Source organism: Rhodococcus sp. YL-1 (assembly GCF_001942025.1).
Classification (GTDB): domain Bacteria; phylum Actinomycetota; class Actinomycetes; order Mycobacteriales; family Mycobacteriaceae; genus Rhodococcus_F; species Rhodococcus_F qingshengii.
The window spans coordinates 1-56608 of sequence record NZ_CP017300.1; the positions used below are offsets into that span (position 1 = coordinate 1).

Consider the following 56608-nt stretch of genomic DNA (forward strand, 5'->3'; position numbering starts at 1 on the left):
AACTGTGCGTAATGCCAGCATTGCTGCCATTACTGGTTTTGAGGCCAGATGTGTTGCTACGACCTGACCGATGGCCGATAGCAGCAATACTGGCATTACTGCTATTGATTGCATTGCTGGCGATGGCGTGGAATGCTGGTAATGCCGTCATATGTGCCAGCGCTGTCGAGGGAGAGCAATGCAGACCGACTTTCACGAAACACGCAAAAGGGTGATCGCCGTAATCAACGGCAAGGGTGGTGTCCTAAAGACGACCCTGACAGCTAACGTCGGTGGAGAACTGGCAGCGTCGGGGCAGAAAATTCTGCTCGTCGACCTCGATCCTCAGGGGAACCTCGCCGAAGACCTCGGGTACACCAGTGAAACCGGCGATGACCAGGGAAGGTCGCTTGCTAGCGCAATCGCTTTCGGCGGTGACGCAAAACCCATCGAAAATGTTCGCGCTAATCTCGATGTTCTCCCTGGGGGAGTTCACCTCGAACAAGCAACAGCAGCGCTTGCCGCTATGGCATCCAAAGATCCCGATGGCGCAAAACTTGCCCTCGCGAGGGTCCTTGCTCCAATGGCGCCCGCATACGACATGATCCTCATCGACTGCCCCCCGGGCGACGAAACCTTGCAGACAGCAGCGCTAGCCGCCGCAAAATGGGCATTCGTGCCAGTCAAATCCGATGCGTCCAGCCGAAAAGGGATGGCAGCCGTTGCACTACGCATCGACGCTGTCGCTGCAATCAACCCCGACCTCGACCTACTGGGCGTCGTTCTCGTAGCCGTCGGTACATCAGCGAAAACCGTGCTCAAGCAAGCCAGGTCTGCAATTGCAGAGGCGTTCGGCAACGACGACGTCGTTTTCACTGCCACCGTCCGTCACTCAGAAGCGACAGCCCAAGCAACACGCGAGCGAGGCATGCTCGCAGCCGAACTCGACGCAGTCGTCCGAAGCGGCCCGAAATGGTACGACGTCATCAAAGGCAACGCCGAGCCTCAGACTCTCGCACCGAAATCGTCCAAATCCGTTGCAGACGACCTCTTTGCAGTTGCGCAAGAAGTTGTCACCCGCGTTGCAACAGCGGAAAGAGAGGAAGCACGGGTATGAATGACCGGCCCGAACGAAAGCTCACGGCGCTACCTCCGCGGAACGTGACTGGTGACCTGTCTCGAATGCAGAGGTCCAACCGCACGGCCGCACAGGTCCCGCCGCCTCCACAGCCCACGCCGACAGCTGTGGAAAAGCCCAAGCCCAAACGTATTACGGTCTACGTCGATCAAGCCGTATTCAGTCGCGCCCGAGGTGCTTACCGAAACACCAGCCACCTTGAGGACGACAAATCCTGGTCGCAATTCGTAGAGAAAGCACTAGCGGCAGAGGCAGAACGCCGGGAAACCGCGCACAACAGCGGAAACCAGTACGAAGCAGAGACTGGCGCACTTCCCAGCGGGCGCCCCATCTCAGACGACTGACCCACACATCGAAGGAGCCTCGCCGGTTGCACCCGACGAGGCTCCAGACCGGGAAACCCCTGGAAGGAAAGAACCCAGTCATGACCGACTTTAGCCTTCGGGCAGCTCGTATTCAGCTAGGCGCATTGCTTGCTGCACTCGCACTCGCGATCGTCATTGCGCTCGGTATCACCACCGGCGCATTCGTACTTTCCTTCGCCGTGCAACGCGACCTCGCGCGGCAAGCACTGATCCCCGAACACCTGACCTGGATCTTCCCAGCGATCGTCGACAGCGCCATCCTCGGCGCCACCATCGCCATCGTCATCATCAGCAAGCTCAACATGAACAAGCGCGACAGGGGCTTCTACATCGCACTCGACGTCAGCGTCGTCGTGATCAGCATTCTCGGAAACGCCTACCACGCCTATCACGCAGCAATCGCCGCGCAGGAGTCGATCGATGGTGGGGGAGACCTTGGGTTCATTCCACTCGCGCCCGCTATTGCAGCGGCCATAGCGATCATTCCGCCGGCCCTGGTCTTGGCTTTCACGCACGGAATCACAATTCTGGTGAAGGCAGTCGGAATGGCGTACGCCGCTTACCGTGCGATCGTCGAAAGTGCCACCGACAGTGAGGATGCAACGAGTATTGCATCTGACCTCACCGTAGGCCGGGGACCGATCCGCGTCCCTCAGCCCCGCGAGAAGATCGCCCACAATATTGCGGAGCAGGAGGACGACGATCTAGACGTAGACGCCAAAGCGGTGGATGCGAAGGCCGGCAACGAGGACGCTTTTGCGGACTTTGCGGAGCCGTTTTTCGTGGACGAAATGACGAATGAAGGCCTCGACGACATCCTCGATCCCCAAGACGCCGCTACGGAGTTCCCAGACCGCCGCGCCGTCGAAGAAGCACAGGCCGACACGGATGCCGACATAGACGACCTCATGTCTTTCATCGCCCGGTCGAATCTCGCGAAGAACGTCAAAGACACAGCGGTCCGCAAGCTGACAAACCCGAACCTCACGTGGGAAACCATCGCTCTGGAATCGAAGCCGCCTGTCGCGACATCGACCGCATGGCGCCGGTACGAGAAGTTCGATGCCGCAGCTCGAGAAGCAGGCTTCGACAGTCCACCATTGCCCGACCTGCGAGCCGCCGAGAACCCGATGCGCAGCGAACTCGCCACCGTTTGACCCACACCCACCAATAAAGGGGTGGCCCTGGCGGTGCTGTAACACCGTCAGGGCCGATGACCACAGAAAGCACCTGTGACCATGAACAATCATACCGACCGCTCCGAAGGCATCGACCACGGCAAAACCGGCCGACCACCTATGCAGCCACGAGCGAAAATCACCCGAGAAGCGATCCTCGAGGTGTCCGCCACCCTCTTCAGTCGAACCGGGTATGCGGGCACCAGCATCAATGACATCTTGGCGATCTCTGAGACCACCAAAGGTGCGATGTACTTCCACTTCTCGAAGAAGGAATCCATCGCGAGCGAGATGCTCTGCCGCTGGTCCGCCGCAGTCTCCGAGACAGTGGGGAAGGCCGCAGCGACAGGTCAACCCGCCGATCGGCAAGTGATCATGATCTACCGGGACCTCGCCCGCCGCACCCAAACAGAAGCGATCACCCGAGCTGGACTCACCCTGTCCGTCGACAAGTCGCTCAGTGATGCGTGTGCCACCTACGAATCGTGGACCGACGCGATCACACCGATCGTCATAGACGCGATCCGTTCCGGCGCCCTCGACTGCGCGGAAAGCATGTCCAGGCTCGCAGACACTCTCTGCGCCGGATTCGTCGGCGCAGTGCAGGTTGCAGCTAGCCTCGACGAGAACCACACCATCACCAAACGAGTCGACGATCTGCTGCTGATGTGGCGCGGAACCGACCCGGCCGCCGTCCGTATGGTCGAAGGAGCATCCCTGTGAACAGCCCCAACGAACCGGCACACACCACGGAAAGCACTTCCGCCACGCCAACCCGCCCCCGGATCGGGCGCATCCCCGGCAGCAAGAACTCGGCAATGCAGGACCGTGCAGTGCGGACACGAGAAGCGATCATCGCCGTCGCGGCACGGCATTTCGACACCGACGGATACGGCCACACCAGCATCAACACCATCAGCGGTACCGGAAAATTCGCCAAAGGCGCTATGTACTACCACTTCCCATCCAAAGAAGCGATGGCCGAACACCTCATCTCGGACTGGAACCACACCCTCGACGAAACCATCAGCGAAGCACTGGCGGCCGGTTCGAGCAGCACAGCAGGGGAGAAGCTGGCAGCGATCTTTATCTCGCTCGCACAGCACATCGGCGAAGACACCAACCTCCGCGCCGGCATGAAACTCACCCTCGAACCCACCATCAACAACGGCGCAGCATTCGCACACTGGGTCGACGCCATCAGCGACATCATCGAACCCGCCATCACCGCAGGCGAACTCACCGACACCCCCACCACACCCCGACTCGCATGGAACCTCTGCGCCGGCACCCTCGGAGCCGCCCACGCATCCGCAACCTTGCGAGAGGACATCGACCTCGCAACCCGCATCGCAGACGCGGTAACAGCGCAGCTGCGCAACGCACTCATGCCTGCATGACAAAATCTCGTTCGACAGAATCCGATGCGGGCCAATCGAGAGCAACTCAGGCAACGATCGGATCAACCCTTCATCCGTCCGGAGCTATGGGACTGAAGCGAGATGCCCCGGCCAGTGGAGGCCGGGGCATCTTCGCTACCGAACCGGGCTACTTTCCCGGCCCTTCCCTGAGCCCCTGGCCAATGAGGGCGAAGAAGGCGCACTCAACCAACCAAAGCCCCGTCTGCCCCTGATAGGGCAGATCTGCTACCCCATAACTCTCGGCAACAGATCGATTGGGGTCGAAGGCATCTCGCATGATCTGACGAGCGAGTAGCAACTCTGCCTCCGCGATCTGGCCGTCTGGCAGCCCCGGATCCAGGTTGGTCAAAAACGCCCAGTCCACCTGCCCATACAGATTGGGAAAAGACTGACGTATCAACTTGGAAGCCGTCTTGGCGATGTGCTGCGACAGATCCTCGGCGAGGCCGAGTTGTGCGAACACAAAAGCAGTTTCGGCGTCACCAAAGAAGTCCTGCAAACCGAAAACGACTGTCGGATCGAGCAAATGCCGCTCAAGTATCTCGTCAACATTGGCGTGAATTTGCAACGGGTTGAGTACCAAGGACTGTCCGTCGGTGACCGAGGCCTCCCGGTAGTCCGGATCAATAAAACGCGGTAAACCCTTATCTCCGAATGACATAGCTGAACCCCCACCTTGCGGAAAAATAGAACCGTCACCCAATCTACCTAATTGTGAACGTATTTGGGTGGAGTGCGGACAAGGCCGATGTCAAGCAGTTTCCGAAGCCCTACGATCGTGGTCATTGCGCTCAATTCGGGCAAGCTGAATATTCGAATACAGTGCCGAACGCTTCAAACCCGTGTTCTTGCAAAGAGTTTCGATTTTGAACTGTCCGGTTTCGTGCACCTGCAACAGGTACGCACGCTCTTCCGGCGTGAGCTTATGTTGACGGCCTTTCATCTTGCCGGCCGCGGCAGCCGCTGCCACTGCGTCCCTGGTCCGACTTCGGATCAGGTCTGACTCGAATTCGGCCATCAGCCCGAGCACTCCGATGAACATTTTGCCCATCGGATCCGACGGGTCGTAGATCTTCCCGTCGATCGACAACGCAACACCCTTGTCCGCCAGTCGCCCCACCGTTTCGTGGAGATCCTTCGCGGACCGGGAGAGCCGGTCGAGTTTGGTCACGCAAAAGACGTCGCCTTCGCGGGCCGCGTTGATCGCATTGTCGAGCCCGGGCCGTCGAGTCTGCCGGCCACTGATTCCGTGATCGACGTAGACCCGGTCTCGGTCGACTCCCTCCTTGGCGAGAAGCTCGACCTGAATCGACGAATCTTGAGCCGCCGTACTGACCCGTGCGTAGCCGATCTTCATTCCACTCCCGATCGTCACCGTTCACGATGTCCCGCACACAAACTGTCCGTTAGAAACTATGCCATACCGGATTTTTTCAACGGACAACAAAATGGACGGAAGGCGCTGAAATTTCCCCAGGTGAATGTCAGTTTCAGAAGACGGCTGCACGATGTCAGAAGTGCACTGCAGTGCAGCTCCGAGTTCTTGAGCACACGTCCGGCCTTATCCAGTGAGCGCTGCGATCCCTGACTGGATAGCGCATTGATGGTCAAATTTCGCATCAAGTTTTACTGGCCGTCGGTGAGCTGCGGGTCTAGCGTCGCGGCCGGCCGTGGACGGCTGTTGTCGCGCGAAGTGCTCGATCGGACACTTGCGGCATGGGCGGCGAGAAAGTTGTCGACGATTTGGATGCAGTCGTCGGCGTGGATGTGGCGCAGTCCTGTGAGGCGAGCGAACACTATCGGTCCGAGGAGCTGAATGAGGGCGAAGGTGGTGTCGATCTCGCCGAGCACAGTGCGGGCGTCAGGGGCCGTCAGGATCTGATCCAGGGACCTGCGGTATTGCTCTATGACACGGGCCCGAAGCGAGACCACCGCGCCAGGATCGAGATCGCGCCGGCTGGCGTCGCCGCTGTTGACGGGTCCCATTGCCAGCCAGGCCAGCGTGGTCATCTGCACCGGAGCTTGGTCGATGAGGTCGGCCTGGGTGGTGAGCACCGAAATCAGACGTTCGCGTAGCGGACCGGTATCGATATCGGTGTCGACTGGGGGTAGTAGTCGCTCGAAGGTTGCAGCGAGCAGGTCAGTGGTACTTCCGAAGTGTCGGTACAGAGTGGCACGTGCAACCTTCGACATGCGGGTGACCGCCTCCACGGTGACCGCCTCGACGCCGCCGGTGGCTAGCAGCTGGCCCGCCGCTTCGAGTAACCGGTTACGTGAGCGCGCCAGCCGGGGGTCGGCCGGGCCCTCGGCCGCAACGAGAGGGTCGACCATGAACGGGCTCCGCTCCATTTTGACTGACAAAACATGTCCTAGCATGACCATTCTGTCACACCCGCAAAGTTATGATACTAATAGTCTCGCACCGAGACGATCAGTCTCAAACTGGGAGGCTGGCCGTTGAACGAACGTAGATCCGACTCTGCCAGCGTCGCTCGATGGAGCGGTGCCCAGTGGTGGATGTTGATTGTGTCGTGCATGGCAGTCGCGTTGGTGGTGGCCGCAATGGCGGCATTGTATTCAGCGTTGCCACAGATCGCGGTCGCGACAAGGGCGACGCAAGCTCAACTGACCTGGATAGTCGACGGTTATACGCTGGTATTGGCGTGCTTCGTTCTGCCTGCCGGTGCGATCGGTGACCGGTACGGTCGCCGGGGGGTGCTCGTGGCGGGGTTGGCGTTGTTCGCTTTCGCGTCGGCATTGCCCTTGTTTCTCGCCGACCCGGCGTGGCTGATCGCTGCTCGCGCGTTGGCTGGGGCGGGTGCGGCGCTGGTCATGCCCTCGACGCTGTCGATACTGACCGCGGGATTTCCACCGGCGCATCGCGGTCGCGCTGTAGGTGTGTGGGCCGGGGTTGCTGGATCCGGGGCGGTCCTGGGCATCCTCGGGGCTGGAGTGCTGCTCGAGCAGTGGTCGTGGACCTCGGTGTTCGTCGGGTTGACCGTCGCCGGAGCGGTTCTGGCCGGGTTGGCATGCAGTATCGCGGAGTCCCGCCAGCAGGAGCATCCACCGGTCGATTGGGTGGGCGCGGTGACCGTAGTTGTCGCGGTCGGGGCGATCGTCTTCGCTGTGATCGAGGTTCCGGCCCGTGGCTGGTCGGATTCGCTCGTCGCCATCAGCACTGCGGTGGGCTTGTTTGCGGTTGTGGTGTTCGTCGTCGTAGAACTACGTTCCTCGGCACCCCTACTCGATGTCCGGTTGTTCGCCCGCCGTGGTTTCGGTGCCGGCGCGCTGTCTGTCTGTATCCAATTTCTGGTGACCTTCGGGGTGTTCTTGTTGTTGGTGCAGTATCTGCAGTTGATTCTCGGTTATGGACCGCTCACCGCCGCGTTGGCGTTGACCCCTATGGTCGTGCCGCTCATCGTGATCTCGGTGATTGCACCCTGGCTGTCGAACATTGTTGGGCTGCGGGTGATGACCACTGTAGGTCTGCTCACCATCGCGGCGGGACTGGTGATGGTGAGCAGACTGACCGTCGCGGCGACTTACCCTGACCTGCTGTGGCCCTTGCTCATCATGAGCGCGGGTTTGGGGTTGTGTACCGCCCCTGCGACTTTCGCCATCGTCTCGGACACTCCTGAGGCCAAGCACGGGGTGGCTGCCGCGGTCAACGACGCAGCTCGCGAAATCGGTGCCGCGATTGGGATTGCGGTAGCCGGTAGCGTGCTCGCGGCCGGTTACGTTCAGCACATTCAGCCGGCTCTGCCCCAGCTACCCGAGCCTGCCCGTGGTCCGGTGGCCGATTCTCTGGCCGCCGCGTTGCAGGTCGCCGACCGCGCAGGACCAGCTGGTCAGCCGCTGGCCGAGTTCGCCAGAGCCGCATTCGTACACGGAAGTGGTCAGGCGACGCTGTCGTTGGCGGCGCTGACCGCCGCTGGGGCACTCGTCCTCGCCGTCTTTGCGCCAGGTAGACGCAGCCGTACGACAGCCACCGCGGGTGATGGACGTCGGTGAAGGTCGGCCAGGGTGTCTATTCTTCGGTGTGATTCGTGTCTGTGGCCCGGAGTTGGGCTCGGGCTTGGGACTGCATGAAGTGTTCGACCTCGACCACCACGAACAGGGCAGTAGCGGTGGCTACGGAGCTGCCCTGCGCATCGTCCATCGTGGCCGTGAGATCCAGTTTGCGCCCATCACGAGACCGAACGGCAGCACGCAACACGTATGGAGTGCCGAGCAGAACCGGCGCTAGGTAGTCGAGCTCGAGACGCCGCGTCACGGCGAGCTCACCCACTGTGTAAAGCAGGAAGCCGAACAGATCGTCGAGAACGGTCGCCACCGCGCCGCCGTGTGCTATCCCGGGTGCCCCGACATGACGTTGATCGAACACATGGTGAGCTACCACGCCGTTCTCGTCACGCTGGACCGACAGGGCGTGGCCGTGCGGGTTCTCCGGCCCACAACCAAGACAGTCGGGGTGGTGGGGCGGTAGATCAGGCGACTCGGAAGTCGTGCTCCAGAACGAGCGCGCCCAGTTCTCGACAGCGGGGCCGGCCGACCCGCTGACCTCGTCCGGAATTCTTTTCATGGTCGGACCTCTCTGTCGTGAAACCGTGCCGAGTCTGTCGCGTCTTCGCGCGCTCGGCCTGCACCGCAGCATCCGGTCGGTCGTTCGTCCGACCGGTCGGCGCACTCGCCCCCGCCATGATTACCACGAGCGGGAGTCTTCTCACTCAACGCACCTCCCGGCCCGATAGCGCACACGACGCGGCCGTCGAGCCGAAAATGGTGACCGCGAAACATCGAGGGCTTCCGTCGGCGGGCTGAATTGTTGTCGGCGTGGGGCAGGGATCAGGGTCTGTTGCCGAGTAACGACACGGCATCGATGCAGCGTCCACCGAGAGGCGTCCGACTGTTCCGTCCGGCAACTCTTCGGTCGTTCGGTGCCTCCGCACGCCTGGGGCGATCCGGCGCGGGCGGCTGCAGCACAGTGCGATGCGCCGTTTACCGCGAGGTGGTTCGGTCGGGTTCAACTCCCGAGACTTCGAGCCCTTCTGGTGGGGGGTAGGGGAGGGCTCATCTGGTTGCCACCTTTAAACTCGATAGCCCGCGGAAGGACAGCCCGGTACGCCAGCGAGGCTGTTCGACGAGCTGGAGACCGGGAAAACGAGCCACCAGGATCGGGAACAGTAGGGATCCTTCGAGCCGGGCCAGCGGCGCGCCGAGACAGAAGTGAATGCCGGCGCCGAACGACAACGGTGGGACTCCGGTTCGGGTGATGTCGAGCTTATCCGGGTCACAAAATCGGTCCGGATCTCTGTTGGCCGCCCCGAGCAAGGTCAATACGATCTGACCGGGATGTAGATCGACTCCTGCCAGCCGTGTCGGCTCGAGCACCGTGCGCCCGTTGGTCTGGACGGGGGAGTCGTAACGCAACAATTCTTCGACGGTATTGCTCGCCAAGTCGGGCCTGGCACCCAGTTCGCGCATTTGGTCGGGGTGAGCGAGCAGCGCGGCGACACCGTTGCCGATGAGGTTTGTGGTGGTTTCGAACCCTGCGGCGAACAACAGAATCGCGGTGCCGACGCATTCGTCGTCATCCAGGATGTCGTCGCCGTGCGCGACGGCGAGTCGGCTGAGTAGGTCATCGGCGGGGCGGGCGCGTTTGACCGCCAACAGGTCAGCGAAATACATGGCAAGTTGGTTCTCGGCTTCACAGGCGGCGGTCAGAGCCTCAACATTGGCTCCGGGTTCCAGTGAGGCGAGCAGGGCACGCACCAATGGCGCGGCAACTGCCCGATCGGCCGCGGGAACTCCCAGAAGTTCGCCTATCACATTCACAGGCAGCGGGAGCGCCAGATCGGTGATGATGTCGACGAAGACCTGTACCTCCATGACGTTAAGTAGGTGATGGATCTGTGTGATGATGCGGCTGCGCAACTCGTCAATGTGTCGAGGGGTGAACACGTCGGCCACCAGTCGACGCAGCCGGTGATGGTCAGGGGGGTTACGGAACAGCATGGTGCGCCGGAATCGATGCATGGCCCGACGTTGCAGCTCGTCAGGGATCTCGGACAAGCCGAAGCCCAGCGACTCGTCGGCCTTGCCGAGTCTGCGGTCGCGGAGCGCCGCCGCGCAATCGTCGTAGCGACTCAATACCAGCACCCCCGATCGCGTAACCAAGACGGGGCGCGTCTCTCGCAGCCGTCGGAACGCTTCGTAAGGTCCGGCTGCGCCGTGATCGGTGAGTAAGGCGTCCAGGAGCAGTTCCCTCTCGGTCGGTACATTCATGCTTGCCTCTTAGTATTCGCCTGTGACTGCAGGAAATGTTCGACGTCGACCAGGATGAACAGGGCGGTCGCCGTGGTGACCGATCGACCCTCTATATCCTCGATCCTGGCCGCGAGATTCAATTTCCGGCCATCGCGAGACCGTGTATCGGCGTGCAGGGTGTAAGGCGTGGCAAGCAGAACCGGCGCGAGGTAGTCGAGTTCGAGACGGCGCGTCACGCCGAGTTCTCCGACCGTGTAGAGCAGGAAACCGAAAAGATCGTCGATTACGGTCGCCACCGCGCCGCCGTGTGCTATCCTGGGCGCCCCTACGTGACGTTGGTCGAAGAGGTGGTGAGCAACGACGCCGTCTCGGCAACGCCGTACCGACAGGTAATGCCCGTGCGGGTTCGTCGGCCCGCACCCAAGACAGTTGGGGTGGTGGGGTGGCAACTCAGGCGAGCTAGATTCTTCCAGCGGCCGGAATGAGCGCACCCAGTCCTCCATGTCTGGGTCGACCGACCCCCCGACCGCATCCGAAGCTTTGCCCATGGTCCGACCTTCCTGTCGATGAAACCGCGCTTAATGCCGGTCTCGAGTGTGACCGTTATGCAAATACACCTGAGCGCACTCCGGAGAGTGCGGTGGCAGCCCTTCGCTCAACTCCACGTTGGTCAGGCGAGGTGTCCCGCCCAACGGGAGATCACGACCCCATCTCCTTCACCAGTGCCGTAGTCTGCGATGGACGCCGGTGTCGTGAAAAACTTCCCGCCCCGCGTTCCATCTGCCTCGTCCTATTCAGAACTCCGGTTGGAAAAAAATTTCCTAGATTTCGATGACAGCTAGCTCTCCTTCGGCGTGCAGGGAGCGTAGGCGCTTCTTGTCGAACTTGCCGACTGAGGTCTTGGGCACCTCGGAGATGAAGCACCAACGCTCGGGCAGCCACCACTTGGCGACCTTGCCGTCGAGGAAGTCGCGCAGATTAGCAGGTGTGGGCTCGTGGCCCTCACGTGGAACGATCACCGCGAGGGGGCGTTCTTGCCACTTCTCGTCCGGCACTCCGATCACAGATGCCTCGAGCACGTCTGGATGACCGGCAAGCAGCAGTTCGAGCTCGACCGAGGAGATCCACTCCCCGCCGGACTTGATCACGTCCTTGGCGCGGTCGGTCAGCGTCACGAAATTGCGTGCATCGATCCGCCCGACGTCGCCGGTGCGTAACCACCCTTCCTGAAACTTCTCACTGTCATGCTCCTCGCCGACGTACGAGCCGGTAATCCAGGGCCCGCGTGCTTGCAACTCACCGACCGCTTCGCCGTCGTGCGGGAGCTTATTGCCCTCGTCGTCGACAATCCTCAGCTCCACCCCTGCAACCGGGCGGCCTTGGGTGGCGCGCAGGCGCCAGCGCTCCTGCACATCGAGCGATACCGGTGGGCGTGCGATGGCGGCCAGCGGCGAGGTTTCGGTCATTCCCCATGCCTGGACGACCTGCACGCCGTACCTCTCCTCGAAGGCCTCCATCAGGTGAAGGGGTACTGCGGAACCACCGCAGGCGACCAGACCGAGAGAGGAGATGTCATAGCTGGAGTTTGCCTCCAAGAAGTTTAAGACGTCATTCCAGATCGTCGGAACTGCGCCCGCGACGGTCGGCCTCTGCGCGTCGATGAGCCGCACCAGCGGCTCAGCCTGCAGGAACCTGTCAGGCATGAGTAGGTCGGCGCCCGACATAAGGGCGGCATAGACTAGTCCCCAAGCGTTGGCGTGGAACATCGGCACGATGGCAAGGATCCGATCATCGCAGCTGACTCGCAGTCCGTCGGCGGCGCAGGCCGCCATCGAATGCAAGTACGTCGACCGGTGGCTGTAGGCGACCCCTTTGGGGTTGCCGGTGGTACCCGAGGTATAACACATAGCGGCTGCGGACTGCTCATCGAGATCAGGCCAGTCGAACGTATCGGACTGAGAGGCGAGGAACTCCTCGTACCCCACGACCCTGACCCCGTCACGGTGCAGCGGGGTAAGGTCCACTTCGCCGGTCACGACGACGGTGTGCACGCTGGTGAGCTGCAGCAGTACAGGGGCCAGCAAGGGCAGCAGGCTTCCATCGAGAATTACGACCTGATCCTCGGCGTGGTTGCCGATGTAGACAAGTTGATCAGGGGTGAGACGTAGGTTCAGGGTGTGCAGCACTGCGCCCATCGAGGGCACCGCACAGTAGGCCTCAACATGCTCCTGGTTGTTCCACATAAAGGTCGCAACACGCTCATCGCCTGTGATCCCGCAACCGCGCAATGCGTTGGCCAACTGTGCGGCTCTCCGTCCGACTTCGGCGAAAGTGCCGACCTTAACGCTCCCGTCGGACTGCAAGGTCCGTACGGTTGCCGAGCTATGCACACTCGAACCGTGGCGCAGAATCGCCGCAGTTGTCAAGGGAAAGTTCATCATCGTGCTCTGCATACCATTCCTTCATTCGATAGTGCCTGCGAACGAACAGCGATCCGCAGATCAATTCACCGGGCGTCCTGGTTAACAGCGGGCTGTCAGAGACCTGCAGCCGTAAGTGAGGTTGAAGCCAATTCCAGGGACTCGACCAGGTTCGACTCGAGTTCTGGTAGTCGGCTAGCCGCCGTGACCACCGCCGCTAAGCGAGCGCGCGCATCAATGTCGCGTTGGGTCCCGGCACGTGCAGTTTCGGTCCATGCCTGCGCACAACGGCTGGCGGCGACGGCGAGGTCGGCGGTGGCTAGATCACCGGTCAGGCGTGCGACATCCGCGCAGCCATCGGCGAGCAACCGGCGGAATAGGCCGCCGCCGGTGCCCGCCTTCTCGATGAAAGCGCCCAGACTGAACAGGAAGATCTCAAGATCTCTTGTCGGAAGGTCTGCCCAGGCTCGAAGGTCGGCCGCCAACTGCTCGACTGCAGCTAGCCCCTCGGCCCCGGCCTCCATGGTCGTGAGATCAACGATCCCCGGCTGTGACGGGTGGCGCATGTTGGCCGCGGATTGGCGAAATGCCTCTGCCGCCACTGTTGCCATGTCTGGCAGCGCGCTCGGCCAGGTGATGCGGTATGTACAGTGGCGCGTCGGTTGAGGGAAGGACGTCGAGGAACGCGCCCGAGCCAGCGAATCGAGCGGGACTTCCTGCACCTCGGCGCGATCATTGTCTACGACGAAGGCAATCCCCTTAGCTTCGTCGTAACCGATCACCACGATGTCGTGGCGACTCATCTGCAACTGGACCTGCAGGTACGGTAGCTCGGCTATGTCGCCCCACACCAGGCTGGGTCTGCCTGCGTCGATCTCGTCGAGAACCCAAGACCATCCCTCACTGGGATCGTCGGTGGTGAGAACGTGGACCTGTCCGCCTAGCCGGCGGGGTAGATCGATTTCGAAGTCGGCCCCTCGTCCCACCAAATACAATGGTGGAACCAGGTCATTCGATCGGAGGTACGCTAGCCCCAGCGAGCCGCCGAGTGCGAACACCAGACCTTCATCGGGTGGCCCTTCCCACCCCAGTCCATGCCAGTGCAGAAGATCCCGCATTGCGCCAGAACCACAGTGCCCCCCGATCTGATGGGGGTAGTCCTTGATCAGGATCTTGCGGGGCATGTATCTTCCTTTTTTGGGTGGTGGGTTCGAAGACCAGGTCAGTTGTTCCGAATTCTGTCCAGGTAGGCCTGACGTGCCCCCATGTCCACGTCGTCGAGGAATACAGAGTCTGTGTCCAGGGCCGATCCGAGCCTGGTGGCGAGCCGTTCGGGGACGAACTTCATCGCTGCGACCATGCTCCCTGCGAGGCGAGTGACGCGCACGAAGGGCCGCGGTTTCTCGATCAGTTCGGCTGTCACTCGAGCGATTTCCTCGGGCTCTGCATTGCGCAGTCCCTTGGCTCCTGCTGTCCCAGCAACGAGTTCGGTGTTGGTGAACGTGGGCCGCACTGTGGACAGCCGCACGCCTGACTTGCGGTATTCCAGTCGCGCCGCCTCCGTGAATCCGATGACCGCGAATTTGGTGCCGCAGTAGGTCGCCAGACCGGGGACGGCGAGCTCGCCGGCCAGTGATGCGGTGTTGATGATGTGTCCAGTACGACGAGGGAGCATCCGTTGAAGGGCGAGTTTGGTCCCAAAGATGACTCCCAGGACGTTGATCTCGACCTGCCGCCGGGTCACCGCGTCGTCTTCCTCGTGGGTGTGCCCGGTGGGCATGATGCCCGCGTTGTTGATCAGCACGTCGAGGGGGCCGAGGTCTCCCTCGACTAGGTCGAGAAAGTCTTTGAACGAGTCAGGGTCGGTGACATCGAGGCGGGTGACAACCTTAACCCCCAGTTCGGCGGCGGTCTCCTTAGCACGTGCCTCGTCGATGTCGCCGATGGCCACGCGGTGACCTCGTCGGATCAGCTCCTTCGCGGTCTGGTAGCCGATGCCGCGGGCTCCCCCGGTGATCGCCACTGTTTTCGCGGCGGTATGGGGATTGTGTGTCGTCACTTGCTGTGCTCCTTGTTCAGGCCGAGGCGTTGTCGTAGACCGCGACCGGCTGCTGCACGCAATACTTTTTCGGCGATGGCCGTACGTCGGGAGGTGTACGGGTACCACGTGAGTTCTCGTGTCAGGACAGGGATCCGCGGCTCGGTCACGGACTGGACCCGGCAGTATTTGTGAAGTCCGTAGGCGCCGCCTAGTCGCGCACCGATACCTGAGGCCTTCCATCCACTGTGCGGCAGTGTGGTGGCGAAGAGGTTGCTGAAGACGTCGTTGATGTTGACTGCACCCGCGTCCAGACGTTGTGCGATACGCCGCGCACGAGCATGGTCGCGGGTCCACACTGTGGCAGACAAGCCGAACGCCGAGTCGTTAGCCAGGTGGATGGCCTCGTCCTCGTCCGCGACACGCATCACAGGGATCGTGGGGCCGAAGGTCTCCTCGGTCATGCAGGCCATTGTGTGGTCGACGCCGACCACAACGGTTGGAGCGTAGTAGTTCCCGACCGCGCTTAGGGTTCCGCCGGCCAGTACCTGCGCACCTGCCGCCACTGCCTGGCTGACGTGGCGATCGGCTATCTCGACCTGTCTCGCCGTGACCATCGCACCTACGTCGTCACCTGCCGCGGCACCTTGGGTAAGTGACCGTACTCGTTGAGCCAGCCGGGCCACGAACTCGTCGTAGATCTCAGAGACCACATACACCCGCTCGACTGAGATGCAGACCTGCCCCGCGTTGAACAGACCGCCCCACGCGATCCCCTCCACAGCACGAGCAAGGTCGGCGTCCTCCAGCACGATCGCCGGATCTTTACCGCCTAACTCCAAGCTCACAGGCTTCAATTGCTCGGCACAGCGGATCGCGATTGTCCTCCCGGTGGCTGTCGAGCCCGTGAACTGAACGAAGTCAGCGGCGTCCACGACCGCAGCACCTGCTTCGCTAGCACCCACAACATGCGCCAAAACCGGTGGGGCGCCGATCTCGTGCCAGCCCTCGACGACTCGTGCACAGGTCAGTGGCGTCTCTTCCGAGGACTTCGCCAGGACTGCGCATCCGGCAGCCAGCGCAGGAGCTGCATCCATGAGGAAGAGGGTGATCGGGAAGTTCCACGGTGTGATGAGCCCGACAACCGGGTACGGGTGGTAGGTCTTGGACAACCGTTTCGGCAGACTTAGCAGACCTGCGGATCGGACTTGCTCGTCAGCGAGAAACTTCTCGGCATGGTTTGCGTAGTAGGTGATGAACTCGCACGATGCTGTCGTCTCAACCAGGGCGTCGGGGCGCACCTTGCCTGTTTCGGCTTGCAGCAGATCGGTGAGTTCGTCGGTGTGAGCCAGGATCCAGTCTCGCCAGCGATGCAACCATCGGGAGCGTTGCCGCGGGCTTGCCTGAGCCCACCCGAGCTGAGCGCGGCGGAGATCGGCCGCGATGCTGTTCACGGTCTCGCGGGTATCGATGGGGACGGTTGCGACCAGCCGGCCGTCGGCGGGGTTGCGTACGTCCAGGGCATCCGCTGTGGTCGCCGTGCTCATCGGGCCTCCGGGAGTGAGTGGAGCCCGCGGGCGATCCCGTCGGGCTGGGTGCATCTGTCGGGTGTGTCGGTGAAAGCGTCAGCGAGCACGGGGGTGCGCTCAAAGATTCGCTGTCCATAGGTATGCCGAAGCTCGGTCAAGATCGTGTTCAAAGGCAGGTCGTCGAAGACGCCGCGCTCGCGGACATACTCCATGTGCAGGGCTCCGTCGGCGGCGAAGGCGTGCAGGAGGGCGTCGTGCTCGCCGTCGAAATCCACCGGCGGCACCCCGAAACGGGCACACAACTCGGTGTTGAACGCCGGGGTCGCCTTCATCCACCGGCCGTTGACGTAGAGATGGCTGTAGCCGTGATAGACGAACAGGTCTGTGCCGCCCATGAGCGCTCGCAACGCTTCGGTCTGCAAATGATTTCGGACGTCGGCAAACCCCAGTAGCGCCGGAATCCCTGCCGCACGGCACACCGCGGTCAAGAGCACCGCCTTCGGGACGCAATAGGCGCGCCCGGTCTCGAGGACGAAGCTTGCTCGATAATGGGCGGGATCGTCCGACACCGTGTAGGGGTCGTACCGGATCTGGTCGCGGACGGCGGCGAAGAGGCGCTTCGCCTTGTCCCGGTCGGTGCCCGCATCCCCAACCGCGGCGGCGGTGAACGCCCGGACGGACTCGTGCTCGATGTCGAGGAAGTCGGTCGCCCACGAGTGCGCCAGCGGTGCCTTATTCATCTGCGCTCCAGAGTTATCGGCAACCCGTCGACCGGAATGGGGAGCGAGGTGTTGTCCCACCTCGCTTCATACTGATCGGGGACCGTCCAGGTGTAGGTGCGTAGCATGTGGTGCAGAATCGCCTTGACTTCGAGGGTGCCGAAGTGCAGACCGATGCACTTGTGTACCCCTCCTCCGAAGGGGATCCACCCGAGGCGGTGATTCTGGTCCTCACGCCGCGGTTCGCTGAAGCGGTCAGGGTCAAAGGTGTCGGGGTCGGTCCAGCACGACTCGTCGAAGTGGTTCACCGACGGAGCCACGGCCACCAGGGTGTCCGCCGGGATGTGGTGGCCGGCGATATCCACGTCTTCGACCGTCTTGCGCATCACGATGGGCACGGGCGCCACCAGACGGAGTGTCTCCTTGATCACCAGGTCGAGAGTCTCCAGTGAGTCCAGGTCGTCGATGTCCGGGCGGCGTCCACCGAGTCGGTCGGACTCGGCCCGCGCCCGTTCCTGCCAGGCCGGGTGCTTGGCGAGGAAGTAGGCGGCAGCGGTGGTGGTGATGGTCGATGTGTCGTGGGCCGCCATCATCAAGAAGATCATGTGGCTAACGACGTCCTCATCGGTGAACGCCTCACCGTCGGCCGTGCGCGCATGGCACAGCCCCGCAAAGAGGTCGCCTCCTTGGCCACTTCGAGCCGCCGGCAGGTGCCGGGTGAAGTAGTCCTCCAAGAGCGCGCGCCCACGGACTCCCGCTCGCCAACGAGTCCCCGGTAACGGGAAACGGATGATCGAGCTGGCCGCACGCACGGTGGCCACGAAGGCGTCGTTGATGGCATCGGTATCCTCGCTACCCCCCCGACCTGCCATGAAGACCTTCGTGGCGACGTCGAGAGTTAGTGCCTTCAGCAGCGGGTAGATGCGCGTGGTGGATTGTCCCGCTGTCCACCCTGGGATGCTGGCCTCCAGCGTCGGGCCGAGCTGGTCGACGTAGCCGGCGAGTCGGTCGCGGGTGAACGCCTCCTGCATGATCCGCCGATGCATCCTGTGTTCGTCGAAGCTCATCAACATCAGGCCCCGATGAAAAAAGGCATCGATGAGATAGGTCCACCCGTCCTGGGAGAACGACTTCGCCTTGGTGGTCAGCACCTCCTGTATGGCATCCGGTCCGGCAACCGCCACTATTTTCGTGCCGAAGGCGCCCATCCACGACACAGGTCCTAGCCGCTGGTACCTGGCCCGGGAGAAGTTAGATCCGAACCGGATGTAGTCCAGGGTGTGACCGAGCAGAGGCATGCCAGCGGTCCCTAAGACCGGTTTGAGGCCTGACCCCGCCGGGGGCGGGGCGAGCTCTCGGACAGGCCACCGGTCACTGGCCCCGAGCAGGGCCGCGTCGACCCGACTCGGCAGTGGCACCATGAGGACCGACGAGAGTCGCTCACGACCCTTCGCCAGCGGGAGATGGATAATGTTCGTCACTTGTGTTCCTTTCCGAAACGCAGCCCGCACTCACCATTTCGTACCCATCGCCCGAAGACCCGTCATCTCAGGCGGAGCTGGCAAGCGCCAGTTCAGTTCGGTCGATGGGGAGTTGCTGCGTGATTACCCGCTTGCTGAACATGAAGTCACGGGGGCGGTTGATGCAGTCGGCGCCAATAAGCTCTCCCTCACGGAGGTAGAAGCAGGTGAAGTCGCGGTCTCGGGTCGGGTCTCCGCTGAGGATGACTTCGTCGTAACCGGTGTTCAGACCGGCGATCTGGAGCTTGAGATCATATTGATCCGACCAGAACCATGGAAGCGCCGCTATCTTCTTGGACTTCCCACACACCGTCGCGGCAGCGACCTTGGCTTGCTCGTGCGCGCTCGGCACAGACTCCAGGCGTAGAGGGCGGCTGTAGCGAGCCATGCTGTGGCTTGCGCAATCCCCGGCGGCCACGATGTCGGGGTCGCTGGTCCGGGCCTGGTCGTCGATCACGACGCCGTTATCAATGACCAGACCTGCGGCGGCGGCAAGATCGGTGTTCGGCTCAACGCCGATGCCGACAATGACGAGGTCAGCGGGAATTGACTCGCCACCGGACAGAACTACTTCACGGACCCTGTCCTCGCCGGACAGAACCTCGACCAGCACACCCGTCCGGATTTTCACGCCCTCCTGCCGGTGAATACGGTCGAAGAACGCTGATACTTCGGGGGCAGTGACCCGCTCAAGGACGCGCCCAGTCGCCTCGAGCACGGTGACCTCCAGCCCCAGTGCACGCAACGAGGCAGCCGTCTCCAGTCCGATGTAACCGCCGCCGATGATCACTGCCCGACGTCCTGCGTGGGCGGCCACTCGGATCATCTCGACGTCTGCGACTGTGCGTAAGTAGTAGACTCCGGCCAAGTTGGCTCCCGGGGTGGGGAGTCGCCGAGGGCGGGCGCCAGTGCACAGCGCAAGCTGGTCGTAAGCTAGTGCGCCGCCGGTACTCAGTGAGAGATGACCACCCGAGCGGTCGATCGCCTCCACCGTCGCATTCAGGACTTGGATTCCCTGCTTGCTATAGAAATCGGCATTGCGGATCGCAAGCTCGTCGAGTGTGCTCTTCCCGGCCAGGTACGCCTTCGACAAAGGAGGGCGTTGGTAGGGCAACGTCGACTCATCGCCGATGAGAACGATCTCGCCGGTCCACCCTTCCTGTCGAAGACTGGCCGCGAGTTGGGCTCCGGCATGGCTGGCCCCGACGACGAGGGCCCGATGTAAGGTCATACGTCGGATTTCGGGGTGAGACGGACCATCATCTTGCTGATGCCCCTGACAAAGTTGGACTGCACATACTCGGGCTCGCCGACGACCTCGATCTTTTCGAAGCGAGAAAGCAACTCTTCCCAGAGAATCCGCAGCTGTAATTCCGCCAGTCGGTTGCCCATGCAGCGGTGGACACCGAAGCCGAAGGAGATGTGGTTGCGAGCGTTGGCCCGGTCGATGATGAAGTCGTCGGGCCGATCGAACATCCGCTCATCACGGTTGCCTGAGGCGTACCACATCACTACCTTGTCGCCCTTGCGGATGAACTGCCCGTTCAGCACGGTGTCGGCCTTGGCGATCCGGCGCATGTAGGCCAACGGTGTTTGCCACCGAATGATCTCCGAGACCATATTGGGGATCAGGTCAGGGTTCGCCTTCAGCTTCTCGAACTGGTCAGGGAACCGGTTCAACGCGAGAACACCGCCGCTCATCGAGTTCCGCGTCGTGTCGTTGCCTCCGACGATCAGCAACACAAGGTTGCCCAGGAACTCCATCGGTCGGTCGATCAGATCCTTGGTGTCTTCGTTGCTCTGCAACAGGGTGATCAAGTCGAATCCGGGTTCCTCCCCGGCAGCTGTCCGGGCAGCCTTGTCGCGCCAGAGAGTGCTGAGACCTCGCGCCATGTCGCGCATGCCGCGGAACACCTCGTCATTGTCCGAGGGGCCGCCGTTGGCTTGCTCCATCGAGGATGCGAGATCAGACCAGTAAGCGAGCTTGCGGCGCTGCTCGTAGGGAAAGTCCAGGAGGGTCGCAAGCATCCGAGCGGTCAACTCGACCGAGACGTTCTGGACCCAGTCGAACGGCTGATCCACGGGCAGGTTGTCCAGCACCTCCTGGACGCGCGATCGAATCAGACCCTCCATCTCACGCAGGTTCTTCGGTGCGACCACGCCTTGGACAGCGGCCCGCTGCGCGTCGTGTCGTGGCGGATCCATCGCTATGAACATCTCGATATCAAGAAAACGAGGTGGAACCCCGATGACGATCAACGGCTCGGCGGAGAAGACCTCGTGGTTCTTGTCGACGGCCATGATGTCGGCATGCCTTGTGACGGACCAGAACGGCCCGAACGGACTGTTAGGCTGGTAGTGGACCGGAGCCTCGTTGCGTACGCGCTCGAAGTACGACTGCCAGCGCCCCTGGCGATAGAGGAAAGGGTTGCTGAGGTCGATGTCGGCGAGTTCGACGTCCTCCACAGGAGGGATGGGGCTCTCGATGAAAAGCCTCTCTCCGTTCGCTCCGGTCACCCATCGCCGCGTCTTGTCGTACAGTTGTGCGCCCTGGATCTGCCGCTCCATCGGGATAGTCGACTGAACCTTAGCGGCGATTGCCTCAGAAAACTTCATTGCGTCTTATCGTCTCTCTCGTCGTCACATCTGAAACTCAGGCATTAGGACGGTCAGGCCGTCCCACGCCTCGGAGACCGGAATCTGGCAGGACAGTCGAGAGGTCGGTTGACGCTCAGGGTTCATCGCGAGCATCTCCTCCTCGTCGGAGCCGGAGAGGCCCACCTCCTCGGACCACTGCGGATCGACGATCACATGGCAGGTGCCGCACGCGGCCTCGCCTCCGCAGTCGCCGTCGATGCCGGGCACTGCATTGTTGGTCGCGACCTGCATCAGCGACTGTCCTTCTTGGAAAGGGACCTCGTGCTTCTTGCCGTCGTGTGAGACAAAGGTGACAACTGCCATAACCAACTCCTGATACGTTGTCCTCGCCTTGGGAACTTGATCAAAGTGTCGTCGGGGATGACCGCTACGGCTATGTTCTGCGGAGTCAAAAACTTGTGAATTCGGCTCAAAGGGATCTGGTGAACCAATGATCCTCGATGACGAGGGTGTGCCCCCGCTCCTGTTCGTGCAATTGCTCGAGCGCCAAGCATTCGACCCAGACGCCGTCGCGCGGCTTCGCAACATCATGTCTCGCGAAGGAACCGACGAGGCGACGCTGATTCAGCGCGACGTTCAGGCCCCCATACGGTGGTTTCGGGAGGTCTACCCCGAACTCGACGTCGACCAGGCAACACTGCTCGGCTTTGCGTTCGCTGAACAGGCCCAGTTGACGTCCTTCGGCCCGTTGAGTTCTCCGCTGGTCAGCGCAGGCTCGGTAGCCGAGATCGTGGAGTTGCTCACCTATCTGCCGTTGATCTCGACAGCTCTCAGTCCACAGTTCCATCCAAGTGACCACGGCCTCACCATCGGGTTCACCGCACACACAAGCGATCCGGCCCTGGACTGCCTGGTCGTCGCCTACTGCGGGTCGGCGCTACTGCGACTGCTTGACATGCTCGCCGGCGACATGCCTACCGTCACACTCCACTTGAGTTGGCCGGTGCCGCCCCTCCTGTCCAATCATGAGGACTTAATAGCCGGGCGCCTGTTTTTCGGCGCTCCGATGTCCTTCCTTCATGTTCCCGCGGACACGCTTAACGAGGTTTGCCGGTTCTCCGATCCCCTCACATACCGACTCGCCATCGGCGATCTGCAGCGAACTCTCGACCAGCGGGGCAGGACCACGTCGTTTTCGGAGAAGACGAGACGGCTGCTGGAGAAGGAGCCCGCACAGGGGAGTATCCACTGGGTCGCACGCGAGTTGTCGATATCCGTCAGCACACTCAAGCGGCGCCTCTCCGAAGAGGGGACCACTTTCCGCGAGTTGCGCCAGTCATTCCTGCGCGAGCGTGCGATGCTGCGGCTACTCGACCGATCAATGTCGGTGACTGAGGTCGCCACGGAGCTCGGATACAGTGACCTCACCAACTTCTCACACGCCTTCAAGCGATGGACCGGCCGTTCTCCGAACGAGTTCCGGCATCCATGACGCTGAGCCGCCCGGTCTCCGGCGGGTTGAGGGGGCTGGCGGATGCGGTAAATCAGTGTGGGGCCGTTCCCAGTGCATGAGATCAGTGGTACTCCAGGGGCCGACCAAGATTTCGGTCCGACAGGATCTTCCTGAGTCTCGGGGTCACCGCAACGGCGTGATCAGTGGTGGAATCCGCGTCGACGTGGGCACTTTGCAGCCAAAGCGAGGGGTTATGCCTGCTGTGTGGGCATGGGCATGTGCTCGGGCATGATCATCTTTCTCGGAAGTGACAGCTCCGCATGGGAACCTAGATTTTCCGGATTGAAGGCAGGTGCTGCGGCAGTTGTGGCCGCGGGCCGGAGCGCCAGCCGACCACCTTTGTTCGAGAACGCCTGCTTGGGCACGTCAAGACACCCCCGAAGTTGGGCGCGGCCGCGTCGAGTAACCGGTTGCGTGAGCGTGCTAGCCGCGGATCGGCCTGCTCGTCGACTGCGGTGAGTGAGTCGGTCGTGGCGTGGTCCGGGGCGGTCATGGGAGCGCGCTCCTCCGATTCGTCTCGTTCAGCCCTGGGCGTATGTGTCGACTCTATCCCGAGCCCCCACCACTATGATACGAATGGTCTCGTACCGAGACTGTTGGTCTTTGAGTTGGGAGGCGCCGGTGGACACACCTGGGACGGGCGCTGTTGAGATCGACGGGTGGACCAGGGCCGAGTGGTGGATGCTGACGGTGTCGTGCCTGGCGGTGGCGCTGGTGGTCGCGGCCATGGCGGCGTTGTACTCGGCGTTGCCGCAGATCGCGGTCGAGACCGGGGCGACGCAAGCCCAGTTGACCTGGATCGTCGACGGTTACACGCTGGTGCTGGCGTGTCTTGTGCTGCCTGCCGGAGCAATCGGTGACCGTTACGGGCGTCGCGGTGTGCTGGTCACGGGGCTGGCGGTGTTCTCGGTCGCGTCGGCGCTGCCGCTGCTGCTGGCCGACCCGGTGTGGCTGATCGCAGCGCGCGCGCTGGCCGGGGTGGGCGCGGCGCTGGTGATGCCTTCGACGCTGTCGATCCTGACCGCGGGGTTCGCCGCTGCCCATCGTGGCCGGGCGGTGGGGGTGTGGGCCGGAGTTGCGGGGTCAGGGGCAGTGCTGGGCATCCTCGGCGCCGGGGTACTGCTCGAGCGGTGGTCATGGCCTTCGGTGTTCGTCGGGTTGACCGTGGCGGGGGTGGTGCTGGCGGGGTTGGCGTGCACTATCGCCGAGTCCCGAGAGAGCGAGCATCCCCCGGTGGACTGGGTGGGTGCGGCGGTGGTGGCCGTCGCGATCGCGGCGATCGTGTTCGCCGCGATCGAGGTTCCCGCGCGGGGCTGGGCCGACCAGCTCGTCGCCGCTATCGCCGGGGTCGGTCTCCTGGCAGCGGTGGTGTTTGTGATCGTAGAGCTGCGGTCTTCTGCGCCACTACTGGACGTGCGGTTGTTCGCCCGCCGCGGTTTCGGGGCCGGCTCGCTGTCGGTGACCATCCAGTTCCTGGTTACCTTCGGAGTGTTCCTGCTGTTGGTGCAGTACCTGCAGCTGATCCTCGGCTATGGGCCGCTGGCCTCGGCACTGGCGTTGGCGCCGATGGTGGTGCCGCTGGTCGTGATCTCGGTAATCGCACCGTGGTTGTCGAGCCTCGTCGGGTTGAAAGTGATGACCGTCTCAGGACTGCTTGCCATCGCTGCCGGACTGGTGCTGGTAAGCCGGTTGACCGTGGCCGCGGACTATCCCGGCCTGCTGTGGCCGCTGCTGATCATGAGCGCGGGTCTGGGATTGTGCACCGCCCCGGCGACCTACGCCATCGTCGCCGACACCCCTGCGGCCAAACAGGGGGTCGCCGCCGCGGTCAACGACGCTGCCCGCGAGATCGGCGCCGCGATCGGGATCGCCGTGGCTGGCAGCGTGCTCGCCGCAGGCTATACCCACCACATCCAGCCCGCTCTGCCCCAGCTTCCCGAGCCCGCCCGCGGCCCGGTCGCCGATTCCCTGGCCGCTGCTCTGCAGGTCGCTGACCAGGCCGGACCGGCGGCCCAACCGCTGGCCGAGTTCGCCAAGGCAGCGTTCGTGCACGGCAGCAGCCAGGCCGCGCTCACGCTGGCCGCCCTCACCGCCGCCGGGGCGATCGTGCTGGCAGTCCTCTCTCCCGGCCCCACCACCCGCCGCTCCCGCGCGTCACGCACTCACACGAACACCCCTCCCCGCTCGAACACCCCCTTCTCGTGAAAGAGGCCCCATCATGACGGCCTATCGCACGATCCTCGTCGACACCGACGGATCCGACTACTCCTACCGCGTGGTCGACCACGCCGCCGAGCTGGCTCACGTCACCCACGCCCGACTCCTGATCATCTGCGCCCGTCACGACATCGACGAACGCGCACTCGGTACTGACGTCGACCGGCTGCGAGCTACCACACCCACCGACGCCATCCTGCGCACCGCGCACCAACATGCGATCGCCCACGGCGCCGTCGACATCGAAACTCGCATCCTGCCCGAGCCCACCGTCCGCGCACTGTTTCACCTAGCCGGCCCGACCGCCGACGACCTCATCGTCACCGCGAACCCCCACCGGTCACCACTGGCCCGGCTGCTATTCACCTCGCCGGCCGAGCTTGCCCACAAAGCCCACTGCGACATCCTCATTGCTAATGGTGAGGACACCTACGGAAGGCGTCCATGACCGAGCACACACCCAACACCAACACACCCGAGACCGCCGGCCCCGAACCTTTCGAGGCCGAGGACTGGATCCGTACCTTCGCTGTGGCGCCGCCTGAACACGTCGACCTGCCGCCTCACCACCCCCACTGCCTTGGTTGCGGACCGGCTAACCCTCACGGCCACCAGTTGCGCGTCCGACGCGACGCACACGGCGTCTACGCCCACCACAGCTTCGATTCCCGCCATGTCGGCGCCCCAGCGATTGCCCACGGGGGCGCGGTCGCCACCGTCCTCGACGACTTGTTCGGGTTTCTGCTCTACACCGTGGGAGAGCTCGCCGTCACCCGCCACCTCGCTATCGACTACCTCGCCCCGGTCCTGCTCGACACCCCCTACACCCTCCGCTCTCACATCCACTCCCGCGCAGGCCGCAAACTACACCTGCGAGCCACCATCGAAAACAACCACGCCCACGTGGTCACTACCGCCACCGCACTGTTCCTCATCGTCGACATCGACCACTTCCTGACCCCCCGACACAACGCCTCGGCGGCGACCGCGCCCACTACACACGAAGACCAACAAGGCCCTCAGATGGACAGTCCCTGACGTGTCCCTCTAGCCGATCCGCGATCGGCAGAGCGCTGTGCCGTCCGTGGCGGCAGTCGGAGACGTGATCGAACCGGGTAAATATCTCCGGCTGTACACCCCCAACCGGAGGCCGGTGCGCGCCATCAGGTCGCAGAACGCGGCGTTGCGGCCGTGTTCGGTCACGACGACGGGACGGTGCTCATGGTTTCAGGGTGAGAGATTGCGTGAGGATCGCATCCCGGTTCCGCGCACCCGTCGCCGGTGTGGGGCGACCTCGGCGGTCGGTTTCGGCTCGTGGCAGCGCAGCGTGACTAGGTGCTGATCGTTGCGCGTAGTCGATAGTCGTCTCCTGTTGAACTATGGGCAGGTGGGGCGCAGTATTTACCGATGAAAACCGAAGAGGAAGAACGACTGATCGCTCATGCGGTGACGCGGTTGTCGGTGAAGTATCCGTCGATATCGGCTGATGTCGTTGCGGACGCTGTTGCGTCTGCTCATGCTCATTTCGACGGTCACAAGGTGCGTGATTTTGTTCCTCTGCTCGTCGAGCGCATGGCGGGTGAGAAACTTTCCTCGCTGGTCGCTTCATAATGGCTGTGTCCGCGGCAGAAGAGTCCGATGTTGCGCAGGCGAGAGTGTTTCTGGCTCTGTTGAATTCGGAGATCGACGAGTTGTCGGAGCGCATCGAATCCGCGCTGCGGCTGGTGCGGGGTGCGCGTCCGGTCGCACCGGTGTTGGCGTCGGCTGCGCGCACCGATGCGGCGGCTCTGCGCAAGGACCTTCATCGGGTGCACGCTCTGGTTGAGCAACTGGTACGCCGCTTTCCTGCCGTCAACAGTCCTACCGATGTGCCTGCCGCACGTTCTCTCCGCAGCTGATCGGTTTCCCTCGCAGCATTGATCGCGCTGAGTACGCGGTCCGGAGTCTCCCTCTATCCACAGGCAGCAATGTACGGGGACGGTGAGCTGCGGGGATGGATCGACAACCAGCATCGAGTGCTGCCCCTGCTGTGGTCGTCTGGGCGGCCTATATCGGCGGGGTGTGCCCTAGCGCACATACTCCGGAGAGTGCATTGGATGAGGTTCGGCGCCGTGGCTTGGGGTTCGTGGTCCTGGGTAACAGTCCGGGATCGAGCGTCAGGAGCAGGTGACGGTCAGGGAATAGATCATTTCCAGATTTGTGGGCTCGCCGTTGGCTTGTTCAATTCGCTGCCTGGTGGGGGCGCGAATTGCGCCTACCTGGACGCGTCGTTTCCGGGTTTTCTTGTCGGCACTGCGTAAAGGTCGGTCGTACGTTGTATTGCTCTTCTGCATCTGTCGGCGGTGAGGAGGTATTTTTCGGCGGCGGTGTAGTCGGTGACGGCGGTGCCGTCCGGGCCAAGGGTGTGGGTGATGAGGTCGAGGTAGCGACGCCGGTAGAGGTAGGCATCGGGCTCTGCGAGTAGAAATTCTACGGCGGCCATGACGTCCGGGGGCGGGGCCGTTCGGGTGCGCCGGGCGCGTGCGTTCAGTTGGTGTGCCGGCGGCACCTCGTGACTGTTCGCGGCAGAGTAGAGCCGCGCGATGCGGCGAGGACTGCTCATCGGGGCTCCGCCGCTGCAGGCAGAATGGTCATCGCGTATCCGAGCCGTATGTCGTGGTGGTGCGAGTGGTGGTAGCGGGGCTTTTCCTGCCGGATGTGGTGGGAAGACCTCGGTGTGTAGGCGCGGCGACGCCGGAGGCAGTCATCGAGGCATCACGAACGAGAAAAGGTCCAGCATGTTCATCGGTCTCCTTGTCGTTAGCCGGGCACATGAGATATGTATACCTTTCTGTCCCGCCGGGTCACAGATATCGAAAGTTACAGATTGGAAAACTCGCGCCACGAGCGAACGTGCCGATGTTCTAACGGATCGGGTTCCGGGGCAGCGACCGAATGCCGTCGCCGGCGCTTCGCGTTCGATCGCCAAAGTTGAATGTGCCGGATGTGTTGCGGTCAATAGATTGCCGCCCATACGTTCGCCGATAACCTATATTATGTCATTTTGTGGATGAAAGTCGCTGCACCGCAACGAAATACACCCACATTGAACGTGCATCGTCAGTATCGAATGGCAATATTCGCTACCAGAGCGAGAGCGGACGTCCTGCAGCCTCGGCCGCAGCGATGCGCTCTTCGATGACGTCGACTCCTACGTTTTGTTCGATCCCGGTACGGATCGCGGTGGCAATGGCGCGAGTGCGACCCGCGGGTCCTCGAACGTCGGCGAGTGGGCTGGCGATGTTGCGTCGCCGGAGCTCGTATTCGCTGCGGTTGCTGCGATTGGTTCCCAACTGCATGTGTGCCGGGTTGGTGCAGCCGGCGAAGTCGCATTGGTGGCACAGCACCGCGTCGTCGGTGTTGGACCAGCCCAACCTCGAGATGACACCGTCTTCGAGTTGGTAGGCGAACAAATGCGCCGGCACGGTCCCGCGGCGGGACGGCCCAGGCAGACTCGCCGCCCGGAAGGAACCATGCCCGGTCGAAGACACACCGCCGATCCACGGCCAGCACTGCTCCCGGCGGCGTCGGAATCGCTTGGACTCGAAACGAGAAACGACGGCAGGATTGTCGAGCCAAGAACGCCACAGACGCTCCGGAATGCGTACAGGCTGGGGCTGCCCGATCAACGTCATCTGGAACGCCCGCAGCGCGGGAGCGCTGTCGGGCATGCCGGGCAGCGGGGATGGAGCATCGTTGACGAACGTCATCGGCCCTGCTCCTGACACTCGATCCGGACTGTTACCCGAGTTGACTGTAGAGACACGTGCCGACAACCAGTTGAAGATCCGGGGTATGACCTGTGGTGGGCTTCGGTAACAGTCCACTCGTACCTGCCATTGCGGCTGCCCTTGCGATCATCCCAATGGCCCTGGTTGCCGAGAACGCCAACCTTTGCGCAGGAATGAAACTCACCCTCGAACCCACCGTCGTCAACGGCGCAGCCTGTCAATGGCCACGAAGTTCTCCCCGTAGGCGGCCAGTAGTTCTCCCCGCTGGTGGCCACGGGTTCTCCCCGGTGGCGGCCAGTTGTTTTTCCCCACCCGCTTTCTGATTTGGGTTAGCTGAAGGGCTTCACCCCCTTGCCGGTGGTGGCTTCGGTGAGGCGGAAGGAGTCGCCGTCGGTGACGACGACGTGCGCATGGTGCAGGAGCCGGTCAACGGTGGCGGTGGCCAATGTTTTGGGCATGATCTCGTCGAAGCCGGAGGGGTGCAGGTTGCTCGAGACGGCAATCGCTCGGCGTTCGTAGGCAGCGTCGACGAGGCGATAGAATCCTTCGGCGGCGTCTTCAGAGACCGGGAGCAGACCGATGTCGTCGACGATGATCAGGTCGGAGCGGATGATCCTCGTCAGGGCTCGGGCGATGGAGTCGTCGGCACGGTGCCGGCGGACCAGGGCACCGAGGTCTTCGATGGTGAACCAAGACACCGCCAGCCCAGCTTCGACTGCGGCCTGCCCGAGTGCCTCGGTGAAGTGAGACTTGCCAGTTCCCGAAGGCCCACAGACGCAGAAACATTCACGCCGCCCGACCCACTCCAGGGTGCGGAGCGCGTCCTGGGTGGCGCGGGGAATCGACGATTTCGTTTCGTCCCAGTCGCCGAAGGTCTTGCCGGTAGGGAAACCCGCGCGTTTGCGGCGAGTGTGCAGGTTCGCCCGGTCCCGGCCGGCGGCTTCCTCAGCGAGGAGAACCCGCACGACTTCGGCGGGGTCCCAGCGTTGGGCTTTCGCGGTCGGGATGATATCGCTCAAGGACCTGCGGATATGGGGCAGTTTCAGGCGTTTAGTCAGGTCGATCGCCTCGGCCAACGGGTCGCCGTTAGCGCTGGTAACAGTGCGCAAAGGGGTGCTCATCAGGCGTCATCGCTTTCATCGTCAGTAGTGGCTGGGCTGGCCGGCGCTGGTGTCTGGCCGAAGGTGGACCAGGCGGCGGTGCCCGGTTGCAGAGTGTGGTTCTCGCTGCGACGGACCGGATCAGCGTGTTCGTGGGTGACTTGGTAGTCGAGGATCGAGATCAGGTCCCGATCGGCGAACCGGCCGGTCATCGCCGCCGTCCCCAACGCTCTGTCGACTGCGTCCGGGGAGTGCAGCTTCGAAAGGTCCACGGCCTCGGCCATCTTCGCCCTGATGCGGCGCGCTCCCGCGGCGGCAGCCTCGACCAGCCAGCTGTTGGCACCCTGGCCCAACTGTAGGAAGGCGAGCTCGGCGGCGGTACGAGGCTTGGGCACCCGGTCGGCGGCGTCGCGGTCTGGGCGGGGTGGGTAGTGGTCGTTGTCGAGGACCGGTGAACCGGGTTGGCCGCGGCGGTGCCGCGCGACTTCGACTGCACCGCCATCATTGTCGACGGCGGTCACGATCAGCTCCTCACCATGGAAGCGGGCCCAGACCCGAGTGTCGATCAACGTGTGCGGCACCGAATACCGCACCCCTTCCACCGAGATCGTCGACTCCCAGTTCACCCGCCGGGTAGTGCCGAACACCGCGGTGAACGGAGATTTCGGCAGCGGATGCAGCCGCTGCAACTCTTCGGCCAGCCGCTCGACCGGCCGCCGCCGAGTAGAGCTGTGGACGCGGGTGTTGACGTCGGTGCAGAACTGCCGGCAAGCCGACTCGAGCTCACCGAAAGAGTGATACTGCTCGCGCAGGTTCACCTCCTTCGGCAACAGGTCGGCTTTGGCGATCCGCACCGTCGCCTCACTTCCTCCCTTCGACTCCGGATCAGCAGGTAAACACGTCCGCAGCGTCGTGCCGTAATGCCGTGCCACCTCCACGATCTCCGGATTGCGGACCGCGATCCCGGCCACGTGATCGATCGTCGCGGTCTTCTCGTTGTCGGTGAGGACATAGACCGGAACCCCGCCCAAGCGGCGGAATGTCGCATCCAAACACGCCGCCACCGTCGGCAATGTCTTGTCCCAGATCGGGATCACCACCCGAAATCGCGACCACGCCAACCATGCGCAGAACAACGTCGTCTTCCGGCCGGAAATCGTTGGCCCGTCACCGAAGTCGTACTGTAACCACAGCCCAGGTTCGGTTACCCACGGCCGATACACTCGCCGCCGACCAGCCCGAAACTGGGCCTTCGCCTCCGCGACCGTCCGGCGCGTGGTCCGCTCACCGCCGGTGAACCCCAGCGCGACGATCCGTTCGTGGATGACATCCGCGCGGACCTTGCCCTGCGAGCGGACCACCAACTCCTCGATCTTCGGCAGAAAGTCGTCGATCGCCCGCGCTCGATGCCGCCGGCGGTCCGGCGGCTGCCCCGCAGCGCGCATCTGCACATACCGGGCCACCGTGTGGTGATCACACCCAGCCAGCTCCGCCGCCGCCCGATAACTACCCGTGAGGTCGTACGCCTCCAAAATTTCCATGATCTCCCTGCTCGATTTCATCCACCCAGCGTTGCCGGGACCGAATCTGACTCACAGCAGGTGGGGAACTATCTGGCCGTACGCGGGGAGAAACCATGGCCACAAAATGCGCCATAAATGGCCGCCAGTGGGGAGCTTACGATGGCCGTCGACACGCCGGCGAGCCAACCGCATCCCTGGCCGCCGCGGCTCAGACGGTAAAGGTGCACGTCGACAGCAGCGCCACACTGCTGCCGCCGACTGGGCCTGACACGTCGTTTTCAACGACGACTGTTCTCGCTCCTGAGGAGAAAATGATGCCACGACTGGCATACACCGCAGCCGGCACATTGGCAGCGTGCAGCAGTCCCCTACCCCATCACTGAGATCGGCGCGTCCACGACGCTGTCCGCAGCGCCGGAAACAAGCCAGTTCGCCCCGCCCCGATCTTCGACGACGAAGGCCGCACCGTATCCGTCGCACTGAAACCCGGTAGCAGTTCCAACGCGATTTGCACCGGATGGAATCCGCTGCAAATCGCCGCCCCTGTTGAGGATCGGAGCTAGAGGTTCACCCGAAATGTGGGGGCCTGTTGAACGTGTCTCGAAGAGTTGGGTATTGGCGTGACGGCTGCGGACGTTCTTTGCGGTTCGTCCTGGACATGTATTGCTCGAGGGTGGCAGCCCGTTGTGCAGCGGTGTTTTCATCGGCAGTGACTATTGGTGCGATGTCGGCCAACCTGTCACGGGCGGATACCAGGTCTGTAAATCGAGACGTGTACGTCAAAATACGCACACTCGCTTCGATCGGCGACGCCGGATCTAAATGATGACCATTGTCTTCGTACAAGCGTGCCTCGTCAGCTCCGGACAGTGCCCATGACAGCGTGTCTACCTCGGCGGAGGACAAAGCGAGGGCGGGATCACGCAGAATTTCATCGGCTAACAGATGGATCTGTTGGATCCGGAAGGTCCACTCATCGGTTGAGGCGAAGAGCACCAGCCGTATGAACTCTCGGAACTCCGGGCTGTCAGTGTCGAGAATGGTTGCAAATCTGGTGTGAAAGTCGTCAAGGGCGTGGGAATCCGATACGAAATCAGCGCTATTTTTGCGTTCCTCAGTCAGTCGATAGGAGTGGGATTGAAATGCTTTCGCGAGCCTTGCGCCACGGCCCATAGGGAGCGACAGTAGGACTCGGGTGACGTCTGAGTACCCTTCGGTGAAATATCCCGCCATCTGGCCGCGGAGCAGGAGATCGAGTTTTTCGAACAAGAACAGTATCGCTGTCATGCTTGCAGCCTGCCCAGGGAAATCCGCCCAAAACTCAGCCTCATCGATGTTCCAGGCTGTCGTCAGGCCTATCACGTAGCGGTCTCGTTCGGGGCCGTAAGAGGGAGGAAGGGCGTCGATTTCTGGACGAACCAACGTATCTATGAAGGATGTGAGCCGTGCTTGCAGGATCTCTTCGGATATGTCCGGGCGCGTGCTCATGATTCCTCCGTGGTGCCAGTCTCGATGAAAATCCACGGCATTTCAAAGGCTTTGGAACTTTTTGGTGCTAGTTCGGCGGCGCGCGGTTTACAGACCGTAGTGTGGGAGGTCTCATCGATGGATTCGTCAACAAAATCCGTGTCGTATCGATCGGTGATGACTACGTTGTCCGGATTAGCCCACACGATCCGAGCTTTCAGCGCCTCACACCCAGGCTCCTTCACGTACATTTCTGTTCGTCGCCGAGTCCTTTCCAAGACCTCGGAACCGGGTTGAAGATCGCTGAACGCCGGTGCTCGTCGGAGAAATACCTCGATAGCGCTCCACACTGAGGACGCAGCCTTCATTGCTCCAAGAGCACCGGATGCCTGAAATCCCGCACTGGCAGGGCTGAACATTCGAGTCTGTGCACTCAAAATGGGAGGTCTCTTTTCAGCGGGAGAGCCGTCCTCTCTCCATTTCTGCGCGGCGTCTGCCAGTGCCTGGCGAACTATCAGTCCGCCCAACGAGTGCGCGACCAGAAACAGCTCCTCGTACTCGGTCGTGATGTCCGTCCGAAGGGCGCCAGCGCTGGTGGTGAGCGCTGCGGCGTTGGGTTTCGGAAAGAAGTCACCAATCGATCTCCGGATCCGGTCCGCTACACCTTTTGGGTTCTCTTTCCGAGACTTATAGCCAATGAACAGCATGTCGGCTTCGAGCCACCATTCTCGCTCGCCCGAGTCAGGGAAATTTTTCCAAGTCCCGATGGCGTTACCACCGAAACCGTGCACGAACACAATTAGTCGTTTGACTTTCCCAGAGTGACTGGATGCGTAGAACGTCCAGCCTTTGTACTTTTCCAGAGCGACCACTGAGTGATGCATTCGTTGATCTTTCCTTATCCGCAGAGTCGATGTAGCTCAGACGTCGGCTCCAAACCCACGTCTTCGATCACTGCGCATGTGTCACAGGTAGTCCGAGATTCGGCTGTCCTCGCGTCAATCGGCGGCAGAATTCGAGGTAGTTGCGTGTCTGCATCCAGCGGTTGAAGGTGAACTCTGGATACGCGTGTTTTTGATTCCACGATCTGGTTGCCGCAGTCGTGTGAGCCGGTTACGTGGCTTTGTCGAGCGATTGGACGATGATGGAGCGTGCTGCGAGTTCGTCTTCGAGATCTATTCGGAGGGACTCGTCGAGACCGTTATCTGCTACAACCCAGTTGTGGTACACGGCTGTCCACAGGAATTTGAATCGGACATGGCTGTTGGCGTTCGTTTCTAGACCTTTGGTCACCATGGCCTTGTGGGCGGGGATGACCTCGTCACGCCACATCGCGTACTCGGCCCCATCGGGGCATGTGAGGTAGTTCAAAAACACAAACGAGTAGGTGTCATATCCAGCTGTGAACTGCGTGTGTCCAAGGGTTTGGTACAGCGAGGAATCTTTGTGGTTTTTGTAGAAACTGGCATCCAGTTCATATGCCTGCACCATCCATTCGGGGAGCTGAATGGCAGGAACCACGGTTCCCTTTTCCTCACCCATTACAGCGTCGATGAGGCCGTCGCCGATGATCGTCCAGTCGTCCGCGTAGACAGGGCCAACTCTCACAGCACCGCGGAACAATCGGCTGTGTCCCCACACCAATCGCAGAATATGAATCTGGAGACTGAACACCATGTCCATGAGCCAGTCCAAGGCTTCGTGAGCTTGCTCCGCGGCCTCAGCACCTGCTGGAAGTCTGTGCTCAGCCAATGCAGCAAGTGTCTCGATATGCTTCGGCGGTAGTGGAATCGCGACGGCCACGTTGTCCGTGAACGTGACAGCCATGGGAGGTTGCGGCGTTTCAGGTCCGCCGACTAGGCCTCGATAGAGGTCGAGATCCCCTCGGAATTCGTTGAACTGACGTACCCAGTCCCTGACAAACTCGAGCTTAGTGGAGTCTGATTCTTCTTTCCAAAACGTCTTGGTTGCGAGCGCGTCGATGTAGATGACGATCGACTCAGCCATGATCGGCTGGCCCTGCGCATCATGGTAAGCATCAGCCACTGGCACGGCTTCTTCACTCGCGGCAGCTGTCTGGTCGGTCATATTCTCTCCCAAGAATTCTCACATTTTGATGGCCGAACGTACCGCCTGACGGAAGGCTAGTCTGCCGGCAGAACGAATACGACCAAATCGAAACGATCAGCCTCGCACCAAACGACGGCAGATTTCGAGGTTGTCAGCCGTCCTGATCCACCGGGCAAAGGTATACACGGCGCGCTTGTCAGCAGGTATCTGCGCCTCCCACAACCGTCGCCACCGAAGCCATGTCCGATAGTCGCACCGGTACTGCGGTTCAAGGTTGCGTTGATCCAACGCGTACTGCACGCCGGTGTCTTCCGACGTCGCCGCGATCACCCGAACGGGCAGTTTGTCAGTCTGCTTCGACCAATCAAAATTCTGTGCGTACACATCCGGCATCAGCTTCTGCAGAAGGCCATCCTGATGCCCACCGCTGATGAAGTTCGTCGTTCCTTGCAACACCACCCGCACCTCCGGTGACACCACCCACCGGCAGTGCCGGAACTGACCGCGCCGAAGCCGCTTCCCCGGTGCACCATTGGCATCAACGACGTCCTCAACGGAAGGCAACGACGACCGGTAACCGTCGACGAGCATCTTCATGCGTGCCTCCGATTTCGTCGCGACTTCCACCTCGACCGCAGCCAACTCACCCGACTCCAACACCTCGATGAAATCAGGGAAACGCAGACCCGAACGCTGCGGCGAATACGGCGCCACACGGTTGTCCCAGTCAGTCCGAACCGGCAACCCCAACCACGTGTTCCGCTCCCCCACAACCGTCGTCCCAGCCGGCCCCTCATCGATCAACGTCAGCCGCGACGGGACAACACCGGCCGCGACACCATCCGACGAATAGTGCACCCCCACCGACTGCAAAAAACGATGCGACTGACTCTCATCGCGGGCCTCCAGCATCCGAATCTGGCGCTCCGAAATCACCGTGCGCCCCCGAGCTCGAGCAGCCAACGTCTGATCCGCAACCAACAACCGATGCAACAGATTCGCAGGCACCGTCATGTGCCCACGCAACGACGAATGCGACACCGGAAACTCCGCCGTCTCCAACCCCACTGTCTGACCATCAAGCGTCGGAACCAACACAACGCCAGCCCACGGCTGATCCTGATTCCGCGTCAACAAACCAGCATCCTCCATCGACCGAACACGATGCCGAGCCGTGCTGATCTTCCCCCCGTAAAACCAATGCGCCGCCTGCCGCAACGACACCACACCATGCAGCGTCATGAACCGAAGCAAGTCCTCATCCGCAGGCTTCCGACGCCACCCCGCCGGCCCCTTCCCACCCGGCTTTCCCCGCCGATCCGCCGGCACAGCATCAGCTGCGAACCGTCGCCGCGACCGAGCCCGTTTCCACTCGGACACAGACTCCGGAGTCGCCAAAACTTCACGCTCCCAGGACTGCACAACCGAAACCAACGTCTCACCTCTCACCGCAGCGGCACTGCCCACACCCTACAGAACCAACCTCCCCAAAACCCGGACCCCAACCCCGACACCAGCTGTCGAGAACAACTTTCCACCGGAAATGCCGCAACCAGCAACTATTATCCGAAAAACCCGACATCCAGCCCCCCAAGAAAAATCCTGACTAACCCCCACAACCGCACGTCACACACACCACAGATTCGCTTCGCTGTCTGGGTGATGGTGTGAGTGCGTGGTTGATGGGGGTTCCGGCTACGCCGCAGGTGTCGGCCACTTCGTGGACCACCCCGTAGCAGTGCCCCGAAGAATGCTCGCTCGCTCGCATCCTCCGGTGCCCTGACGGGGTGGGTGGCCGACTGACCTGCGGTCGTATCCGGTTGGTGGTGGTCGGTCCGCTGCGCTAAGCCTTGTCGGCTTCTGTCGGTGGCTTCTCGCCCCCGGGTGGTGGTTGCCCCTGAGTGTTTGGTCGCTGCTGTTGGTGTCATCTGTTGTGTGCAGCTGTTGGTGTCATCTGGGTCCGCCGGCCGGGTGTGTGTCGCACCCCTGGCGGGGTGTCGTCAACGGTGTTGTCTTCGTTGGGATCTGCGTTGTCGACATCAGGGTGAGCCCCCTCTGCCGGTAGCCGCGCAGCCCGTCGATGTCACCGACAACTGGTGCGGCCGCCAACCCGAAACCCGGGTCGGACGAGCTTCAACCAGCTCTCCCAACAGCACCACCGTGTGGGTGAGTATCTGCATGCGGTGACCATCCGTAGCTGAGCGCAGCGGACCCAGCCACAGCAGTCGTGGACCGGCGCCGAGCAGAACGCAGTGGAAGCCGGTCCACGACCCCAACCGTCACCCGAATCGTGAACCCGCACACCACTCGTTCGTGACCTCAACGCCCACCTGTGAAGCGCCAACAACCCGGCTTGAAAACCCTCACCACCATCACCGCCAACCCGCCACCAACCGCTGCCGACAACGAGCTGCCACCAACACAAACCCACACACCCAACGACACCACCGAGGGGTGAGCACCTGCACAACGCAACCATCCGCAGCCGAGCGCAGCGGACCCAGCCACGGACGGCGCCGAGCAGAACGCAGTGGAAGCCGGCCGGGGCAGCCCACCACCACAACAACCGGTCCGGCAGACACCCCTTCGCCCACAACACAACCGGCACCCGAACCACCCAACGCAGCCACCAGCGGCCGCAAACACCAACCACAAAAGCCGGGGCCTGACGGCCCCAACCCCATCACCATCGCTGACATCAACAGAACCCTCGTGGTCACCTTCTCGAGCCAAAAGCAAAACCCCGGCCACCGGGGGGGTCTATCTCTTTAACGGTGTTTCGGCGGTTTTCCATCAGTAAGTTTCCGATCCCGGCCAACGATCGGCGAACGTGATCGCAAACGCGTTCAGAGCGGGCTTCCACCTCGTTATCCATCGTGCCTGGCCCTTGCCTGTCGGGTCGAGCGAACGTGTCACCAAATACAGACACTTCAGCGCAGCCGCCTCGGTAGGGAAATGGCCACGAGCTTTCACCGCCCTCCGATAGCGGGCATTGAGGGACTCAATCGCGTTGGTAGAGCAGAGCACTCGCCGTATCTCTGTGTCGTAATCGAGGAACGGAATGAACTCCTGCCAAGCGTTGGTCCACAATCGGATGATCGCCGGATACCTCTCACCCCAGTGCTCGGCGAGATCGTCCAGCCCCGCGTGAGCGGCAGCCTCGGTCGGTGCCGTGTAGATCGGTCTGAGATCGTGTTTGAGTGCGTCCCAGTGTTGACGTCCCGAGAGCCGAAAGGTGTTGCGGATCAAATGCACGACGCACGTTTGTACCGTCGTGGCCGGCCATACGTTCTCGACGACTTCCGGCAGGCCTTTCAATCCGTCGCAGACCAGGAAGAACACATCCCGAGTGCCGCGATTGCGAATGTCCGTCAGCACGGACATCCAGAATTTGGCGCCCTCACCGCCGGTGCCGGCCCACAATCCGAGCACGTCGCGCCGTCCGTCGAGACTGACGCCGATCGCCGCGTAGATCGGCCGGTTTGCGACCTGCCCGTCTCGAACTTTGACGACGATCGCATCGACGAAAACTGCCGCGTACACCTCGTCGAGCGGACGGGCAGACCAGTCCTGCATCTCCTCGAGGACCTTGTCGGTGATCCGCGAGATGGTCTCCTTCGAGACCGAGGCCCCGTAGATTTCAGCGAAATGCGAACTGATTTCACCAGTCGTTAATCCTTTGGCGTACAACGACAACACGATCTCATCGACCCCGTTCAATCGACGTTGGCGCTTCTTGACGATCTGCGGCTCGAACGTCCCTTCCCGATCACGAGGGACCTCGATCGGGACATGCCCACTGGCCTCGGTCAACACCGTTTTCGACCGAGTCCCGTTGCGAATATTCGTAGACTCCCGATCGGCCGGAGCTTGGTTCTTGTCGTGCCCGAGGTGCTCGGTCATCTCCTCGTTCAGTGCGGTTTCCAGAACGGTTTTAGTGAACTGCTTGAGCAAACCGTCCGGCCCGGTCAGCGACAGGCCCTGCTCCTTGGCCAGGCGCACCAACTCCGCGGCCGCCGCAGCTTCCGCGGAGGGCTCGGCCCTCTTCTTCGTCACATCTTCCAGTGTCGTCATCTCGGCACCTCCTCGCCGAGCATTCACTCAGCGTCTCGGGCCAAAACACCGATTACGAAACAGTCCCACCGGGGCTGACAACAACTGCAGACACCATCCGTCGACGACGTCGCCTCGCGCGCGAAGCGCGCGGGTGGTTAGGGGTGGTTGGGGGTGTGGGGGGGGAGGTGTGGTGGGTGGCGGCGGGTGCGGTGGGGGTGGATGTTGCGGGCCCCCTGTGGGGTGTGCAGGTGCTCCCTGCGCCTGGCTGGTGGGGGGACAAGGGTTCGAGGGTGGGCGCGGGAGGGTGGGTGTGGTTGCGGGGCAGGGGGTTCCGTCGGTGAGGTGAGTCGGCCGTGGCCGGGTGTCGGGGCTGGGTTGGTGGTGCGTGCTGGCTGTGGGGAGGGTCGGGGTGGGCTCCCCCAGGGGGAAGGCTGTCCGGATCGGGGCGTTTGGGGGTGCGATAGGTGGGAGTCGGTGGGTGGGGTGATGTTGTGAGGTCAGTGGGGGGACAGAGTTTCTCGCGGTTGAGGTTGCTCGTCCGGATGGGTGGTCGGTGGGCGCCGCGCTCCGAGCGTGAGGTTGGGGGTGCCCGGTCGCCGGCGTCATGTGAACGCGCGCGTGGCGTGAGGTCCGACAGCTGCAGAGATCGTGGTGACAGGAGCCGATCATCAACGTGGGCTGCGACGATGGTGCGTCCGTTACGGTCCGTGGGTGACCGGAACCGGGGGTGGGATTGTGCATGTGCACCCTGCGCCGTCGCGTGATGTCCAGGGCCCACCGGTTACGAGGAGATGATGCTGGCGTGGTTGAGATTCGCACCGACCTGTCGGATGTGGCCCGAGGCAAGGCCGTGGGCGCGCTGACCGATGCGGTCAAGCAGGAGTCGGCGCTGCGGGAACGGATGGAGACAGCTCGGGATCGTTCGGCGGCGGCGATCGTCAACGCCCGCGAGGTCGGGGTGTCGTGGGATGAGATCAGCGGCGTCTTCGGTGGGGTTACGCGGCAGTCGTTGACTGAACGGGTCATGCGTTTCGAGGCCCGTTCGGAGAGCCGCCGTAGCGCCTCGTGGGAGGGGACACGAATCGAGACACCCCCTGGGGCAGGGCATACCGGGGCATGGCGACTCGCCAGCGTCCGGCAGGCCGCCGCAAACGGAGCTGATCTGGCGGCGGCTGCGGCTCGGCGTGCGCACCTGGTCGACGAGACCGATCCACGTCAGATCCAGACTCGAGTCCGGGCGGTCGGGCACGCAGCGTTGGCTGCAGCGAAGGAAGCTGTTGTGGCGGCCGAGACTGGTGCCGGTCCGGAAGGTGTGCGGGATGAAGCCGCGGCCGGCATCGCCTTCACCGCGGCCGCCGGGTACCTCCCCGGCGACGCCTGACCGTCGGTTCCCCCACTCCCCCGGGGAGAGAGCTGTCCGCTTTCGAATGGTGTGGGTGCTGTTTCCAGCGAGGGCAGCGGGGGGACAAAGAATTTCACCCGGTATGTAGTTCCGTGGCCGTTGTGGGCGGGTCGAGTTGAACTCAGCTCAGCTCAGCAATAGGTCCGTGGCCAGTCGACGAGGTCGGCTGACGCCGATTCGTGGTCGGGCGCGGTCGACCAGTGCGGCGGCCAATAGTCGCGTTGGGCGTGGCGCGACTATCTCGTCGCTGCGCGCCCGGCGTTCACCCGGTCCTGTTCGCTGTCGGCCAGTTGCCGAGTGGTGATGCTTCCTGACCCTCCTCCCGGGATGGGCTGGATTCCTGCCTATCCCGGCAGGCCCCCTTCCCCCGGGGAGAGAGCTGTCCGGCTCGGGGTGTCGCGTATCGGCAAACCCAGTCGATGTTGTCAGGGGGACAAAGGATCTCGCGTGTGGCTCAGTGCCGCAGTGTCAGGCGCCGGCGCGGATCGTCATCGATGGCAACGAACGCCGACGGCCTTGGGAGGGCACGATGACGACCACCGCATACGAGTCTCGACAGATCAGTGACGAGCGCCGAGCTGCAGCGCGCAAACACGCCACCCACCTCATCCGCCGCAGTGGTCGCCACGTCGCCGAAGACCAGATGACGGTCTACAAAGTCGGCTACAGCGTCACCACCCTTGACGGCACCGAAGTCGCGTTCATTCTCGGATGGGAATGGGCGACGCTCGCAGAGGAGCGCGCCATCCTGAGCGACGCCGGATACGACCTTCTGGGCTTCAACTACGCCCGCGCGATCTGACCACCCAGGGGCGGCTGACCTCGGCCCGGCCCCCACCTGACGGAAGGAAAACAATCATGACTGCACCCGAGCAGCACGCCACGTTAAAGGACGAGCTTCTCCGTCTGAGCGCGGAGCATGTCGATCTGGGCGAGAAGATCGAGAGGCTAGCGCTCCCGGCGATGAGGGAGTACGTGTGCGCCCTATGGCCGGATGCGGCGATCGTCTACTCCAGTCCTGAATGGGTCGTCGAGAAGGTAGTCGCGGTGGACGGGCGGGTGCTCGCCGACGAGGAGTTCTTCAAGCCGTATTTGATGATCGACAATGACGATTCTTTGCCACCCATCGTCGAGGACATCGGAACGTTGATCGCGCACCTTCCGCCATCTCAGCGAGGGGACTACAACCATCACGAACCGGACTTCGTTATCCGGCTGTACCAGGGCGCGTAGAAGCCGACATTCACCCACCGACGCTGGTGGGTGAATGCGTCCGGCTCAGTCCCCCAGGGAGAGCGCTGTCCGGCCCATCGATGCGTGAGCGGCTGCTGTTTCTGTCATGCCGCACTCGGACAACGGTTCTCGGAGAGTAGGGGCATACCGTCAACCACACGACAGAAGGATGCAGCGATGCTGACAACGAAGACGCCCACCCCTTTCCAGGACAAGCTCACCGAACTGTGCGACGCCAAGAGGGCACTCGACCGCCAGATCGACGAGATCGCTATGGCAGCCCTGAGCGAGTTCGTGCGCAATGTGTGGCCCGAGGCCGGGATGCTGCGGGCAGATATCGAATTCAACGTCTACGAAGTCACCACGGTCGACGGCGGGCGGGTACTCGCGTCGAGCGACGACCTCGACAACTTCTACGCCGATGGAGTCGACTTGAGCGAAATGACGACGCTGGTGCACGCTCTGCCGCCCGGGCAGCGTGGAACCTACGACAACACCACGGAGTACTCGATTCCCCTCGCACCGTTGCGCTGAGCCCGCGACAGGCCCACTCGCGCCCACCCGCCGACGCCTGGCGGGTGGGCGTTCGGCTGCCCCGACCGGGCAGGCAAACGCGACTCCCCCACTCCCCCACTCCCCCAGGGAGAGTGCTGTCCGAACTCTCCGCCAGCACGCCATCCCAGTCCGGCAGCGGACAAGTCGTTGCCAGAAAACTCCCCAACAGGCAGTGCCCCAGCGTGACCAGACACCAGCCAAGGTTTCCTTCCACAAGTTGTTCACCCGACCGAAGGAACGATCATGGCCGACACCACCTCAACCGTCAGTAGCGCGACAACCGTCGCAGACCTGATCGCCACCGGAGGCCGAGCCTTGCCCGCAGAACGAGTCGGCGACGCACAGGCACTGATCTCGTGGATTCTCAACACCATGTGCCCCAACAAAGTCCGCGAGCGCGCGTCGAACTTGCACCAGGCACTGTCTGTGGACGCGCCGGCAAAACCAGCCGGCCCCGCGGTGGTGCACTCCTCACCCGCGGAACTCCGAGAATTCGCTCAGAACGTGATCACCGACATCAACTCAGGAATCGCCTATACCGCTGATGAGATCGCCGAACACATCGAGCGCTACTTCGTCGTACCTGCACCCTCAGAGCACGTCTCAGACGTAACCGGGTACATGGTTCTCAACCCCGAAAACACCGCCGACCTGTGGGACGGCGTTGTACACACAACACTCGAGGCGGTTCGGCAAGAAATGGCGCACGCCGAACAGCGGAAGAACGAGGTCGGTGAAGGCTGGGCGATCTACGAAGTCCGGCCGCTCGGTGAGTCCACAGTCAGCAAAGAGTGACAAACACTGCCGATTTCTCCCAGCAGTGACCGGAAGTGCCAGCGGTAGACATAGGCGCAGAGCGCGATAATCGCTCGTTGGCAGATCCTCAGAACATTGGAGAGAGTGCATGACAACTGCCCAATCCCTGGCTGTAGGCACGAAGGTTCAGTTCGCCGAATCCAAGCGCTGGTGGCGCGTGCGGGCCGTGTCCGAGGACAACAATTTCGTGATCCTCACCAGCCCGTTCAATCTCAAAAAGACAGTGCAGTACACGATCATCGACAACCGGCGCGGTGTACGTGGCCCCGACGACAGGATCTTCAGCAACGGCTACGAGTCCGACGAGGACATCAATGCGCGACTGAGTGAGCTGGTCGCCGGAAGCATCTCCGTCTCGAAGAAAACGTCGAAGTTCGTCGAGCTCGACATCGTGACCGTGAAACCGTGACAGCCCGCCACCGGGTTGCATCGGATTCCCGACGTGCATCAGCGCTGATCTGATCGCGCTGCGCGCTCGCGGATCCTCAGGACTGTCCTACACACTCAGCGCGGCGGCCGGCGCCATCTACCGTCAGCGCCGCATCTGATGCCGCACAACAGAACCTTTATTCGTAGAACTTGGCTGAGCGAAACGATAACCGTCAACGCAGCATTTCGGCCCGACAGCACGTCGTCGCCCAGCGATCGCCGCACCCATCCCGTCCACTTACGAATCGAGCCAATGTCATGAACAACTTGAACAACTCAGATGAAGTAGCAATCGATGTCGGGAGAGTAGCGCTGGAGGCGAGCGAGGGCGTCGCCCATGGTTCCGATCCCGAGGACTTCTTCCTGGCGGCAGGCAACGCAGTCCTCTTCTGGCTGCCTTTGAATGGGTACCCCATTCTCACCGCGGAGCAGATGGTGCCCACCGAGGAGAGCACGAAAGCGGGGCGGAATGACTTCAACGACCATGCGCCGTTCACTGCTGTACCCCCCGAAACCGGATCGAAGATGTTATGCGCTATCACAGGAGCAGACAGCAACCCCGGTGGAGAACACGCCTACGTAACCGTGCGGGTGCCGAAGGATTTTGTCTCGGGGCAGTCAATCGCAGATCTTGCAGGCGCGGGAAAGAGTCGCGAGCTAGCAAAGCTCCTCGCCCCGTCGGTAGCCGCGGAGGAGGGAAGAGCATGCGAATCCTGACCGTGCGTCAGCCCTACGCGTGGCAAATCGTTCACGGAGACAAGAACATCGAGAACCGGACGAGGAACATCGCAGGAAAATACCGCGGCCCCGTCGCTATCCACGCTTCACTCAAGCCCGACATGGAAGCACTGCGAGGTCTTCCGATGAGGCACCCCCGTGGTATCCCCCGGATCCACTACTACGGTGCGATCATCGGTGTCGTCGACCTCTCGAGTGTGCATCATGACCGGGATTGCGAATGTGACTGCTCGGACTGGGCGCAACCGGGTCACTTCCATCTGCGCCTACGAAATCCGCGAGTACTCGAATCCCCGATCGAGTACAAGGGCGCACTGGGACTTCGGACCATCGCTGACGACAGCATTATTCGGCGGCTCGATTTAGCGGAGGCGTACCAGTGACAAGCAGCACAGATCAACAGAGCACACTGCCGCTCGCGGAGGATCGAACGTCAATCAGGCGCAAGATCGCGGACATGTGGCTCCAAGAGATCGCATCACAGCCGATGAGCTTGTGTGCCGACGATGGCACCAAAGTGCTTGTCTTGGCGGAGTTGACGTTGCGGATGGTCGACAAGGCAGGATATGCAAGGGGTGCATCGTGACTGACATTGGAGGCCATGCGAAGCCCCGGGCAGTGGAGATCCGCACTGAACCTTTTGCGACGAAACTCGCTCGGCATGGCCGGGACGAGTTAAGGCGACGCGGGCACGACGTTCCCGAGCCGGTAAAGGAATGCACGATGGACGGAGACTGTGACGCGCCTGAGCATATCGACGGCTGCTTCGGCGGAAGCGAACCTAGTGAATCGGTCGAGGTGGCCGTCTACGTCCGACTACCGGACCCGGAGAATCCGTCACCCGCGTTGATCGAGGCCGCGTACATAGCGCAGGACGACCTGTCGAAGCCACCCGATCAGTGGGCAATCAGAGCTGCTGCGGAGGTAATTCAGTCGTACATCGACGCACAGAACCACACCACCGTGCATGTTCTGGGGCACCAAATTCGGAGATAAAGCCCTGAGCGGAAGCATCTTTGACCGTGCGGGCGAGTGGGAGATTGAGGCCACGATCTTCCTGGACGGAATAGCAGTGGCATATACACAGACTCGCCAGGTGACGCCCACGAGTTCGCGATGGAACTGTCGTCGCGAATCTCGAGCGCCGTGACGTGTCGTCGTGACGCTGCCGAATGTGGTGGCCAGGCTTCACTGAGCAGGTCTTGAAGGGTTTTCGAGGGGCCTGATAAGGCTGTCCGCCTGTGCGGGCCGTGTGGTCATCTGTTCATCCTGGTTGCCAACACCAGCTGCCCTCACCGCTGCATTCCTTGCCGCACACCGGAACCCGCATCTGTAGAACTGGATGGACTTGAAGGCGCCCGCCAACATGTCCCAGGTTCTGAACGGAGGCCGAATGGCACTGACTGCGAGCGACAACTTCGCGGGGGCTGGTGGAAGCTCAACAGGTCTTGAATTGGCAGGGTATTCGGTCGTTTCCGCCGCGAACCACTGGGACCTGGCTATCGCCACTCATCAACGGAACCATCCCAACACCGAACACCGGAACGAGAATCTCAGCGAAGTCGACTGGCGCACTTTCCCGAGAACGAACATCGCATGGTTCTCCCCGTCGTGCGTCTGGCACGCCAGATCCGGCGGGCACAAGAAACCACCGGTGGAACAGGAACTACTGCGTGCCGACGCGGGATCCATCGACCGCGCTACAGCCTTCGCTGTCATCGCCGCAACAGAAGTGCACCGCTACGACGCTGTGATCGTAGAGAACGTCCTCGAATTCCAGGCCTGGACTCTCTACCCGTGGTGGCTGGACGGGATGCGAATGCTCGGCTACCGCGAACAAATCGTGCTTCTGGACGCCGCCGACGTTGGCGCAGCACAGCGACGTGTTCGCTACTTCGCCGTGTTCACCCGCGACGGGAACGTGGATCTCACCGTGACCGAACCGGAGCAGGTCAGCGCGTCGACGATCCTTGATCCGAACCCCGGGAAGATCGTCACCCGCAAGCTGTACGTGTCGGAACAGATCGAGCAGATCGCCGAATTCGACACCCCGCACCTTGTGACCTACCGGCGCAACGCGCAGGCCCGCAGAGCTGATGCGCATCCGCTCGCTGCCATCACTGCCGGCGGTAATCACCACGGCATCGCGACAGTCACCGACGAGGGTGTTCGCTTCCGGATGCTGTCGAACCGTGAATGCGCAAGGGGACAGGGTTTTCCGGACGCCTACGAGTTCGTGGGCAACACCAAGCAAGTGAAGAAGCAGATCGGCAATGCGGTATCCGTCCACGCTGCACGGTGGATCGGGGATCGCGTACGAGTGGCCTTGGAGGGTCCGGCACCCGTGAGTGTCGATCGACGAGCCCTCGTAGGGGCTAACTCGTGACCGCGACACACAGAAATCAGTTCACTCAAACAGTTTTCGATCAAGTCAGGAGAATCGCGAATGTACTACGCAGAGACCGGTGACCGAGGAGACCAGATGGCCGCAGTAGCTGGCGCCCTCGACGATCCGCATCACAATCGTTCGTCACGGTCACGAACGGAAACAATCGCAGCTCTCGACGCCCAGACACAGGCGGAGTCCATGTCCAGGTCCACGACGACCGAACTGGCGGACCTGCTGGGCAAGCACGGTCCCGCGACAGTCACACATCTCGGCAAACGCAGCTTGGTGATCGACTGCGCCTGCGGCGCTGAGGTCTTCTGCACGGGGGACGAGTTCCGGTCCGCGCCGATCGACAGCACATCCGGCGCACTCTCCTACCTTCTGCGCCACCACGTCGCCGAGGCAATCGTGGCCACCAGCGTTGTCGTCCCGAAAGAGAAGGTGCAGGTGCGATACCTGTTCTGTGGCCATCCTGGCTGGCCTGACCCGCTCTGGGTGTGGCCAGCGACCCTTGAGAACGCGACCCGCATCTACAACGAAAACCCTCACCCGAACGCGTGGGTCGGCAGCCGAATCCACCAAGAACACCTCGACGTGGTGATCCCGAAGCGCTCCGAAAGGGACAATGATGAGTGATCACATTCTGCGGATCACGCGCGCCGCCGACAACGAGCACGACGCCGAATACGAGATCGTGTGCCCGTACAAGCATCCCGGCGCACCGTGCACAGTCTGGTGGGAATGCGAAGACTGCAAGGAACTCCCGACCAACCCACGGAACGAGCTCCAGAACCAACTCGACCGCGACGGAGTGAGCCAGGTCCACGACCTTCCACACCAGATGATCGGCGACATGATCTGCCAACAGGGCGACACGTGCATCGTCTTGACAGGTCACACCGACTACGACTTCGATCCCGACGACCTGCCGGCTGGCGATCACCCCGTCGTTTAAGAGACCGAGGAAATGTGCACGTACATCACGCTTCCGAAGGTCAGACAGTCATGAACCTGATGACCTTCGATCAACTGTTCACGGAGCAGTGGAAATACGAAGAGGCCAAACGCCAGCAGTGGATTCAATGCACGTGCGGCAGGTTCGTAAGGCCCGGCTCGTATTGGGAACGGAACGAAATCGGGGAACGGTTTTTCGGTTGGAACTGCTCCCGGTGCGGCGACGTGGTGGAGTACGAATGACGCCACAACGAACATCCGCAGGCCGAAGCCGAGCTGTCCGAAATCATTGGCAGTCAGGAGCATTGACATGACCACCAAAAATGCATCCACAAAGGCCGTTGCGCTCACCGCTGCAGAGGTGCAGCAGATGCTCCGCCGGCACTACAACCCGCCGAGCGCTCAACGACCCGGATTCATACTCGCGGCGGAGATCGCAGCCCCCGGATCGGATCGGCGGGCCGACCTGATCGCGGCGCCATTGACCCACTCGAATGGCGACCACATCATCGGGCACGAGATCAAAGTCAGCAGGCAGGACGTGATCTCAGAACTACGTAATCCGACCAAACACGACGACTGGGCCAAGCACTGCTCACAGTGGTGGCTCGTCATCTCCGACCCCGCCCTCATCGAAGGCCTGACGATTCCCGAATCCTGGGGCATCATGGCGCCACCTGTCCGGCGAGGTGGGGTGTCGATGGCAGTGCTGCGACCCGCACCGAAGTTGTCCCCGATCGACACTGGCGCCGCCTGGCGCAAACTCGCTCGCTGGCAGGCGTGGAAATCCTCGGAAGCCGAACGCGAGGCTGCCCGTTCAGTGAAGGAAGCGCAACGCACGCACGAGCGCGATCAGCGGGAGCTTGCTCGGGTGAAAGCCGTGGGTACCGGTGCCAGAGAGTTCGAGGCGGAGCGGATCCATCGGATACTGAATTTGGTCGACGAGCAGATCGTGGCGAAGCGATTGTGGTTATGGGCCCGCACAGAGGATCAGGAGTTGCTCGAGACGATCGCGGACGCGGTAGTTGACCACGTCGCTGTACGCAGCGCTGCCACCAATCTGAGGAGCAGCCTCGCGAACATCGTCGAAGAGCTGATCGACCCGAAATCTGGAGTGCGGCTGAGCCTGTCCAAAGCCGACGTTCTCGCCGCGCCGAAGGCAAAAAGGCAGGCCAGACCATGATCGCCGACAGCGACCGAGGCATTGCCCAGATGCTCTCCGATCCGGACCTCGTCGGCGACACCCTGCTGTTCGCGCTGTGCCTTCGTCACGTTCTCGATCGAGTGAGCGACGACGACGGCCTACGGGTGCGAGTGAAGACCTTGGACGGGCTCCTGCTCGAGGTCGGGGAACAAGCCACCGGCGACAACCCAGGAAAGGCGTTCTACTGGGCCCGGCGAGCTGTCGAACGGGATCTTCCCCGCTACGACCCGGAAAGTACACAGGGGCTTATGCGTTGCTGCGCTGAGATGGTCAGGAAAGGCGGGCAGTGCAGCAAGCCCGCTGTCACCGTCTGGATCGACCGAGAACCGGCTACCGGAGAATCTGTGTGGATCGGCTACTGCCGCCGACACCTCACGTCCGAGGTGGAGGCACTGCGCGATGAACGACAACGGCTGTGGAACGAACACGGGAAGCCGGTTCCGCCGCCCAACCGTGGCGGGGTGCTGACTCGCTATTTCACCTGTGATTGGGATGCGCTCTGGCAGCGCGTTTGTCCTGTCCGGGAGCCGTTGGATGGTGCGAAGGAGGCGACACCGCCGAAGCCGGCGCTGAGGGTCGTCCGGGGCGAGTGATACCTCCACGAATCGACGATGACCGATGAGTGCACACCGCCGCCGCCGCGTATTCCCCTGGGGTTTTGCATATTTGAGCTATGCAGAGAAAGAGGAACCAAATGGCTACAGGAAATCAGGACTCGGCCACAGACACTGTTGGTGCGCTCAATCGGTGGAACAGTGAGTTCGCTGTGGATCCGTTGGCGTGCCCTCGCGACGGGATTGAGTTGTCGGCCGTGAGTGCGGCCTCGCTGGTGTGGGTGTGCCCCGAATGCGAAATGCAACAAGCAGTCACGGAGGGGCAGATCGTTGAGGCGTTGGGCGCCATGGAGTTGCCGATACCGGGGAAGGGTTCAGTAGTACGAAACGGGCCCTGGCGTTTGAATCTTGGCGTACCGGCGCCCAGCGTGTTCGGTCGCCCACGTAAGAATCTCGATGCCTTCGGCTTGTCAGTTGGAGTCGTTACCGCTGTTGTACTGGCTCTGATTGTCTTTTCGATTGGCAAACTCGCTGTCGTCGACCGCGCGCTGATTGCCGCGGGTTGGGGTCTAAGTCTGGTGATTGGCGTTTTGGGCTACTACGCCACAGCTCGGCCCGTCGTCCACGGTCGATGGATTTTGACGAGTATCGACAGGGTGTTTCCGGGTATGTGGGTGGCACTGAATCCTCATGTCCTGAACGTGGGAGCCGTTGAGCAGGTCACCGGATCAACGACCACCGATCAGATAACGATCACGTACCGCGATGGGACCACGCTGACACGACCAAACGACTCTACGATCGGTGTCTTCATGCCAGATCGGTAGAGGTTGCGCAGGTCAACGTGTTGGATTCGAGATCCCGTACTGGGATTTCGGATCCAAGTGAAGACGCTGTCCGGCGAGCGTCGTTGTTGAGTGGATGAACTGCATCCTGTCCGGCCGAGCGCCCGGTTGGCCGCCGCGCCCCGTTGCTGGTCGAGAGCCTGCGGCGCCGCGAACGCCGGCGACGCTTCTCCAGATCGCCTGATTTTGTGGTGCCGCATCCCAAAGTGCCTCCACGCAAGCTGATTTCAGCAACCAACCGAACCGATCAGGAGATCACCGTGGACGCAATCAAGATCGACACCCAGTTCAACGTATCCCGAGTGGACCTCACCGCAGGTGGGCGCAGCATCGGTGACGGGCTGCGTGCGGAAATCGACTGCCGTGTATTCGACGTCGTCGGCCTTACAGGCGATGACGACACCAGCCTCGATATGTGGGTCGACGACGAGGGCATGTACAACAGCACTCCGAACCTCGCCGCTTCCGGGATTGCCCGTGAACTCAAAGAAGACGCGCAGGCGTACTACTTCGGTACGGCCTTGTTCGCGACGTCCAACGACGAAGGCGAGACCGTCGACCTCCGCCCGGAGCACGTGTCGAAGGTTCTCGGAAGTCTGGCGGAGGTAGCCGGGGTGCCCATGGCGGCCCGCGTGCAGTGGATCGCAACCAGGGCAGCGGCATTGGGGTTCACCGTCCCGGCGCCGGCCAGCGCGTCGGTCTGACCAACTAACTCAGCCCGCCTACCAGCCCACGGCCGGTGAGCGGGCTGAGTTGTGCGTGCGTCGCATGAGGCCGCCTGTCCGGCCCCTTCCACAGCCTCACCAGTGGAAACGTGCCCTCGCAAACCCGTCGGTGTTTGACGTACGTGCCACGCACCGGAGGCCGTCGATCTATGTTGATCCCATCGGAGAATGCACCGCACCAAAAATCTTGGAGGACGTTATGTACGCAATTCGGGTCGGCACAGATGCAAACGTGGACAAAGTCGACTTGACCGTAGGGCGGCAGACCGCCGAGGTCGGCCTACGCGTCGAGATCGGATGCCCTGCGGTCGACGTTGTCGCCCTCGCTGGCGACGAGAACACCAGCCTCGCGATGTGGACCGACAGTAGGGAAACCGCTGACGGGCAGCTGAACCCGCTCGCATCTGCAATCGTGCGTGTGTTGCGCCCCCAGCTCACCCGCTACTACTTCGGGCCGGTGGTGATCGGGACATCCAACGAGCACGGGCAGATCGTGGAGCTCAGCCCGGAGCACACGGAGATCCTTCTCAACGCACTGGCCAAGGCTAGTGGGGTTCCCCACTACGACCGCAAGGGCTGGGCCAGTCGCGCGGCGGCAGCACTCGAAATCGTCCACCCCAGTGCTGCACCCGTGGCTACTCCCGACCAGGCAGCTGAGCCAGCGCCCGTAGTCGCACCCGCTGGTGCGTCGGAACCAGCTGCACCCCTTCGCCAGCCCGTCTGCCAGAAGCACCCCCTCCGCGCGTCTGTGTGACACAACCACACCGATACAGACCAGCGATTCCTGATCGATCGCACGTGACCATCGGACCGTAGCGACCACGCGACCGCCCGCCATGACAGCCCGTCGAGGCGGGCGGTTCGCGTGTGGAAGAGTTGATTCCATGACTCCGACGTCGTCCACCATCTTCATTTTCGATACCAACATCGTCCTCGGGACGCCGCGACTGGACGATGTGGCCTGGAAGAAGATGTTCCTGGTCAGGGAGTTTGGGCCTTCATTCACGCTCGTGGTCCCGGAGGTGGTCGTTCGGGAGTTCGGCCGCCGCAGATTCGCGGCCGCTGAATCACTCCGTAAAGCCGGAATCAAGTCGTGGAGCACTGCCCTTCGAGATTTGGCAGCCGCGGGAGTGGAATTGCCGCCTGAAGTGCCGACTGTCCGCGAACTGCGTGACCGCCCGACAATCTCACGGGTGGATCACACTGCCGAGCTGAGGACCAATCTCGCCGACCACGGTGTGAAGATCGCACCGATCCCACCTGTTGACCACGATGTTTTGGTCGAGTGGTCCCTGAGCGCGCATCCACCATTCGACACCACCGACAAGGGATACCGTGACGCCCTGATCTGGGGGACAGTGAAGGCCATCGCCGTGGCGTCGCCGGCGCATAGCGAGATCGTGTTCATCACCAATGACAACGATTTTTGTGGGAGCGGAGATGACTCGGGGAAGCTGCACAAGAATCTGATCGCTGACCTGAAGGCGGCGACACCGAATGCGGTCGCCCTGGCGAAGACCATTCCCGAAGCCATGACTCTGACCAAGCTGGACTCCGTTCACGCAGAACTGTCCGAGGACGATCACGACCTTGAGCTGTATGACGACATCTCACAGCTGATAACGGCTGCGATCCCGGGCGCGTGCGACGACATACTGGGCATGGAACTACCCGACTATATCTCCGACGACTTCTTTCACGAGTCTGCCTTCAAACTGACAATTCCGGAACTCGAAGGTCCCGTCATCGTCACTGAAGTTGACCCACGTCTCGACACTGTGGGCATCGATGTGCACGAGAAATACGAAGGCGACACACAAATCGGCGAAGTTCGCTTCCTGGCTACTGTCACATGCAGCGGTCAGATCCATAAGGCTGACTTCGCGATCTCCGATGTTGATTGGGACGTGCAAGACGCAGACTTCAACAAGCACTACATGGAGGTAGCCACGTCGGTAGAAGTCGAATTGACGTTCCGATTCTTGGTGAACGGCAATGAGGTTGATTCGCTCGAATTCGACAGCGGAGTGCAGGTCACCTCCACCCCCAAGAAGAAGTGGGCGAGTTCTTCGCTGTTCTACGACAACTAGAACGCACCATTAGCATCAACGGGCCTGACACAAACAACCGACTGACGACAGGATTCCCGGTCGGTTGTGAGCTGTCCGAGCAGTGTTTGAAATACTCGACGTCCGCTTGGCAAGCCCCAGGTCCATCACCATAGCGTGACGGACAAAGGCTGCCGCACAACATAATTAGCTTCGGCATCGTGAAGGCGACCAAATCGCCGACCAGTGCAGAGGATCTTCAATGACGTTGACCGCTCTCCCCCACATGACTTGGACCGACTTCTCCCGCAACGTCTTACCTGGGCTGAAAGCGCTCCAGAAGACTGTGACTCCGCAATACGTACTCTGCCCGTACGACAGCATCGAACGGCGTACCCATCAGGTTGTCGTCGTCACCGACGCCGTCACCACACCCACCCTGGTGCGCGCTCCTCGGGCGCGATCGAACAGGAAGCCGATCGCCATCGCGCTACCAAGCCTCGACACCCTGACGTTGCCGTTGGCGCAGTCCGCCGTCAGAGTTCAAACGGACTACATCGTGCTTCGGCACCTGTTCACCAACGCCGTCATACGCAACACCTTCCCCGTGTCCGTTGAGCAGCCCACGGAGCCGATTGCAGCGGCCTGAGCGACCACGCCAGATCCAGACGTATCGCTTCGATCCGGCGGTATCGTTTCATCCACACATGGGAACGGCCGCAACACGATTAGGTGTGTTGCGGCCGTTCCCATGTGAGTCGGCTACAGCTACAGCCACAGGTATCCGCTCGACACCCAACTCGGAAGGCCACCCAGATACGCGCCGGCCCCGACACTGACCAGACTCAAACCCTGTCCGGCGGTGATGGTCGTGCTGGTCCGGCCGTTGGCTGCCAGCGTGGACTCAACGTGATTGAACGGCGCAATGCCGTTCTGCCACGACACGTTTACCGGCACCTCACACCCCGGGATCGAGCCGTAGGTGCCGTTCGGTGTGAGATTCACCGTTGTCTGATCAGGATGTCCCGGCACCACCTCGAAGTCGACGTGAATCGTGCCGAAGCACGGACCGGCAGGAACAGGAACGATGTCGGTGCCGGTGACCTGCAGAACAGCGGCCGGAGGGGCGGCGGACGCGGTGCCAGCCGCGATCGTGGCAACCCCGGCAGCGCAGATCGCGGCGGAGGCGGCAACAGCAGTCGCCCGGGCCAAACCTCGGCGAACAGTCATGGGAAGTCCTCTCATTCGATGACGAGTGAATCGAAGGGCCACCGTATCGAGCCCGGTTCCGGTGTATGCGGCCCGAAACAGGGGCGCCCGCAGTCGAGAGTCCTGTCCGCCGCATTCATGTCGTTGCTGCTGGTGATCGGCCGGTACCGAGGTTGCGGAGGTGCCGCAGTCGCCGTGGTCGTTCGCGAACGTAGTCGCAGAAGGTAACCGAACGGGACGAGGGAGGTCGCAATGAGCGACGACAGGATTGACCGGATTCGTAAGCTGCTCGCGCAGGCAGACAGCGTTGCAGGCACACCCGAAGCGGACGTCTTCAACCAGAAGGCGTTCGAGTTGATCGCCAAATACGGTGTCGACGAGGCCGAAGTGCGACGGGTAAGCGGTTCCGGCCCTGCCGAGATCATCGTCTACGAAATCGAGATCTCCGGCGCCTACAAGGTCGATCGCGGTCTCCTTTTCAACGCGCTTGCCGGGGCACTGCACTGCTCGTCCATTCGAGTGAGTAAGTCTGACCGCCGCAAGGTGTTCGGCACCGCCGCAAATATCGAGCGGCTCAAATTGCTGTTCGCGCTTCTCTCGGTGCAGATGAATGCCGGTGCAGCCAAGGTTAAGGGCGTCTCCGCGTCGTCGACGTCCAGGGCTCGTCGGTCATGGATGCTCGGATTCATTCACGCTGTATCCACCCGGCTCGAGGTCGCGGAGAAGGACGCCGCATACGACATCGTTGGCAGCGATCTGGTGCACGTCAACGACGCTGACCGTGCAGCCGCTGCGCTTCGGCTCGAGTATCCCAATATCCGGCAACTCAAGGTGCGGCGAAATGTGGACGGCCGCGCCCACGCGGACGGCGCCAACGCGGGAGGTCGCGCCGATATCGGCAACGCCCGAATGAGCTCGCGCCGAGCACTGACCCGCTAGCGCGCCACGTGCCGCGCACCCTGCCGAGCGGCGAGACAGTGGACATACCAACGGTTCCCGACCAGGAGGACATCATGTCAAGCATCAACCAGCGTGGAGACGCATTGAAGAACGTGCCGAACGCAGAGGATCGGCTGGCGGCGTTGGAGCAGTTCACCGTCTGCGGGCCGAACTATCGGCGACGGGTCGTCGACGAGTTGGGCCGTGCCCGCCGGATGTGGTGGGTCGAGTCGGCCGGTGCGTGTCTGGTCACCGCGGAGATCGCAGCTGGGTTGCGCCCCTCCAGCGATTACCAGGACCGGCACACCGAAGCCGTCTACAAGGCTTCACCAGGATCTGCCTCCGTCTGATCCGGTGGCGCGAGCGCCGGTGGGCGCAGGGGTGACTCGCCGCCCCCTGTGCCCACCGGATCCACCTCCGTCGCCGGCCGATTTCCGCGTCGGTCCTGTCCGGCGGTTCCGCCCACTGCTTTCCGGATTGAGCGGGTGTTCGTGTCTACACGATTCTCACGGCGGCCGCGGATACTTCAGGGTGCGCGGTCATCCTGATATCACTGTGGACTATTCACTGTCTGGACATGCTGTGAATGCAATACTATGCAGCATCTCTGAGCTGCTAATACATGCTAGTTTTTGTCCCCATTTTAAGAGTCCAAAAGACCCGCATCGCCGCTTCGCTGGTCGTGTCGACTTGGATGCAGACCACGGCGAACGCGCTGAGGTGGCCGAGGCTGGCAGCCAGATCTCGCCCAGCCCGACGAATCAAGGTCTGCCATGTAGGCAGAGATTCTCTTGAAAATTGTTGCCGTACAACCGTTGTAACTATCAGGCAGGTGAAACGGAAAGCTTTTATAGTCAAAACATCATGGTTGAATCTCGAAAGCTATTGCAGCACAATAGATTTCGATATACAATCGTGGCAAGATCGACTCACTTCCCAGGGGGATGACATGACAGTGACCGTGTACACCAAGCCCGCGTGCGTTCAGTGCAATGCCACCTACCGCGCTCTCGACAAGGCTGGAGTCGAATACTCCGTCGTCGACATCACCGAAGACGCTCGAGCCCGCGAGCACGTCATGAGCTTGGGGTATCTGCAAGCGCCGGTCGTCGTCGCCGGAGATGACCACTGGGCGGGGTTCCGGCCCGACCGAATCAAGAATCTGGTGAAATGGGATGTATTGCAGCAGATGCAACATAGCGTCAATTCGAAAGACCTGTCTGGACTGGCTGTTTGACGCCGCAGGGGAGTTGTAAGTCCTGGATTTACGGAACCGGACCGTGCGCTTCGAGTGGATGTAACAATGTTGCATCTGATACAACATTAATGTGGTGAACGAGGCGCCGGGATCGGCACATCTGATACTCGCGGGGAATGTCGTCCATCTCGATCCGGCACCGGCGATGTCGGAAGCGATGATCGAGGGCTGGACGCGACAACAACGCAGCCGATTCCTCAAAGACCAGACCATTGCAGCGCGGATTCGGATGATTCGACGATTCGGTGAGTTCACGAATCTGTATCCGTGGCAGTGGACTCCAGCAGAAGCTGAGGCATGGATCAGTGATCTGCGATCCGGCGACCGGGCGCTCGCGTTGTCCACGATCCGGAGCTACGAAATCACGGTCAGACTGTTCTGCGAGTACCTCACCGACCACCGATACGGCTGGATGCAGGTGT

General features: G+C 62.0%; 61 protein-coding genes (1 of these 61 cut by a window edge). 36 read left to right on the plus strand and 25 right to left on the minus strand.

The annotated features are described in order from the left end of the window. The first annotated feature begins 178 nt into the window (after positions 1-178). From BH682_RS29625 to BH682_RS29645, 5 genes are all read left to right on the plus strand, one after another. Positions 179-1096 carry a ParA family protein gene (locus BH682_RS29625; protein WP_019750059.1) on the plus strand — a complete coding sequence of 306 codons (918 nt, stop codon included), beginning with the start codon at positions 179-181 and terminating at the stop codon, positions 1094-1096. A gap of 65 nt (positions 1097-1161) precedes the next feature. Continuing rightward, positions 1162-1461, plus strand: coding sequence for a ParB family protein (locus BH682_RS37365; RefSeq protein WP_223304652.1), 300 nt, complete (start codon positions 1162-1164; stop codon positions 1459-1461). An 80-nt stretch (positions 1462-1541) separates the two neighbouring features. Then, positions 1542-2639: a DUF2637 domain-containing protein gene (locus BH682_RS29635; RefSeq protein WP_075835579.1), complete on the plus strand. Its 1098-nt coding sequence runs from the start codon at positions 1542-1544 to the stop codon at positions 2637-2639. A gap of 81 nt (positions 2640-2720) precedes the next feature. Then, positions 2721-3383 carry a TetR/AcrR family transcriptional regulator gene (locus tag BH682_RS29640; RefSeq protein ID WP_064074910.1) on the plus strand — a complete coding sequence of 221 codons (663 nt, stop codon included), beginning with the start codon at positions 2721-2723 and terminating at the stop codon, positions 3381-3383. Continuing rightward, complete coding sequence (locus tag BH682_RS29645) at positions 3380-4060, plus strand: TetR/AcrR family transcriptional regulator (protein ID WP_019749801.1); 681 nt, start codon at positions 3380-3382, stop codon at positions 4058-4060. The genes BH682_RS29640 and BH682_RS29645 overlap by 4 nt, the downstream gene beginning before the upstream one ends. Positions 4061-4208: 148 nt before the next feature. On the opposite strand, the gene BH682_RS29650 is transcribed toward BH682_RS29645, so the two are convergent. The 3 genes from BH682_RS29650 to BH682_RS29660 all read right to left on the minus strand — a co-directional run bounded on the left by BH682_RS29650 (position 4209) and on the right by BH682_RS29660 (position 6412). After that, entirely contained in the window at positions 4209-4742 is a 534-nt protein-coding gene (locus tag BH682_RS29650; RefSeq protein WP_019749802.1) for a hypothetical protein, read from the minus strand. 90 nt (positions 4743-4832) lie between these two features. Then, positions 4833-5456 carry a recombinase family protein gene (locus tag BH682_RS29655; RefSeq protein WP_223304651.1) on the minus strand — a complete coding sequence of 208 codons (624 nt, stop codon included), beginning with the start codon at positions 5454-5456 and terminating at the stop codon, positions 4833-4835. 251 nt (positions 5457-5707) lie between these two features. Beyond that, positions 5708-6412 carry a TetR/AcrR family transcriptional regulator gene (locus BH682_RS29660; protein ID WP_019749804.1) on the minus strand — a complete coding sequence of 235 codons (705 nt, stop codon included), beginning with the start codon at positions 6410-6412 and terminating at the stop codon, positions 5708-5710. Positions 6413-6616: 204 nt separating this feature from the next. Between BH682_RS29660 and BH682_RS29665 the strand changes: the two genes are divergently transcribed. Continuing rightward, positions 6617-8092, plus strand: a complete 1476-nt coding sequence (locus tag BH682_RS29665) for an MFS transporter (RefSeq protein ID WP_370671306.1) — start codon at positions 6617-6619, stop codon at positions 8090-8092. A gap of 16 nt (positions 8093-8108) precedes the next feature. Here BH682_RS29665 and BH682_RS29670 read toward each other — a convergent pair whose 3' ends face one another. The 12 genes from BH682_RS29670 to BH682_RS29725 form a co-directional block, all read right to left on the minus strand. Further along, complete coding sequence (locus BH682_RS29670; protein WP_064074909.1) at positions 8109-8663, minus strand: PaaI family thioesterase; 555 nt, start codon at positions 8661-8663, stop codon at positions 8109-8111. Positions 8664-9151: 488 nt separating this feature from the next. Continuing rightward, positions 9152-10366: a cytochrome P450 gene (locus BH682_RS29675; protein WP_064074908.1), complete on the minus strand. Its 1215-nt coding sequence runs from the start codon at positions 10364-10366 to the stop codon at positions 9152-9154. Continuing rightward, positions 10363-10896, minus strand: coding sequence for a PaaI family thioesterase (locus BH682_RS29680; protein WP_003942418.1), 534 nt, complete (start codon positions 10894-10896; stop codon positions 10363-10365). Before BH682_RS29680 ends, BH682_RS29675 begins: the two co-directional genes overlap by 4 nt. Positions 10897-11169: 273 nt before the next feature. Further along, complete coding sequence (locus BH682_RS29685) at positions 11170-12801, minus strand: fatty acid--CoA ligase (RefSeq protein ID WP_019750066.1); 1632 nt, start codon at positions 12799-12801, stop codon at positions 11170-11172. Between the two features lie 83 nt (positions 12802-12884). Next, the gene (locus BH682_RS29690) at positions 12885-13952 is read right to left on the minus strand and encodes a BtrH N-terminal domain-containing protein (RefSeq protein ID WP_003942427.1); all 1068 of its coding nucleotides are present in this window, start codon (positions 13950-13952) and stop codon (positions 12885-12887) included. Between the two features lie 38 nt (positions 13953-13990). Then, positions 13991-14827, minus strand: a complete 837-nt coding sequence (locus BH682_RS29695) for an SDR family oxidoreductase (protein ID WP_064074907.1) — start codon at positions 14825-14827, stop codon at positions 13991-13993. Continuing rightward, positions 14824-16353 carry an aldehyde dehydrogenase family protein gene (locus BH682_RS29700; RefSeq protein WP_003942430.1) on the minus strand — a complete coding sequence of 510 codons (1530 nt, stop codon included), beginning with the start codon at positions 16351-16353 and terminating at the stop codon, positions 14824-14826. The genes BH682_RS29695 and BH682_RS29700 overlap by 4 nt, the downstream gene beginning before the upstream one ends. After that, the gene (locus BH682_RS29705; RefSeq protein ID WP_064074906.1) at positions 16350-17075 is read right to left on the minus strand and encodes a transglutaminase-like domain-containing protein; all 726 of its coding nucleotides are present in this window, start codon (positions 17073-17075) and stop codon (positions 16350-16352) included. The genes BH682_RS29700 and BH682_RS29705 overlap by 4 nt, the downstream gene beginning before the upstream one ends. Continuing rightward, positions 17072-18535, minus strand: coding sequence for a cytochrome P450 (locus tag BH682_RS29710; RefSeq protein ID WP_019750067.1), 1464 nt, complete (start codon positions 18533-18535; stop codon positions 17072-17074). The genes BH682_RS29705 and BH682_RS29710 overlap by 4 nt, the downstream gene beginning before the upstream one ends. Positions 18536-18602: 67 nt before the next feature. Continuing rightward, positions 18603-19805, minus strand: a complete 1203-nt coding sequence (locus BH682_RS29715) for an NAD(P)/FAD-dependent oxidoreductase (protein ID WP_003942429.1) — start codon at positions 19803-19805, stop codon at positions 18603-18605. Further along, the gene (locus BH682_RS29720) at positions 19802-21190 is read right to left on the minus strand and encodes a cytochrome P450 (protein WP_003942426.1); all 1389 of its coding nucleotides are present in this window, start codon (positions 21188-21190) and stop codon (positions 19802-19804) included. The genes BH682_RS29715 and BH682_RS29720 overlap by 4 nt, the downstream gene beginning before the upstream one ends. Before the next feature lie 24 nt (positions 21191-21214). Continuing rightward, positions 21215-21535, minus strand: a complete 321-nt coding sequence (locus BH682_RS29725; protein WP_003942421.1) for a 2Fe-2S iron-sulfur cluster-binding protein — start codon at positions 21533-21535, stop codon at positions 21215-21217. 127 nt (positions 21536-21662) lie between these two features. On the opposite strand from BH682_RS29725, the gene BH682_RS29730 reads away from it, so the two are divergent. The 6 genes from BH682_RS29730 to BH682_RS29755 all read left to right on the plus strand — a co-directional run bounded on the left by BH682_RS29730 (position 21663) and on the right by BH682_RS29755 (position 26800). Further along, entirely contained in the window at positions 21663-22664 is a 1002-nt protein-coding gene (locus tag BH682_RS29730) for an AraC family transcriptional regulator (RefSeq protein ID WP_003942428.1), read from the plus strand. Between the two features lie 702 nt (positions 22665-23366). Continuing rightward, positions 23367-24890: an MFS transporter gene (locus BH682_RS29735; RefSeq protein WP_019750069.1), complete on the plus strand. Its 1524-nt coding sequence runs from the start codon at positions 23367-23369 to the stop codon at positions 24888-24890. 13 nt (positions 24891-24903) lie between these two features. Continuing rightward, a complete protein-coding gene (locus BH682_RS29740) occupies positions 24904-25350 on the plus strand; it encodes a universal stress protein (protein ID WP_019750070.1) in 447 nt (148 codons plus the stop codon). Next, on the plus strand, positions 25347-25940 hold the full coding sequence (locus BH682_RS29745; protein WP_019750071.1) for a PaaI family thioesterase: 594 nt from the start codon (positions 25347-25349) through the stop codon (positions 25938-25940). Before BH682_RS29740 ends, BH682_RS29745 begins: the two co-directional genes overlap by 4 nt. Before the next feature lie 369 nt (positions 25941-26309). Then, a complete protein-coding gene (locus tag BH682_RS29750; protein ID WP_019750074.1) occupies positions 26310-26513 on the plus strand; it encodes a three-helix bundle dimerization domain-containing protein in 204 nt (67 codons plus the stop codon). Next, positions 26513-26800, plus strand: coding sequence for a hypothetical protein (locus tag BH682_RS29755; RefSeq protein ID WP_019750075.1), 288 nt, complete (start codon positions 26513-26515; stop codon positions 26798-26800). The genes BH682_RS29750 and BH682_RS29755 overlap by 1 nt, the downstream gene beginning before the upstream one ends. Before the next feature lie 356 nt (positions 26801-27156). Here the strand turns inward: BH682_RS29755 and BH682_RS29760 are convergent, their stop codons facing one another. From BH682_RS29760 to BH682_RS29800, 9 genes are all read right to left on the minus strand, one after another. After that, the gene (locus tag BH682_RS29760; RefSeq protein ID WP_223304650.1) at positions 27157-27504 is read right to left on the minus strand and encodes a hypothetical protein; all 348 of its coding nucleotides are present in this window, start codon (positions 27502-27504) and stop codon (positions 27157-27159) included. Between the two features lie 520 nt (positions 27505-28024). Beyond that, positions 28025-28651: a hypothetical protein gene (locus tag BH682_RS29765; protein ID WP_019750086.1), complete on the minus strand. Its 627-nt coding sequence runs from the start codon at positions 28649-28651 to the stop codon at positions 28025-28027. Between the two features lie 350 nt (positions 28652-29001). Continuing rightward, positions 29002-29793: an IS21-like element IS1415 family helper ATPase IstB gene (gene istB / locus BH682_RS29770; protein WP_003944771.1), complete on the minus strand. Its 792-nt coding sequence runs from the start codon at positions 29791-29793 to the stop codon at positions 29002-29004. Then, a complete protein-coding gene (gene istA, locus BH682_RS29775; protein ID WP_030538069.1) occupies positions 29793-31334 on the minus strand; it encodes an IS21-like element IS1415 family transposase in 1542 nt (513 codons plus the stop codon). Before istA ends, istB begins: the two co-directional genes overlap by 1 nt. 528 nt (positions 31335-31862) lie before the next feature. Then, on the minus strand, positions 31863-32783 hold the full coding sequence (locus BH682_RS29780) for a hypothetical protein (protein WP_075835581.1): 921 nt from the start codon (positions 32781-32783) through the stop codon (positions 31863-31865). After that, positions 32780-33646 (minus strand): esterase/lipase family protein, encoded by an 867-nt coding sequence (locus BH682_RS29785; protein ID WP_058228340.1) that lies wholly within the window; start codon positions 33644-33646, stop codon positions 32780-32782. Before BH682_RS29785 ends, BH682_RS29780 begins: the two co-directional genes overlap by 4 nt. Positions 33647-33875: 229 nt before the next feature. After that, on the minus strand, positions 33876-34850 hold the full coding sequence (locus tag BH682_RS29790) for a hypothetical protein (RefSeq protein WP_075835583.1): 975 nt from the start codon (positions 34848-34850) through the stop codon (positions 33876-33878). Positions 34851-34946: 96 nt separating this feature from the next. Then, on the minus strand, positions 34947-35984 hold the full coding sequence (locus BH682_RS29795) for a hypothetical protein (protein WP_157127661.1): 1038 nt from the start codon (positions 35982-35984) through the stop codon (positions 34947-34949). A gap of 1641 nt (positions 35985-37625) precedes the next feature. Continuing rightward, a complete protein-coding gene (locus tag BH682_RS29800) occupies positions 37626-38906 on the minus strand; it encodes an IS256 family transposase (RefSeq protein ID WP_075835918.1) in 1281 nt (426 codons plus the stop codon). A 784-nt stretch (positions 38907-39690) separates the two neighbouring features. Here BH682_RS29800 and BH682_RS29805 point away from each other — a divergent pair. The 20 genes from BH682_RS29805 (at position 39691) to BH682_RS29905 (ending at position 53429) form a co-directional block, all read left to right on the plus strand. Further along, positions 39691-40269, plus strand: a complete 579-nt coding sequence (locus BH682_RS29805) for a hypothetical protein (protein ID WP_064112145.1) — start codon at positions 39691-39693, stop codon at positions 40267-40269. 550 nt (positions 40270-40819) lie between these two features. After that, the gene (locus BH682_RS29810) at positions 40820-41092 is read left to right on the plus strand and encodes a hypothetical protein (protein WP_047269193.1); all 273 of its coding nucleotides are present in this window, start codon (positions 40820-40822) and stop codon (positions 41090-41092) included. A gap of 56 nt (positions 41093-41148) precedes the next feature. Further along, a complete protein-coding gene (locus BH682_RS29815) occupies positions 41149-41523 on the plus strand; it encodes a hypothetical protein (protein WP_047269192.1) in 375 nt (124 codons plus the stop codon). A gap of 177 nt (positions 41524-41700) precedes the next feature. After that, the gene (locus BH682_RS29820) at positions 41701-42057 is read left to right on the plus strand and encodes a hypothetical protein (protein WP_047269191.1); all 357 of its coding nucleotides are present in this window, start codon (positions 41701-41703) and stop codon (positions 42055-42057) included. Between the two features lie 264 nt (positions 42058-42321). Continuing rightward, the gene (locus tag BH682_RS29825) at positions 42322-42873 is read left to right on the plus strand and encodes a hypothetical protein (protein ID WP_064112147.1); all 552 of its coding nucleotides are present in this window, start codon (positions 42322-42324) and stop codon (positions 42871-42873) included. A 109-nt stretch (positions 42874-42982) separates the two neighbouring features. Next, entirely contained in the window at positions 42983-43303 is a 321-nt protein-coding gene (locus BH682_RS29830) for a hypothetical protein (RefSeq protein WP_058228469.1), read from the plus strand. 278 nt (positions 43304-43581) lie between these two features. Beyond that, a complete protein-coding gene (locus tag BH682_RS29835; RefSeq protein ID WP_075835587.1) occupies positions 43582-44040 on the plus strand; it encodes a hypothetical protein in 459 nt (152 codons plus the stop codon). Next, positions 44028-44444: an ASCH domain-containing protein gene (locus BH682_RS29840; RefSeq protein WP_075835589.1), complete on the plus strand. Its 417-nt coding sequence runs from the start codon at positions 44028-44030 to the stop codon at positions 44442-44444. The genes BH682_RS29835 and BH682_RS29840 overlap by 13 nt, the downstream gene beginning before the upstream one ends. After that, positions 44441-44647 carry a hypothetical protein gene (locus BH682_RS29845; protein WP_075835591.1) on the plus strand — a complete coding sequence of 69 codons (207 nt, stop codon included), beginning with the start codon at positions 44441-44443 and terminating at the stop codon, positions 44645-44647. Before BH682_RS29840 ends, BH682_RS29845 begins: the two co-directional genes overlap by 4 nt. Before the next feature lie 137 nt (positions 44648-44784). Next, on the plus strand, positions 44785-45057 hold the full coding sequence (locus BH682_RS29850; protein ID WP_143542510.1) for a hypothetical protein: 273 nt from the start codon (positions 44785-44787) through the stop codon (positions 45055-45057). A 397-nt stretch (positions 45058-45454) separates the two neighbouring features. Beyond that, on the plus strand, positions 45455-46447 hold the full coding sequence (locus tag BH682_RS29855; RefSeq protein WP_223304381.1) for a DNA cytosine methyltransferase: 993 nt from the start codon (positions 45455-45457) through the stop codon (positions 46445-46447). Between the two features lie 96 nt (positions 46448-46543). Further along, positions 46544-47086: a hypothetical protein gene (locus BH682_RS29860; protein ID WP_143542511.1), complete on the plus strand. Its 543-nt coding sequence runs from the start codon at positions 46544-46546 to the stop codon at positions 47084-47086. Next, the gene (locus BH682_RS29865; RefSeq protein WP_087503783.1) at positions 47079-47405 is read left to right on the plus strand and encodes a hypothetical protein; all 327 of its coding nucleotides are present in this window, start codon (positions 47079-47081) and stop codon (positions 47403-47405) included. The genes BH682_RS29860 and BH682_RS29865 overlap by 8 nt, the downstream gene beginning before the upstream one ends. Before the next feature lie 309 nt (positions 47406-47714). Next, entirely contained in the window at positions 47715-48587 is an 873-nt protein-coding gene (locus tag BH682_RS29875; protein WP_075835601.1) for a hypothetical protein, read from the plus strand. Further along, the gene (locus BH682_RS29880) at positions 48584-49201 is read left to right on the plus strand and encodes a hypothetical protein (RefSeq protein WP_047269183.1); all 618 of its coding nucleotides are present in this window, start codon (positions 48584-48586) and stop codon (positions 49199-49201) included. Before BH682_RS29875 ends, BH682_RS29880 begins: the two co-directional genes overlap by 4 nt. Positions 49202-49419: 218 nt before the next feature. Then, complete coding sequence (locus BH682_RS29885) at positions 49420-49989, plus strand: hypothetical protein (protein ID WP_143542512.1); 570 nt, start codon at positions 49420-49422, stop codon at positions 49987-49989. 278 nt (positions 49990-50267) lie between these two features. Then, positions 50268-50711, plus strand: coding sequence for a DUF3846 domain-containing protein (locus BH682_RS29890; RefSeq protein WP_141695865.1), 444 nt, complete (start codon positions 50268-50270; stop codon positions 50709-50711). A gap of 253 nt (positions 50712-50964) precedes the next feature. Next, positions 50965-51486 (plus strand): hypothetical protein, encoded by a 522-nt coding sequence (locus BH682_RS29895; protein WP_143542513.1) that lies wholly within the window; start codon positions 50965-50967, stop codon positions 51484-51486. A gap of 130 nt (positions 51487-51616) precedes the next feature. Next, the gene (locus BH682_RS29900) at positions 51617-52822 is read left to right on the plus strand and encodes a PIN domain-containing protein (RefSeq protein WP_058228461.1); all 1206 of its coding nucleotides are present in this window, start codon (positions 51617-51619) and stop codon (positions 52820-52822) included. Between the two features lie 220 nt (positions 52823-53042). Continuing rightward, positions 53043-53429, plus strand: coding sequence for a hypothetical protein (locus tag BH682_RS29905; RefSeq protein ID WP_047269179.1), 387 nt, complete (start codon positions 53043-53045; stop codon positions 53427-53429). A 119-nt stretch (positions 53430-53548) separates the two neighbouring features. Here the strand turns inward: BH682_RS29905 and BH682_RS29910 are convergent, their stop codons facing one another. Beyond that, positions 53549-54010, minus strand: coding sequence for a hypothetical protein (locus BH682_RS29910; RefSeq protein WP_058228460.1), 462 nt, complete (start codon positions 54008-54010; stop codon positions 53549-53551). Between the two features lie 231 nt (positions 54011-54241). Here BH682_RS29910 and BH682_RS29915 point away from each other — a divergent pair, with 231 nt between their 5' ends. The 4 genes from BH682_RS29915 to BH682_RS29930 form a co-directional block, all read left to right on the plus strand. Next, positions 54242-54928, plus strand: a complete 687-nt coding sequence (locus BH682_RS29915) for a DUF2786 domain-containing protein (protein ID WP_064112228.1) — start codon at positions 54242-54244, stop codon at positions 54926-54928. A 74-nt stretch (positions 54929-55002) separates the two neighbouring features. Continuing rightward, positions 55003-55278 (plus strand): hypothetical protein, encoded by a 276-nt coding sequence (locus tag BH682_RS29920; protein WP_125053106.1) that lies wholly within the window; start codon positions 55003-55005, stop codon positions 55276-55278. A 599-nt stretch (positions 55279-55877) separates the two neighbouring features. Continuing rightward, positions 55878-56165, plus strand: a complete 288-nt coding sequence (gene nrdH, locus BH682_RS29925) for a glutaredoxin-like protein NrdH (RefSeq protein ID WP_075835609.1) — start codon at positions 55878-55880, stop codon at positions 56163-56165. Between the two features lie 124 nt (positions 56166-56289). Then, positions 56290-56608, plus strand: the start of a protein-coding gene (locus BH682_RS29930) for a tyrosine-type recombinase/integrase (RefSeq protein ID WP_075835920.1). It continues 761 nt past the right edge of the window; the window shows 319 of its 1080 coding nt (coding positions 1-319); its start codon is at positions 56290-56292; its stop codon lies off the right edge, out of view.

Coding starts and splice junctions, on each gene's coding strand:
- BH682_RS29625 (WP_019750059.1), top strand. CDS start 179: ATGCAGACCGACTTTCACGAAACACGCAAAAGGGTGATCGCCGTAATC.
- BH682_RS37365 (WP_223304652.1), top strand. CDS start 1,162: ATGCAGAGGTCCAACCGCACGGCCGCACAGGTCCCGCCGCCTCCACAG.
- BH682_RS29635 (WP_075835579.1), top strand. CDS start 1,542: ATGACCGACTTTAGCCTTCGGGCAGCTCGTATTCAGCTAGGCGCATTG.
- BH682_RS29640 (WP_064074910.1), top strand. CDS start 2,721: ATGAACAATCATACCGACCGCTCCGAAGGCATCGACCACGGCAAAACC.
- BH682_RS29650 (WP_019749802.1), bottom strand. CDS start 4,742: ATGTCATTCGGAGATAAGGGTTTACCGCGTTTTATTGATCCGGACTAC.
- BH682_RS29660 (WP_019749804.1), bottom strand. CDS start 6,412: ATGGTCGACCCTCTCGTTGCGGCCGAGGGCCCGGCCGACCCCCGGCTG.
- BH682_RS29665 (WP_370671306.1), top strand. CDS start 6,617: ATGGCAGTCGCGTTGGTGGTGGCCGCAATGGCGGCATTGTATTCAGCG.
- BH682_RS29670 (WP_064074909.1), bottom strand. CDS start 8,663: ATGAAAAGAATTCCGGACGAGGTCAGCGGGTCGGCCGGCCCCGCTGTC.
- BH682_RS29675 (WP_064074908.1), bottom strand. CDS start 10,366: ATGAATGTACCGACCGAGAGGGAACTGCTCCTGGACGCCTTACTCACC.
- BH682_RS29680 (WP_003942418.1), bottom strand. CDS start 10,896: ATGGGCAAAGCTTCGGATGCGGTCGGGGGGTCGGTCGACCCAGACATG.
- BH682_RS29685 (WP_019750066.1), bottom strand. CDS start 12,801: ATGCAGAGCACGATGATGAACTTTCCCTTGACAACTGCGGCGATTCTG.
- BH682_RS29690 (WP_003942427.1), bottom strand. CDS start 13,952: ATGCCCCGCAAGATCCTGATCAAGGACTACCCCCATCAGATCGGGGGG.
- BH682_RS29700 (WP_003942430.1), bottom strand. CDS start 16,353: ATGAGCACGGCGACCACAGCGGATGCCCTGGACGTACGCAACCCCGCC.
- BH682_RS29705 (WP_064074906.1), bottom strand. CDS start 17,075: ATGAATAAGGCACCGCTGGCGCACTCGTGGGCGACCGACTTCCTCGAC.
- BH682_RS29715 (WP_003942429.1), bottom strand. CDS start 19,805: ATGACCTTACATCGGGCCCTCGTCGTCGGGGCCAGCCATGCCGGAGCC.
- BH682_RS29720 (WP_003942426.1), bottom strand. CDS start 21,190: ATGAAGTTTTCTGAGGCAATCGCCGCTAAGGTTCAGTCGACTATCCCG.
- BH682_RS29725 (WP_003942421.1), bottom strand. CDS start 21,535: ATGGCAGTTGTCACCTTTGTCTCACACGACGGCAAGAAGCACGAGGTC.
- BH682_RS29730 (WP_003942428.1), top strand. CDS start 21,663: ATGATCCTCGATGACGAGGGTGTGCCCCCGCTCCTGTTCGTGCAATTG.
- BH682_RS29735 (WP_019750069.1), top strand. CDS start 23,367: ATGCTGACGGTGTCGTGCCTGGCGGTGGCGCTGGTGGTCGCGGCCATG.
- BH682_RS29740 (WP_019750070.1), top strand. CDS start 24,904: ATGACGGCCTATCGCACGATCCTCGTCGACACCGACGGATCCGACTAC.
- BH682_RS29745 (WP_019750071.1), top strand. CDS start 25,347: ATGACCGAGCACACACCCAACACCAACACACCCGAGACCGCCGGCCCC.
- BH682_RS29750 (WP_019750074.1), top strand. CDS start 26,310: ATGAAAACCGAAGAGGAAGAACGACTGATCGCTCATGCGGTGACGCGG.
- BH682_RS29755 (WP_019750075.1), top strand. CDS start 26,513: ATGGCTGTGTCCGCGGCAGAAGAGTCCGATGTTGCGCAGGCGAGAGTG.
- BH682_RS29760 (WP_223304650.1), bottom strand. CDS start 27,504: ATGAGCAGTCCTCGCCGCATCGCGCGGCTCTACTCTGCCGCGAACAGT.
- BH682_RS29765 (WP_019750086.1), bottom strand. CDS start 28,651: ATGACGTTCGTCAACGATGCTCCATCCCCGCTGCCCGGCATGCCCGAC.
- istB (WP_003944771.1), bottom strand. CDS start 29,793: ATGAGCACCCCTTTGCGCACTGTTACCAGCGCTAACGGCGACCCGTTG.
- istA (WP_030538069.1), bottom strand. CDS start 31,334: ATGAAATCGAGCAGGGAGATCATGGAAATTTTGGAGGCGTACGACCTC.
- BH682_RS29780 (WP_075835581.1), bottom strand. CDS start 32,783: ATGAGCACGCGCCCGGACATATCCGAAGAGATCCTGCAAGCACGGCTC.
- BH682_RS29785 (WP_058228340.1), bottom strand. CDS start 33,646: ATGCATCACTCAGTGGTCGCTCTGGAAAAGTACAAAGGCTGGACGTTC.
- BH682_RS29790 (WP_075835583.1), bottom strand. CDS start 34,850: ATGACCGACCAGACAGCTGCCGCGAGTGAAGAAGCCGTGCCAGTGGCT.
- BH682_RS29795 (WP_157127661.1), bottom strand. CDS start 35,984: ATGGAGGATGCTGGTTTGTTGACGCGGAATCAGGATCAGCCGTGGGCT.
- BH682_RS29800 (WP_075835918.1), bottom strand. CDS start 38,906: ATGACGACACTGGAAGATGTGACGAAGAAGAGGGCCGAGCCCTCCGCG.
- BH682_RS29810 (WP_047269193.1), top strand. CDS start 40,820: ATGACGACCACCGCATACGAGTCTCGACAGATCAGTGACGAGCGCCGA.
- BH682_RS29815 (WP_047269192.1), top strand. CDS start 41,149: ATGACTGCACCCGAGCAGCACGCCACGTTAAAGGACGAGCTTCTCCGT.
- BH682_RS29820 (WP_047269191.1), top strand. CDS start 41,701: ATGCTGACAACGAAGACGCCCACCCCTTTCCAGGACAAGCTCACCGAA.
- BH682_RS29825 (WP_064112147.1), top strand. CDS start 42,322: ATGGCCGACACCACCTCAACCGTCAGTAGCGCGACAACCGTCGCAGAC.
- BH682_RS29830 (WP_058228469.1), top strand. CDS start 42,983: ATGACAACTGCCCAATCCCTGGCTGTAGGCACGAAGGTTCAGTTCGCC.
- BH682_RS29835 (WP_075835587.1), top strand. CDS start 43,582: ATGAACAACTTGAACAACTCAGATGAAGTAGCAATCGATGTCGGGAGA.
- BH682_RS29840 (WP_075835589.1), top strand. CDS start 44,028: ATGCGAATCCTGACCGTGCGTCAGCCCTACGCGTGGCAAATCGTTCAC.
- BH682_RS29850 (WP_143542510.1), top strand. CDS start 44,785: ATGGACGGAGACTGTGACGCGCCTGAGCATATCGACGGCTGCTTCGGC.
- BH682_RS29855 (WP_223304381.1), top strand. CDS start 45,455: ATGGCACTGACTGCGAGCGACAACTTCGCGGGGGCTGGTGGAAGCTCA.
- BH682_RS29860 (WP_143542511.1), top strand. CDS start 46,544: ATGGCCGCAGTAGCTGGCGCCCTCGACGATCCGCATCACAATCGTTCG.
- BH682_RS29865 (WP_087503783.1), top strand. CDS start 47,079: ATGAGTGATCACATTCTGCGGATCACGCGCGCCGCCGACAACGAGCAC.
- BH682_RS29875 (WP_075835601.1), top strand. CDS start 47,715: ATGACCACCAAAAATGCATCCACAAAGGCCGTTGCGCTCACCGCTGCA.
- BH682_RS29880 (WP_047269183.1), top strand. CDS start 48,584: ATGATCGCCGACAGCGACCGAGGCATTGCCCAGATGCTCTCCGATCCG.
- BH682_RS29900 (WP_058228461.1), top strand. CDS start 51,617: ATGACTCCGACGTCGTCCACCATCTTCATTTTCGATACCAACATCGTC.
- BH682_RS29905 (WP_047269179.1), top strand. CDS start 53,043: ATGACGTTGACCGCTCTCCCCCACATGACTTGGACCGACTTCTCCCGC.
- BH682_RS29910 (WP_058228460.1), bottom strand. CDS start 54,010: ATGACTGTTCGCCGAGGTTTGGCCCGGGCGACTGCTGTTGCCGCCTCC.
- BH682_RS29915 (WP_064112228.1), top strand. CDS start 54,242: ATGAGCGACGACAGGATTGACCGGATTCGTAAGCTGCTCGCGCAGGCA.
- BH682_RS29920 (WP_125053106.1), top strand. CDS start 55,003: ATGTCAAGCATCAACCAGCGTGGAGACGCATTGAAGAACGTGCCGAAC.
- nrdH (WP_075835609.1), top strand. CDS start 55,878: ATGACAGTGACCGTGTACACCAAGCCCGCGTGCGTTCAGTGCAATGCC.